This window comes from Bacteroidales bacterium (assembly GCA_016707785.1).
Taxonomy (GTDB): Bacteria; Bacteroidota; Bacteroidia; order Bacteroidales; family UBA4417; genus UBA4417.
This window is the reverse complement of the sequence record JADJGZ010000010.1, coordinates 1-57,671: the sequence shown is the minus strand read 5'-3', so window position 1 is coordinate 57,671 and position 57,671 is coordinate 1. Positions and strand designations below refer to the sequence as shown.

Below are 57,671 nucleotides of genomic sequence, written 5' to 3'. Positions count from 1 at the left end.
CAGGATGGAACTGGATACCGTAAGAAGGTTCTCCTTCTATTTTGAAACCTGCTATTTCAACATCGCGGGTGCTGGCAATGATTTGAAATGACCCTGGTATTGATTGAATGGTATCGCCATGCGACATCCACACCTGGCTACCTGGAGTCATACCTTGCAAAAGTTCATTCTCAGTATGAATGAATTCAAGGTTTGCCCTGCCATATTCGCGTGTATTTGAGGCTTGTACATCCCCACCGCTAATTTGCGACAGATACTGGGCTCCGTAACATACCCCCAATAATGGTAAATTACCTTTGATACCTGCCAAATCAGGAGCAGGGGAGCCTGAATCACGGACTGAAAAAGGGCTTCCGGAAAGAATAACGCCTTTAATATCAGGTGTGATGGCAGGAAAATGATTGAAAGGATGTATTTCACAATAGACATTCAGCTCTCGTACCCTCCTGGCTATCAGCTGGGTATATTGAGATCCGAAATCAAGAATCAGGATGGTTTCATGCATGCCGCAAAGATAGAAAGAAAGCAGAACCAATATCTTTGTTGGCTAACAGATTCTACCAGAAGAAAACAAAAATTTCCCTGACTTGAAAAGGATGCGGAAGTTCTCCAGTACGTCACTTCGGAAGCACGTTCAACTTTTGAACCCGGTCAAATCATCAGAATCAAACAGCAGGATGAAGAAGGAAATCCAGGTCTTGTCCACCATCTACTTCGATAGGAGGATTATGATAATGGAAAATCCTCATAGGGCGGCTACCTTTCAGAAACAGGTGACCATATTCATAATACAGGGCACAAGCTTCCCGAAGCCCAACCACGTTGATATTCCGGTTAACTTCAAGGAATTCTACTATACGCTGTTCGCGGGTTTCACCTCCATGGCCTTCCGGATTGATATCAAGATAGTGAGGGTTTATCTGGAATGGAACCAGGTTTAAGGTATCAAAACTGGCAGGCTGAACAATGGGCATATCGTTGGTAGTCTTCATACTTGGGCAGGCTACATTGGAACCTGCACTCCAGCCAATAAAGGGTGTACCAGCCAGTACTTTTGCCCTGATAGGAGCCATAATTCCTTTATCATGCATGAGTTGAACCAGTCTAAAGGTGTTTCCCCCTCCAACAACAATACAATCAGCTTCCTGAACGGCTTGCACCGGGTCGGACTGCGTATGGATGGATACTACTTCGCAATTGAAAAGCGAAAATACGTTTCGTACTCTGTCAGTATAATCATTAAAGTTAATGGTTACCCCTGCATAAGGGATAAACAGGCACTTCCGGACTTCAAATTTATCCAGAAATTCCTTAATGATTTGCTTTGGCCAGCCCAGGTATTCTTCACCGGCATTGGTAGAGTTGCTCAAAAGCAGTAATTTCATCGCATCAATAGGTATCATATCTTCCTGTTTGTTGGGAAGCCAAATATAACTAAATCCCTGAACCGAAAAAGTGAAGCCAGGCCAAAACAATAAAAAAGCTATCAGTATGCTGTGGATTACTGCAGCTATCTGGGGTTTTGCCTTTGTAGCGCAGCGAAAAGGGATGGAATTTATTGGCCCTTTTACCTTTAATGGCATCAGGTTTGCCCTGGGGAGCCTCTCACTGCTTCCGCTATTGATCTATTTAAAACCTGAAAAATCCGAAATTACATCCACTAACTTCAGTCATCTGAAAGCGGGGATTATTGCAGGTGTCGTCCTGTTCATCGGGGCATCTCTTCAGCAGGCAGGAATGGTGTGGACCTCAGCAGGAAAAGCAGGATTTATCACCGGATTGTATGTGATTTTTGTCCCGATACTCGGAATACTTATCGGCCAGCATATACACAAGTATACCTGGGCAGGGGCAATACTGGCAGTAGCAGGACTTTTTCTACTTACAGTAAATGAAAAACTGAGCATTAGCAAAGGTGATTTGCTGATATTGATTTCTGCTGTTTTCTGGGCAGTTCATGTTCAATTGATCAATCGACTGGTTGTCAACCATTCACCACTTAAGATTTCTGTTATTCAATTTGCTGTCTGTGCCATTCTCAGCTTATTTACTGCTGGCCTCATTGAAACCATTGAATACCAGCCCATTCTGGATGCAGCTCTACCCCTCTTATATGGCGGACTGATGTCAGTAGGAATTGCTTACACCTTACAGGTATTTGCCCAGCGGCATGTACATCCGACTTATGCAACGATTATCCTGAGCTTTGAAACTGTATTTGCTGCTATCGGTGGATGGTTATTGCTTGGTGAAACGCTTTCTTTTCAGGGTCTAATGGGTTGTATGCTGATGCTTGGGGGGATGTGGGTAGTACAGAAGGGGCAATAAGTATAGAATTGATGTTTACCTTTGTATCACTATTGGGAATAAGCCTTTCCATAAATAACCACAAGGATGTTGAAAATCATTGCAGACAAGAGCATACCTTTTCTTAAAGATGTCCTTGAACCCTATGCTGAGGTGCGATACCTGCCTGCAACTTCAATTACAAATGAAGCTGTCAGGGAAGCTGACGCCATACTCATCCGGACCCGCACAATCTGCAATGAAGCTCTTCTTCATGATACGAGGGTAAGGTTCATCGGAACCGCAACTATAGGCTTTGATCATATCGACACTCATTACTGCGAGAAACATCATATTAAATGGGCGAATGCACCAGGTTGCAATGCTTCATCTGTCAGCCAGTATGTATTATCGGCGTTTATTGAACTGGCATTGGACACCAAAACTTGACCTTCATGAGCATACTTTAGGAATTATTGGCCTGGGGAATGTTGGGACAAAAGTAAAAAAAGTTGCTGAACTGCTTGGTTTAAATATTTTAGTCAATGACCCCCCAAGGGAGAGAAACGAAGGAAAAGGGTTTTTCATTGATTTGGATACTCTGCTGGAACAATCAGATATCATTAGCCTTCATGTTCCTTTATACATTACAGGCATTGATAAAACCTTTCATCTTATAAATGATGGGAATCTTGAGAAAATGAAAAATGGCGCCATTTTGATCAACACATCCAGGGGTGAGGTAGTTGATTCACAAGCTTTGAAAGCCTCTTTAAAAACCAGGAAAATTTCTTCATCAATCCTGGATGTATGGGAAAATGAACCATTCCCTGATCCTGAATTGATAGAATTGGCTTTTATCGCCACTCCTCACATAGCTGGCTACTCTCTTGACGGGAAAGCCAACGGAACATCAATCGTGGTGAATGCACTTTCAGATTTTTTTGATTTGCCGTTAAAAAAATGGCATCCCTCTGAAGTCCAGCCACCTGTTTATCCGGAAATCGGAATCGACAACCTGTCTGTAAACTATTTAGACCAACTTGCTTCAGTCATCCGGGAAGTTTATGACATCAGGGCTGAAGATAAAAACTTCCGTCAGTCACCTGATAATTTCGAGTCTATAAGGAACAATTACCCTTTAAGAAGGGAGTATCCAGCTTATAAAATTATTGCGGAAAAAGCAGATCCTAAAATAACAGATCTATTGATTAAACTGGGTTTTCAGCTTAATCCACTGCAGTAAATACAATTTTACAATTCCCACTACTTTTTGCAGAGATCCATTCCAGCAGAAACATTCCTGTAACATTGGCAGGGATATTCAACTCGTTTCTGTCCAGGATAACCTTTTCCCCGGTAGTCTTAATATGCTTTTGAAAGACCATTTTTCCAGAAAGATCAAGAATTCTCATAGTAAATTCTTCAGGATAATAAACTGACAGCCTGTTACTGCATGGATTAGGAATTGCAATAAATCGCGTCTCAGGCATTGATTCCGGCTTGCCCACAAAAGGATCAAACCCTCCCGAGAAACAGTACACCCCTCCTTCCCTATCGCCAACTACCAATTCCATGGTTCCGTCTCCCACTATATCAGGGATGGAATGCAAAGCATCTACCGGATCAGGGATTCCTTCCGATTTAAGGATGTTACCATTCGCACCATTCAGGAAATAGGCATTATTATTGGTAAACAAGGTGCCCGCTCCGACATCATTGATCCCATCACGGTTGATATCCCCCATGTTAGTTACCGTCCAGCACTTGTCTGCCAGGGTTCTTGTCCAGATGTATGAAGCACTGAAACCATCCACTATCATGGCATTGGTGCCACTGTGAGCCACCAGGAAATCCCGGTATCCATCCTTATTCATATCGCCGATGGACTCGAATCTGAGGATGATGACATTACCAATCATAAGCTGCTTTAACTGAGCACCATTCACCGTATTATGAAAGTAGATATGCCCGCTGAAATCACCGGAAGCCACATCCCTTTTTCCATCGCCATTGATATCGTCGAGTTGAATCAATGCCCAGGTAGAAGTCCCTGCCGGAATTGAAGTCCATTTGACGATGCCGGTTGACCCATCGATACCATAAACCCTTCCTTCATTTTCATTGGCATTACTCCCACCGGCAAGGACATCCGGTTTGCCATCACCTGTAAAATCCTCAATTCCAATGACTGAAAACAAGGGCCCTACTGTAACTGTTTTCCATAGAGGAACGCCTGTATGACCGTTCAGGCAATAAACCCTCTTAGGCCCTGTCCCATTACCATCGTCGCCTGTAGCAGCTAATACATCCGGGAAGCCATCATTATTATAGTCATATTGGGCATCTACCTGGTAAACCCAGCCGCCATTACCATACTCATGCGTATCATGCTTCCATATCTGTGCCCCGGTTTTACCGGAAAGAGCCACAATTGAGCAGTCGCCCCAGGCAGTGCCGGCAATTACATCTTCATATCCGTCAAGGTTGATATCAGGGATGGTGGTAAGTGCATTCTGCTGATAAACAGCACCAGAAGGGATGTTAGTAGCCCACAGCACATCACCAACACCAGAGGCATTTCCATTAAAACAGCGGATGGTATTATCTTCTGATGCAATGATCACGTCATCAACGCTATCACCTGTAATATCGGTAACAGGATAAATAGCTTTGGGACTATTATCAAAAGAACTGTTGATAGTATAATGCCACAGGGAGGTCCCCATTGGGTAATTCTCAACTACTCCTTGTCCATTGAGGTCAAGTTGGACAGGGCTTTGAGATGCATCATTCGAATAAAGATAGAGCGTTGAAGGATAGGCAGAAGCTTCCGTAGGGTGAAACCATATACCCAGGTAAGTCGTTTCCAGCGTAGCTACTGAAATGGGAAAGATCACTGACTCATCAAAGAAAAAATGTTCATCAGAAAAAGTGCCTTGCGTTAATGATAAAACCTGGTTACCCATATTTGCAACAGGTAAAAGCCAGCGCGAATAAGCACCTGCACGTCTCTCACCATAATCGTGGCTATCGTCGGAAAGTTCAATATGGGGACCGGCATACACAGCCTGCCCGGTGAGTGTTACGTTCACAGAGGGATGAATCGGATCGTTGGATAGTATTGTAACGACAGCATTCAATGGGCCCATTGACAGTGGACTATATACCATGGGAATATTTACGGAATTCCCGGGAGTGACAGTAGCCGGGGTATTAAAACCGGTACTGATTCCCTGTCCTGATGGGATATTTACTGCATTAATAACTAAATTGGCAGTTCCTGTATTCTGTACCTGGCAGTTCCAGGTGGAGGAATTACCAATAGTAACCGTTCCATAATTATGACTGTTCGAAGGGATATTGATAGCGGGTGTTCCGGAACCAGATAAATCCACTTTATATAAGGTACTGCTCGAACCCAGTTGTCCATCGCAGTACCATAGATAACTTCCATCCCAAACAATCCCTGAGGGGTTAATTGACTGCGAAGGATGACTTTCAATGAGCGAACCGGTATTACTCACCTTATAAAGAGTGTTTCCGTAATAATCGGCAATCCAAAGGTCGTTTCCCTGCATGCAGATATCCCATGTCTGGGCACCGGGAGGGGCAAATTGTGAGAGGATTGTACCTGATGAGTTTACATGGTAGATCATTCCCGGATCGGGGTAGTAGGTACCTACCCAATAGGTTCCATTATCATAAGCCACTCCCGACATATAATGATCGGGCAGGGTAATGCTGTTGACCTGTGCTCCGGCCATTGAAAACTCAATAATAGAAGAGGGTTGTGAGGAACTTGAAGGTTGCTTGACAGTAAGAAGGTTCGGACTTTTAAATGAGAGTCCATAAGCATCATCAAAAGGACCTGAGCATTGCAAAACACTCGTCCCATTTGACGGATTAAACTTATAAACCTGGTTACCATTTACCCCATAAATACCTGAATAAATGTACGTTCCATCCCAGGCCAGTCCTGATGCTTTCCCCGGAATTGTATAAGATGCAACAATTGACCATGAAGAGGGTGCCTGCTGGCTAAAAAGACTTTGAGAAACAGCAAACAGAAGGAAAGCAGCAAAGAAGAAGGTTAACCGTGGACTTGTCATCTTGTTCGCGTTTTAGGTGAATCATTCTGTCAATAAATTTAGTGAAACAAGATGCATAAGTTACATAAGTGTAAAGAAATATGGCTGTTGGAGTTGCACCTTAGCGTATATGCACTTAAACCTGCCATTATAACCGGTGAGCAGTCTGAAATCCTCTATTTTTATACCTTTGGTTACCCTCTTTTGAAACCATTGTTCCACAAGAAATATCCGTTATCCATGAAACAAACAGGCAAATTTTCGATTTCCATGCCTATTTACTTAAAGATAGTAACCCTGTTCTTCCTTTTAGGCAGTTTTCAGGTACAGGCGCAGCTAGCCGAAAGAGATAAGATATTGAGAGAAGGGAATGTCCGCGTAATGTCATTTGATGAGGACTGGTCATTTTCAAGGTTTGGGCTGCAACCTGATGGAAACAGCATTCCTGAACCTGACGGGATATCAGCAGCCGGCTACGATGATGCCAAATGGCGAAAATTGAATATTCCGCATGACTGGGCTATAGAAGGTCCATTCCGTATTGACCTTGCCGGGGAAACCGGGAAACTCCCCTACAGAGGCATTGGCTGGTACAGGAAACACTTCATCCTGCCAAAAGAATATTCAGGGAAAAAGGTTTATGTTGATTTCGACGGTGCCATGGCATATGCACAAATCTGGCTCAATGGTCAGTATGTCGGAACATGGCCTTATGGTTACAGTTCTTTCAGAATGGATTTAACTCCCTATCTGCATGCTAACGGAACTAATGTAATGGCTGTCAGGCTGGATACCGAAAAATGGGAATCCCGGTGGTATCCCGGAGCCGGAATCTATCGTCATGTCTGGCTGCTGGCTACAGAAGATGTTCATACAGCACATTGGGGAACCTTTATTACAACACCACAGGTTGATAAAGAAGCCGCTACAGTAAAACTCAGCCTAAATGTAGAAAACAATTCAGAAAAGTCTGAAATCATCACGGTTGCAACTTATATCCATGAATTAAATGTGGATCAGGTAGTTGGCAGGAAAGTAGCAGAAACCGGGCGCAGGGAAATAAGCCTGAAAGCCAATAGTATTCATGAAGAGATCTTTTCTACCACCATACAGAATCCAAAACTATGGAGTATCGAAACTCCTGAGAGATATGTGGCTGTAACAAACATTATGCAATCAGGCAGGCAGGTAGATAGTTATACTACTTTTTTTGGGATCAGGTCAATAGAATTTACTGCCCGAAATGGATTTCTCCTGAACGGGAAGAGGGTAAAAATACAGGGAACCTGCAACCATCATGACCTGGGTGCCCTGGGTGCTGCAATTAATACTTCAGCTTTGAAGCGCCAGCTGATGATTCTGAAGGAGATGGGATGTAATTCATTGCGGACTTCACACAACCCACCGGCACCGGAATTACTGGAACTTGCTGACCAAATGGGTTTTCTCGTATGGGACGAGGCATTTGATACATGGAAAACAGGTAAAAGGAACTGGGATTACAATAAACTTTATGATGAATGGCATGAGAAAGATTTAAAAGCGATGGTTCACCGCGACAGAAACCATCCTTCTGTCTTTATATGGTCGATCGGAAATGAGGTTATGGATCAGCAGAACATTGAAATGACAAAGCACCTGGCAGATATCGTAAAAAGGGAAGATCCGACACGCCCTGTTTCGAACGGGTACAACGATCCTGACAACAGCAGGCAGGTAGGGTCGGTGCTGGCCCTCGATATCATGGGGGTCAATTACTTTTTCTCTCAGCAGCCGAAATGGGACCAGGATCCCAGGTATGCCAATATGCCAACCATCGGGAGTGAAACCTCTTCGTGTGTAACCTCCCGTGGAGAATACTTTTTTGGAACGGAGTACAAAAACTGGCAGATATCCAGTTATGATAAAGCCCATCCTGACTGGGGCTGCAACCCCGATGACCAATTCAGGGTGAATGCCCGCTTTCCGCATTTACTGGGAGAATATGTATGGACAGGTTTTGACTACCTTGGAGAACCTACCCCCTATTATTCTGACGAGGTAAACCTGCTGAATTTCAGAAACGATCCGCAGAAAAGAGCTGAACTGGAGGAGAAGCTTAAAGAGATTGGCAAGAAGAATCCACCCTCGAGAAGCAGCTATTTTGGCATTATTGATCTTGCCGGCTTCCCAAAAGACAGGTTCTACCTTTATCAGTCGCAATGGCGGCCGGAATTGCCAATGGCGCATATTCTTCCTCACTGGAACTGGCCGGAGAGGATTGATTCAATAACCCCTGTTCACGTTTACAGCTCAGGCGATGAAGCCGAACTTTTCCTGAATAACCAGAGCCAGGGACGAGTCAAAAAAGTTGAAGGACAGGATTTCAGATTTGAATGGAATCAGGTAAAATACCAACCGGGAGAACTAAAGGTTGTTGTTTACAAGAATGGGGAAATATGGGCAACTAACCGTGCAAAAACAACAGGGCAGGCAACAACTTTAAAAATGTCTGCAGATAAGAAGGCCATCAAGGCAGATGGTTCTGAGTATGCATTTATCACGGTGGACATTACTGATAATGAAGGAAATGTTGTTCCGCGAACCCATCCTGAAATAGAATTTAGCCTGACTGGCCCTGGTGAAATTGTAGCGACTGATAATGGTAATGCAATCGACTATACACCTTTTACCAGTCAAAAAAGAGAAGCCTATAACGGAAAAGTACTGGTTATCATCAGGGGGAAGAAAGGAGCCGGCGGGAAAATCAATATACAGGCGCATAGTTCAGGCCTGAAGAGTGGAAGTATTAGTGTCAGTAGCATTCAATAAGGCAAGGTTACTATTCATCATCAAGATATGAATTTAGCCAGGTACCTGGTGGAGTTTCTCTTAAGATTGTTAATAAAAAATGCCATTTGTCGTATTATTATCGCCATTTTACATTACCTTTGTGATATAAAAGAAAAATGCAATGGATATACTGGAACCGATGGTAGCCTACATTACAGCTGATGACAATCACACCCTTCGAATGATTGACCTTGCACGCCAGGGGGTAAATTTTGAAGCATTTGACAGTTTTGCAGCACGTTGTGATTTTTCAATCAGGGAATGGTCGGAGTATTTACATATTTCGGAAAGAACTATGCAGAGATATAAGTCAGAAAATAAAGCATTTGAACCCTTACAGTCGGAGAAAATCCTGGAAATTGCGCTTTTGTTTTACAAGGGCATTGAAGTTTTCGGGGGTGATGAAAAGTTTACAACCTGGTTAGGGATGAATAATATTGCCCTTGGGAATATCAAGCCTAAATCATTATTGGATAGCAGCTTTGGCATCAGCCTCTTGAACGATGAGCTATCCAGAATATCTTATGGGGTTCTGGCATGATTGTATTCCGACTCAGTAGGGCCAGGTATGCTTCTGACCTGAGTGGAAAAGGGGCGGAACTTTCCGGTGGAAGGTGGAATAGTAAAGGCACTCCCATGCTTTATTGCAGCGAATCCAGGGCTTTATGTACGGTAGAAATTGCCGTACATTTACCTTTAAACCTCATTCCTGCTGATTATAAGCTTATCAGTATGGAAATTCCTGATCATTTAAAGCTACTTACTCTTCTTCCGAAAGACCTGCCATCCGGATGGAACTCCATCCCTCCCATTGCCGCTACAATGGACGCAGGAGATAAATTTATTAATGCAGGTAGATTTGTCGGGATGAGGGTTCCATCAGCCATAATTAAGGATGAGTTTAATATGCTGTTCAATCCAAGACATAAGGATTTCAGGTTATTGACAATTACTTTAATAGATCCGTTCGACTTCGATAAGAGGTTATTCAAATATTAACCATTTTTTACTTCTAAAATTAAAGCTCAAATGATTGAAACTGAAAGGCTCATCATAAAACCGCTTTCCTTTGAGCAGTTGATGCAATATGCAGCTTGTGATCAGTCCCTGGAAAAATCACTGGGTGTCGAACAATCTTCAAGAACTATATCAGAAGAACTTAAAGAAGCACTGGAACAGACTATCCTTCCTGCTGTAGCTGATGGCAGCAAAAATTACTTATTCAACACTCTCTGGACGGCCATTTCAAAAACCGGGAATTGTATGGTGGGAGACCTTTGCATAATGGGAGAGCCGGATGAAAAAGGTGAAATTGAGATTGGATATGGGATATATGAAGAATTTCAGAAACAGGGATTCATGACTGAAATGGTAGGTGGAATTATAAAGTGGGCAGAATCACAACCAATCGTAAGGTGTATAAAGGCCTCGACAAATAAAACCAACATAGCATCATACAGAGTACTGGAAAAGAATAGATTCATTAAATGTGGAGAATCCGGTGAGCTCTTTCATTGGACCCTAACATTATAAATATCACCTGTTATAAGACAATGCAGAGGTTTATTGGTTATACCTATCATTGTCACATTTCATTAAAACAGCAATTATGTCGATCAGGAGATTAAACAGCATATCACTTTTCATGGCATTTTCCTTTCTCATTGGTTTAACAGCCTGCCAACAAAGCCCGAAAGGCAATCCTGACTCTTCTGAAAATTCTACCGATGCTGAAATCTATGAGGCTGTGCTGATTCATTGTGCTGAAGCGGATTCATCAATAGCCCTTGCCGAAGGCAAAATAGTGTTCGAAGAGGGTCCTGTGAAGAAGCTGCTACTGCTCGATTCAACCCTGGTAGTTCCCACGGATAAACTCAAAGCTTTGGAATCCATGGTTCATGACAGTACGCTCCTAACGGACTTTTATAAACAAAGCCAGGTTAAATCAGAAATGAATGAAGGTTGGAGCAAGCAAGTACAACTCAGGAAATTCCCCAGGCAGACATTTGACAGGTTTCTGCAACTGAACCTGGGGAATGGATTTATGGAGCTGTATAAAAAATTTCCAGGAATTTCAGGGATCGTAGAGTTTTCTAAAGTAGGATATAATTCAGCCAAAGATCAGGCTTTGGTTGAAATATGCTATTACAAATCTCCAGAAGAGTCATTTTCCGTTTTTTATGTATTGAAAAAAGCAAAAAACAAATGGCTGATCTTTGACAAGCAGATAGATTGAAGAATTGAATAATTGTTACAATAGACAAAGTTATTTTGATCTTTCAGTCAAGGATTACCAAAGCATAATTGTCTGAAACGAAAGGAAGTAAAGGAATTTTAGCATATTGATAAATGTTTCAGTTCAATCATAAACATATTAAGTTTGCATTTATACTAATATTAAATTTATATCAATTCAATATAGATATAGCATATGAATAAGTCATATATTTGTTAATTATATCATTCCAATTAATAAGACTAATTCATTGTATATGAAACATATATATATATATATATATATATCACCATCTATTTCTTGCTAATTTGTATTAAATCATATAATCAGGAAGTAATTCAAAACTTAGAAATCAATGATAGTACTTCTATCACCTTTGCAAAAGAATACAGAGGAGATGGGTCAATTGTAAAAGAAATCAGACCTTACGACTACCAATTGATTCCAAGGAATTCACAAAACATTGGGTTTGTAAATATTTCCGGAACAATCACTGCACAACTATTATACATCAGAGTAATGAAAATTGATTTCTCAGGTGACAGTTCGCAATATTCAAATTATATTCTTGCACCTTATTTAAAGAGGTTTTCACTAATTATACCAATAGTATCGGAATTAAGCGAATACTCATTCAGTTACTCCTTAAATTCTTACAGCTGGAAACCTATCGCAAATCATGTTGTTTGTGGAGATGTTTATCTAATTAGCGGACAGTCAAATGCAATCACATCTGATCTGGACTCACTTGAAGTTGATTATCTAACAAATAAATATGGTTCCCAGACTGCTTACGGAAAATTCAGCCGAACTTATGGTGACATGTGGAGACATAGGGGTCCATGGCATGTCTCAGAAGTAACAGGAACTTTTCAACTTCCAAATTTTTCGGTTGGAGCATGGGGGCTGGCACTTCAATATAATATCAGTAAACAATTTGGAACTCCGACCTGCATTATTAATGGAGCTATCGGTGGAACAAATATCGAACAGCATTTGCCTCCCGTCAACGGACCATTTTTTTATCATGATTCAATGCCTAATGATAAACACTTTTTCAGACATTTGAATACCAGGGTTTATGAAGCTGGAGTATCAGATAATATAAAAGGCATACTTTGGTACCAAGGCGATGGAGGTCAGGATGGACCTTTACCAGGTGAATATATTAACAGGTTTAAGCCTCTTTATGAATTGTGGCAACAATACTTTCCAAATTTCGGACATTTCTATGTCATACAAGTACATTCATTTTCTTATTATAACCTTCCCCTCGCATATACAAGTGAAGACCAACGAATAATGCCTACTTTGTTTAACAATTGTCGGGTTATGGCTTCAAACAGTATTGGACCACATAAACCTGGATCTAACCATCAGATTCACTTTCAAGCTTCAAGTTATGTTGAACTTGCACAGAGACTTGAAGGTTTGTTGGGAGCAGAAGTCTACAACTCACCAATTGTTGATTTTGAAGCTCCGGATATTAATTATGCTTGTAAACACAATGATACTATATGGTTACAGTTCACACAGAATATCAGCGAGATATATTCGGATGACCTTGACTCAATTACAAGTGCTTTCAGATTCGATAAAGACTCAGTTGAGATTTCACTGCCACTGATTTATGGCAAAACATTTATGTTCAAGGTTTCAGATACTACAATACAGTCAGTAAGTTATTTAGGTATTTTACCCGGACATGACCCTGATTTTAAATGTTATCTAAAAAATCAGAACAATATTGCTGCCTTGTCTTTCAATAATTTTCCGATATCAACAAGTCTGTTAGAAATAGATGAATATTCTGTAAAAAATGAAATCGAAATCTTTCCAAACCCTGCTGACAAATATTTTGTAATAAGGACTAAAAATAGTTCTTCACTAATTTTGCGAATTTATAACGCTACATCACAATTAATTCTTTCTAAAGAGATTATGCAAAACGAAACAATAGATTGCAACTACCTCAACAACGGATTTTATATAATACAATTAATTGACAAAAAGTTGCCCTTAGAATCCAAAACCTTTAAACTTCTTATTAATCATTAGTCCTGGAATAATGGAATACAGCATAAAAAAAGAGGCCTCCCCAAAAGAAAGCCTCTTTTTTGTGCCCAGAACAGGACTCGAACCTGCACAGCCGCAAAGCCACTGGTCCCTGAAACCAGCGTGTCTACCAATTTCACCATCTGGGCAGATGGTAATTTTGTAAGTGCCCAGGACAAGACTCGAACTTGCACATCCGTAAGGACACCAGCCCCTCAAGCTGGCGTGTCTACCAATTTCACCACCTGGGCAGGGGGTATCAGGCGGTTTTCACCACCTGGGCAAAGCGGGTGCAAAGATAGTATTTTTTAGAAATTCACAAATGATCTGACAAAATAAATCTGATACATCAAACCCATTCAACAAACTATTGTTGATTAAATTGAAAGGAATGCAAAGGGTTTCTTAGCGCAAAAACACTATTTTTGTTCAATACACTTCCATCTTATGATTTCATCCATCTTTTCGAAAGACGACCTGAAACAGATCGCTGCCAAAGGCATTGACCCTAAAGTTATTGAAGCCCAGATAGATAACTTCCGCAGGGGCTTCCCATTTATTAATCTTGACAGGCCTGCTATCGTTGGTGATGGCATCAAAACCTTCAACCTGAGGGATGCAAAGAAACTATCCTATTACTACGATTCCAACAGCAAGAAATATGAAGTATTGAAATTTGTTCCGGCATCCGGTGCAGCCAGCCGAATGTTCAAAGACCTTTTCGAGTTTATTGATACCTATACCGGAAGTGAAGCTGATATCGAAAAGTTAAACTCTGACAAAAAACTCACTCCTGTCAGAACCTTCATATCAAGGATCAGGGATTTTGCTTTCTATAGCGACCTGCAGAAAGTATTAAGAAAGGAAGGCTTTGACCTGGAAGAATGCCTGCAGAAACATGATTATAAAACCATTATTGAATATCTGCTTACAAAAAAAGGGCTGAACTATGCCAGTCAGCCCAAAGGAGTGTTACAGTTCCATAAATATGAGAATGAGTCCCGGATGTCAATTGAAGAACACCTGGTTGAGGGAGCTAACTATTGTAAGGATAAAGAAGGCAGGGCAGCCATACATTTCACAGTATCTCCCGAACATGCCGATACCTTCCTGGAAGAGATCAACCGCATCAAGGATAAGTATGAGGAGCTGTTTGATGTCACCTATGAGCTCACCTTTTCATTGCAAAAAGCATCCACCGATACCATTGCAGTAGATCTAAAGGACAAACCATTCCGCGAAACAGATGGCAGCCTGGTTTTCAGGCCTGGAGGGCATGGGGCACTTATTGAGAATCTCAACGACAGGGAAAGTGAAATCATTTTCATCAAGAATATTGATAATGTAGTCCCTGACAGGATGAAACCTGACACATTCCTTTATAAGAAAGTTCTGGGGGGATACCTCTTTGAATTACAGGATATGGTGATTGAACATATCGAAACACTTGAAGACCGTCCCGATGATGAAGACATCCGTACCATTCTAAGGTTTATCAAATCGAAGCTGGGATTTATTGTCGATCCTGATTTCAATACTTTCAGGAGGGAAGATAAGATCGAATACCTGATTCGAAAGTTAAACAGGCCAATCAGGGTCTGTGGTATGGTTAAAAATGAAGGGGAGCCCGGTGGCGGGCCATTCTGGGTCAAAGAACATAGTGGAGAAATCAGTCTGCAGATTGTGGAATCATCTCAAATCAATATGGATGATGAAGTGCAGAAAAGCATTTTCAGTAAATCTACTCATTTTAACCCGGTAGATATTGTTTGTGCAGTCCGTGATTATAAAGGGCACAATTTTGATCTCAGGAAATACATTAATCCTGAAACAGGGTTCATTTCAACTAAGTCGAAAGATGGAAAAAGTCTGAAAGCCCAAGAACTACCCGGCTTATGGAATGGTGCAATGGCCGATTGGATCACTGTATTTGTTGAAGTACCGATTAGTACATTCAACCCTGTGAAGACCATCAATGACTTACTAAGAGCAGAACATCAGCAGCAAGGGTAATCAGGGTGCCAGCCTTGTCCTTTTCCAGTTAAAGCCTTCCCTTTCGTACTGAATTCTGTCGTGAAGCCGGTTTTTTCTGCCCTGCCAGAATTCGATGAGTCGTGGATCCAACCTGTAACCACCCCAGTTCTGCGGACGGTCGAATCTACCATCTGCATGTGAAAGCATAAAATCATTATGCATAGCTTCGAGCTGTTCTCTTGAACCTACTATTTCACTTTGAGGAGAAACAGCAGCACTTACCCGGCTTTCCAGCGGCCTGGAATAAAAATAATCATCAGATAATTCTTCTTCTGTTGTATGCACAATGCCCTCTATCCGAACTTGTCGTTCCAACTCAGGCCAAAAGAATAACAAGGATGCATGGGGATTGCTATCAAGTTGTTTCCCTTTACGACTTTCATAATTGGTAAAAAATACAAATCCCCGTTCGTCAAAACCTTTCAATAAAACGACCCTGGAAGAAGGATAGCCATTTTCTGCTACCGTAGAAAGCACCATTGCATTGGCCTCAAAAGCACTGGACTGAATAGCCTGTCCAAGCCATTCAGCAAACCATTCAACGGGTTGGTCAGGGAGATCCCTGTCGTGAATAGACCCTTTTCCATAATTCACTCTCAAATCCTGCAATTCCATAGAACTATTATTATTTAGGTTATAACATTTGAAACCTAATTTGGTTTTGAAAATCGTTTGTATAGCGTGAACCGCTGTTTTTGTTACCTTCGTAATCTGAAAATGATCTGCACTGAACCTTGATTTACAACACAATCCATGATTCAACTCCGAATTCCTGCCCTGATCCTTTTAGCTGTCCTGATATTTAATTTTGCATTTAGTCAAAAAAGTGCAGAAAATCTATCTTTATCTTATGAGCAGTCCATATTGAAGGAGAGAGCTGATAAAGATGAAGAGATGAGAACTGATGAGAAGTCTCCTTTACCTGAAGAAGCTAAAAAGGATTTTACCGGATTGCACTATTTTGTACCGGATGAGAAGTTCAAAGTAATCGCAACGCTGGAGCGATTTGACAATCCGTTTCATTTCAAAATGAAGACTACTACAGAAAGACTACCGGAATATGCTACTTTTGGCAGAATTAACTTTCAATTCAATGATACTTCTTATCAACTCTTTGTCTATCAAAATATTGAACTAATGAAGAAACCCGGGTTTGAGAAATATCTTTTCATCCCCTTTAATGATCTCACCAATGGAGAAAGCAGCTATGGAGGAGGGCGTTTCATGGATGCCGGCATCCCTGATGGTGATACCCTGACAATTGATTTCAATAAGGCCTACAATCCATACTGTGCATACAATTCAAAGTATTCATGCCCTATACCTCCAAAAGAAAATAACCTGGAAATAAGGGTGGAAGCAGGAGAGAAAAAGTGGCACGATTGACAGAAACATTAATTCAAGAAACTTGAGCCTCGACGAAACCCGCATCACTTTAAGAAAATTCCTGCGACGGCCCAAATACAGGTATATGGCTGTTAACAGGCTTGTACCTCATGCTCCATGGTTCATCCTGATGGCATTATCCATTATTTTGTACAAGGAGAGGATTTTTGCAGATTCCGGTTTCTATGTAGCCCAATTCATTAATAATCGTTTCTTCTGGATTGAATGTCAGCGCATCGTACTAGCCATTTCACAGGTCCTCCCCTTATCGGCAGTATGGATAGGACTTGAATTGAAATACGTGCTGATCCTCTATTCGGTGAGTCATGTCCTATTCTTCTATCTACTTTTTCTCTTTGTTTATTATATCCTTCGCGACCGCCGTTCAGGATTGCTGATCATTCTCACTCAAACTGTGGGTATCACTTTCAGCTTTTTCACTCCAATGTTTGAGCTGTACTATGGTGTGCCATTACTTATCACTTTTTATGCTATCTGGCGGCTAAATATCAGGGCATCTCTGGTCATGTTAATTCTGATGATCCTTGAAGTCCTTATTCTGTTAAGCCACCCGCTTTCATTTATGCTTTTCCCATTCTTACTGCTTTACGATTTCCGCAGCAGTAAGCCCCGACGTTGGACTGTTTATGCAATGCTTCTGCTGGTAATGGCAGGGGTGATTGTCCTGAAAGCCTATACGATGTGCCCTTATGAAGTGGGAAAGCTCTCCTGGCAACTGGATTTTCTGAACAATCCTAAGATTCAGCAACTACTGGAACCTTCTTTTTACCTTGGATTACTTCGGTTCTTCATTTTCAATTACCCGGAAGTGCTGATTGCCTTGATCATTGTTATCTCCATGTTTAGCTATCGCAGAGATTGGTTCAGGTTACTGTTGGTTACCGGCACTTTTATGGCCTATCTTTTCCTGGTATGTTCCGTTTATTCCCTCGATCGTTCAAGGTATATGGAACAGGTATTATTTCCTTTCGTCCCCCTGGTATTTATCCCCCTGATTTATGGGTTTCCCAAGGAACCCAGACCAGGGCTGCAAAACATTTCCATATTGCTGATCTCAGGACTAATCGCTTACCGGCTTTTTATGATTTATAATGGAAGCAGCCTCTTTGTTGCTCGTGTCAACCAAATGGAACACCTCATTGAATCGGCCAGGCAAAAAGGCGGCAGTAAATTCATTGTTTCAGAATCCAATATTGATAAGGGTTACACACAGCTGAACTGGTCTTATCCCTTGGAAACCATGATGCTAAGTTCATTAAAGGGCAGTGATCTTACAGTTACCATTGTGCCAAAAGAGGATTATTATTATGAAGGCAACGATAGAAAGATGGGACCAAAGGATTTCCTTTTCAGGCGATGGGAAATCAAGGACCATGATTGGTTGAACCCTACTTATTTCCACCTGGATCCCGGAGCTTACAGAATGTTGAACGATAGCACCCCTAACCAGGACCTTGAATATATAAGCAGGAACCTTCGTATCAATGTGAATGCCAGAGGATTTTATCAATCGCTGGATACTGTTTGGGTTGAGGTTAGGATCGTCAATCGGGGAAATGAACCACTAAGGGCAGGAAATGGAGAAGATATCTTCCTTTCTTACTTCTGGATGAAGGGTAACGACTATCTCGACTGGAATGGCATACTGACACCTATTGAAACCGATGTTGTAAAGGCATTAAGCCAGGATGTCAGGGTAGCTATTCCGAAAACCAAGGGAAGGTTACAATTGAAAGTGGACATAGTGACAAAAGACAGGAAATGGTTCGGTATAAATGCCCAGGATGAGGTTTTGGTATATTAATTGCGTAGACCATCTGACAATAAAAAAGACGAAATAAACCATGCATAATTTAGCAAATAGATTTGGCTGGACACTAATAATGGTTGTCTTCTGCATGCTACTGTTCACCACTCTGAAAGTATATGCAGCACCAAAAGGATATAAGATTACCGTTAAGCTTTCGGAAAGTAAGGATACTGCTTTATATCTCGCCCATTATTATGGCAGCAAGCAATACCTCGACGATACTGCTTTTGTGAATAAACAGGGTTTGTTTGAATTCTCCGGGGATGAAAAGTTGCAGGAAGGGATGTATATCATTGCAGGACAGGCTAAAAGCAGGTATTTTGATTTCTTCCTTACCGGTAACCAGGTGATGGAATTCAGCTGTAAACCTACGGATGTTGTCAATACCATGGTGGTTAAGGGCTCGGATGAGAACAAACAGTTCTATCAGTATATTAGCTTTATTGCTGCCCGGCAAAAAGAGATTGAGCCCTGGAATAACTGGAAACTAAAAAATAAAGGCAATTCAGATTCCCTTATGATAGTCCAGGCTAAAATTGATGCCATCGATGCAGAAGCCAAGAATTTCATCAGGAATTATTATACCACCTTTCCCGACCACCTGGCTTCAAGATTTGTTAAAGCCAACAATGAACCTGACATCAGGCCATTTATTACAGACGCCACTGGCAAAGTAGATTCAACACGGATTTTTCCTGTTTATAAAGAGCATTATTTTGACAACTTCGAATTCAGGGATGCCCGTTTAGTTTATACTCCTGTATTCACTTCCAAGATGGATACTTACCTGGATAAATTGGTGGTTCCAACCCTGGATTCACTGCAAAAGGATATTGACCGGCTTTTCCAGCTTGCATCTGTTAACCCGGAAACACAGAAATATCTTGCATGGTATCTATCCCTGAAGTATGAGACTTCTGAGATTATGGGACATGATGCTTTATTTGTTTATGTAGTGAGAAATTACCTTGAAAACGGGAAAGTGGAATGGCAGTACCCAACGGTGAAGGATAATATTATCAAGCGGGTAAATACACTGGAGCCTTTATTGCTGAATAAGTCTGCACCTGAAATGATCATGCTGGATACCAGCAATATAGCTCATTCTCTTTATGCAACTAAAGCCAAATACACCTTGGTATTTTTCTGGGAGAGTACATGCGGACATTGTCAGAAAGAAATGCCTAAGGTTATCACCTTTTATGAAGAATTTAAGCGGCTTTATAACCTTGAAATCTTTGGCGTAAGCGGTGATACATCACTGGTTAAATGGAAGGAATACATTATTAAGAACAAGATGCCCTGGATCAATGTGAATGGCCATCTCAGTCTGAAAGGCAACTACCATACCCTGTATGATATCAATAGCACACCAGTAATGTATCTTCTGGATGAAAACAAGAAGATCCTGACAAAGAAATTGTTGGTTGATCAACTTTCAGATTTCATCAGAAAGCGTGAGGAAGCGCTTTTACGTGAATTACCCAAGGAGAAAAGCAAATAGAATCTTTCCTCATTATCGGCATATTACTGGCTGAATATCAATTTTTTAAAGAGACATTACAGCAAACCTGTTAGATATATTAGATTACCTGTATTGTGACTGTTCATCTTCTGAAAAGACTATTCTGTCATTCCAAAATACCCGTTCAGCTATCAATTATTGCATCCTGAGGGATAGGAAGTTAAATTTGATGAAATTAGAATTCCAAATCTGACTAATCATGAAAACAGCTAGCATAATACTACTGATCTCAATGGCAGTATTGAGCTCTTGTAAGAAAGAAGTCGAACAGGAAGATCAAAACCGGAATATTTCAAGTATTTCAGCGCTACCTGTGAAAGTTACTGATTTTATAAGCAGTAACTACCCTTCCCTATCAATTTCAGGTGTTGTATACCATAAGAATGAAGTACCTGCATATAACATCACTCTGAGAGACGCACAACAATTAACATTTGATGCTGCCGGCAATTTCACCGGACATCGACCCATCTTTTTCTCGCAATCCACGAACAATTCTATAGACGCTAAATATACATTTTCAGGTGATCCGGCAGAATTTGCACCCAGTATGATCCGGGCTGTTGAGTTTTTGCCAATGAATATTGGACAATATGTTCAGGAAACTTTTCCCGATTATCATTTACTCGGTGCTGGTATCCAGAACACCTGTTCCATGGGAAATGTATACATCCTATTGATGGAAATGGATAAAGCCAATCATATGGAGTTACTGTTTTCACTCAGTGGTGATTACCTTGGAAGAGCCAATCAGGTTCCCTATGAATTGGCTCCGAAGCATGTGACTGACCTGATCTTAGCTGCATTTAAGGGATTTTCTCCCGGCAAGGCATATATTGAAATTAACCTGGAAGGTGGAGAGACCCTTTTTGCACTATTTCTCTCCAATAGCAAAACAGATCTTATTGTATTCATCAATCCGGATGGGTCATTGATCTGTTACCAGGAATTCATTTAAGCTCAGGCCGAATCATTATGCTTCTCTTTCTTTAAAAGGGTTTCATTACACTTTGAATAAATTTATGTGTGATAGGATTGATAGATTAAAACCTGGTTCAGCCTTGACCAGGATATTCCTGATTTACAAATGCTTTTATTAAGATAATGATAAAAGGCCATCAGTCGAATGACTGATGGCCTTTTACAAATATGGAATCCGGACTACTTCACCAGATCCACGATAGCCTTGAAAGCTTCAGGGTTATTCATGGCAAGGTCAGCGAGAACTTTACGATCCAGCTGAATATCCCTTTGATGAAGTTTTCCCATGAATACGGAGTACGACATGCCGAATTCCCTAACACCGGCATTAATACGAACGATCCATAAGGAACGGAAATTGCGCTTTTTGGTTCTTCTGTCACGGTATGCATATTGTCCGCCTTTTTCATATGCATTTTTAGCGACCGTCCAGACATTTTTACGCCTTCCAAACTGACCCTTTACCTGTTTCAGGATTTTTTTCCTGCGGGCCCTTGATGCAACAGAATTTACTGATCTTGGCATAGTTTTCTACTTTTTTTTACTTCAGCGTCCCAATAAAAATCGGGAACTTTAGGGGCTGAAAGTAAGGTTAAACATTCAATTGTTTAGCATTGGAGCATATCTCTTACAGCTTTCACATCGGCCTTATCAACGATGGCAGAGTAACCGAGGTTACGTTTGCGTTTGGTTGACTTTTTGGTCAGAATGTGACTCTTGTAAGCATGTCTCCTTTTCAGTTTACCGGTGCCCGTGGTAGTGAACCTTTTCTTGGCACTGGCTTTACTCTTCATTTTAGGCATGTTACGATTTGATTTATGTTTGTGATAATTTGGGAATTTCTAATGTTAAAAAGCAAACATCAAAATTTGCTAACTTCAACTTACTTTTTAGGTGATAAGATCATAATCATTCTTTTCCCTTCGAGTAATGGCATTTTCTCAACTTTGGCAAATTCCATCAATTCCTGTGCAAATTTCAGGAGGATAATTTCACCCTGATCTTTATAGACAATTGATCTGCCTCGGAAGAATACTTCTACTTTAACCTTGGCACCTTCTTTCAGAAAGTTCATCGCATGTTTCAACTTAAAGTTAAAATCATGGTCATCGGTCTGGGGACCCAGCCTGATTTCCTTAACGATAATTTTAGCCGTTTTTGCCTTGATCTCCTTCTGCTTTTTCTTTAATTCATAAAGGAACTTCTTGTAATCAATCACCTTGCAAACAGGTGGATTGGCAGTAGGGGAAATTTCAACCAGGTCAAGTTCCAAAGCTTCTGCAATATTGAGGGCTTCCCTGATGTTATAGATACCAGGTGTGATATTCTCACCTACTACCCTAACTACAGGCGACTTGATTTTTTCATTGATCTTGTGAAGTTCCTCAACTTGTTTTCTGGGGAACCTCCGATCTGACGAACTGTTGTAAGGCGTTGCTATACGGTTACTCCTTTCTGTTTGTTAAAACTACTTTTATTACCTTGAGGCCATTGCCATCTGTTGGTTACAATAGATTAATCCAGTTGCTGCCTGATTTCTTCCTTCACCATATTGATAAAATCGATGGTGGAAAAAGTCCCCAGATCGCCCTGGCCATGCTTACGAACTGATACCGAATCACTCAATTCTTCCTTCTCCCCGACAATCAGCATAAACGGAATCTTCATTAATTCGGCATCCCGTATCTTCTTGCCGGTCTTCTCATTGCGTTCATCAATGAGGGCGCGAATTTCGGAATTTGAAAGGATATCTGCAACTTTTTTTGCATAATCCAGATATTTCTCACTAATTGGTAAGATTATCGCCTGTTCCGGGGTGAGCCAAAGGGGAAAATTACCTGCAGTATGCTCGAGAAGAACAGCCACAAAACGTTCCATTGAACCAAATGGAGCCCTGTGAATCATCACCGGACGATGTTTTTGGTTATCACTTCCTGTATATTCCAGTTCAAATCGTTCCGGAAGATTATAGTCGACCTGGATCGTCCCTAGCTGCCATTTACGGCCAAGGGCATCTTTCACCATGAAGTCAAGTTTTGGACCATAAAATGCGGCTTCGCCGATTTCAACAACAGTCTGGAGTCCTTTTTCAGCAGCAGCTTCAATAATGGCAGCCTCAGCCTTTACCCAATTCTCTTCACTACCGATATACTTTTCTTTATTTTCAGGATCCCTTAAAGAAACCTGGGCTGTATAGTTCTTAAAATCAAGTAGTTTGAAAATCTGAAGTACAATATCAATCACTGACTTAAACTCATCTTTAAGCTGGTCAGGGCGACAGAAGAGATGCGCATCATCCTGGGTAAACCCACGAACCCTTGTCAAACCATGCAACTCACCGCTTTGTTCATAACGATACACTGTACCAAATTCCGCAAAACGAACAGGTAAGTCCTTGTAAGATCTTGGTTTACTGTTATATATTTCGCAATGATGAGGGCAATTCATAGGTTTAAGCATGAATTGTTCCCCTTCAATTGGGGTATTTATAGGCTGGAAAGAGTCTTTCCCATATTTCTGGAAATGGCCTGAAGTCTTATATAATTCTACGTTACCGATATGAGGAGTAATAACCGGCAGATAGCCAGCCTTGCGCTGAATATTCTTCAGGAACTGTTCGAGACGTTCACGAAGTTGCGCCCCTTTTGGCAACCATAAAGGCAAACCTGAGCCCACTTTCTGCGAGAAAGTGAATAATTCCAGTTCCTTACCTAATTTCCTATGGTCGCGTTTCTTAGCTTCTTCAAGTAAAATGAGATATTCTTCGAGTTCTTTTTGCTTAGGAAAAGTAATTCCATATACCCTGGTAAGCTGTTTACGTTTCTCATCCCCTCTCCAGTAAGCACCTGCAATATTCAATAATTTAACGGCCTTAATAGGGCTGGTATCCGGAAGATGCGGGCCACGGCAAAGATCTGTGAAAGAACCGGATTCATAAAATGAGATTTCTCCATCGGGCAAATCAGCAATTAACTCCAGTTTATATTCATCATTCTTTTTTGTGAAAAATTCAAGTGCATCAGCTTTAGAAACATCACGACGCTGATAGGTTTGCTTTAGCCTGGCCAGTTCAAGCATTTTTGCTTCAATGGCAAGAAGATCTTCAGGTGTAATTGTACGATCACCGAAATCCATGTCATAATAAAATCCATTCTCAATATCCGGCCCAATCCCAAACTTCACACCCGGGTACAGTATCTCAATAGCTTCAGCCATCAGGTGAGCAGAAGAATGCCACATGGTTGCTTTTCCTTCAACGTCGTTCCAGGTAAGTAATTGCAGGCTAACATCGTTTGATATAGGGCGCAATGCATCCCATACTTTTCCATTTACTTTGGCAGCCAGTACATTACGCGCCAGGCCTTCACTAATACTTTGTGCCACCTGCATTGCAGTGGTTCCTTCGGGGTATTGCCTGACAGAATTATCAGGTAATGTGATGTTTATCATATACAAATGAATCGAAATTTGAGCCTGCGAAGGTATGAAAATATCTGGTACATCTTACTTCGTGGCAAAATAACAGTGCTGGGTGCTGAGTGCTGAGTGCTGTGTGCCCCGTAGGGGAGCCTTTGACTCTGAGTGGGGAGATCTTTAAATTCGGGGAGTGAAGAAAATGAAAAATGCAAAATGCAAAATGCAAAATGCAAAAATGCAAAAGCAAATTTCAAAATCCATCCGCCGGCTGGCGGACCAAAATCCAAAATCCACATTGAACTCAGGCACTCCGGCCTCCGGCCCCCGTTACCTGGCACGGCAAATGGCACGCCCGCCTGCCGGCAGCATGGATCCCGCCGGCCTGGCGGACTGCACATCACGCTGATTTACGAATTTATTTGTGTCATTGCACATCGGCACTCCGGGCCCCCCATGGACCTGGCACTCCGGCACTCCGGCACTCCGGCTCCGCCCCGGACCACATGGCACTCCGGCACCCGGCACATAGCACCCGGCACCCAGCACCCAGCACTCAGCACCCGGCACTCAGCACTCAGCACCAAAGGCTCCCCTTCGGGGCACTCATTTAGATACGACCTTGAACTCAGTTCGACGGTTGTTGGCTCTGCCTGCTGGTGTTTCATTGGAATCAACCGGCATCGATTTACCATAGCCCTTTGCTGACAGTCTGTCCTTTTCAATTCCTTTTGAAATAAGGTATTGGTAAACAGCATCTGCACGCTTTTGAGAAAGCTCTGTGTTGTGTGCATCAGTACCCACATTATCGGTATGCCCTCCAATTTCTATTTTCATAGCTGCATTGCGTTTCAGGAACTCGAGTAGTTTATCTAATTCTGCAGTAGATTCAGATTTTAACACGAATTTATCTGTATCAAAAAATATATTCCTGAGAATCACCTTCTCCCCTACTACCAATGGATGCATAGGAATGTCCAATTGTAAAGGATTATGAATATCACGACCATCTGAAATGCTGAAATTCAGGGAATAAAACAGGTATCCTTTACATGAAACATTTAAAGCATAATCCTTGTCAACAGGCAGACTCATCAGGAAACTTCCATCCAGGCCATCAGAGATCGAACTGACCACAATTTTTCCTGATTCCATGTCGATCAGTTCAAGGGAAGCAGCTAATGGGTGCTTATCATTCACATCATAAACCTTCCCTTTCACATAGGAAATCCTGGCGGGTCTGACTTCAGCAGGCAGCTCAAACCTATAGATATCTGTATTACCCATACCTCCTGACTTTGCGGATGAAATATAAGCAGCATCCCCTCCGGCATTGATGACCAGGTTTATTTCATCATTCCTGGTATTGACAGGGTATCCCAGATTTAATGGTTTTGACCATGTACCTTTCGCACTTAACCGTGACATAAAAAGATCTGCCCCACCCATTCCCAAATGGCCGGCAGAGGAAAAATAGAGTGTTCTTCCGTCCTGGTGAATATAGGGCGCCATTTCATTGGCAGCAGTATTAATTGTATCTCCCAAATTAACAGGCAAACCCCACTCACCTGATCCATCGATCTGACTCATCCAGATATCAGATCCTCCCAATCCTCCTCTCCTGGTGCTGACAAAGTAAAGTTTTCTCCCATCGGCTGAAAGACAGGGTTGTGAATCCCAGGCTGTAGAATTTACGACATCCCCCAGGTTCAGGGGCTCGCTCCATTCCATCCCCCTCCGTCTTGAAACATAAAGGTCGCAGGATCCATAAGAGTCGCGTCGGCTGCAGCATGTCATAAACAATAGCATTCCATCCGGGGAAAGGCAAAGAGCTCCCTGGTTTCCCGGACTATTGACAGGAGGTTCCATTTCAAGCGCCAGTCTCCATTTTCCGTATTCTTTAGAGGACCGGAAGAAACTTTCGTGATCACTTTGCGCAACTCCTCTTCGGGTAAAAAGCATCAGTTCTTCATCCAGGGAGACTGAATTAATATATTCATAACCGTCAGAATTTACCTGGGGACCGAGGTTTACCGGGTTAAAAGGGACAGGATGCTTTATCAATTCACTTCTGAAATCACATAGTATAATGTTTTTTTCTGCTTTCTGAATTTCAGTCTGCCCTTTTGGATGAAAGCTAAGGTATAGCACATAATTTCTTTTAGCTTCATCGAACTTTTCCTGTTCAAAATGAAGATTAGCAAGGATATAATAGATCCCCGGGAAAGAGGTTGAATCAATCGACAATGCTTTGGTATAAGCTACAATAGCCAGTTCAGGCTGTTTGAGGTCATAATAGATATCACCTTTCAACAGAAAAGCATTCAGGTAATTGGCATCTTCTTGCAATACCTCATCAATCAAGCGAATGGCCTGGGTATAATCACGCCGGCCATAGGATTGCTCAGCTTTCTCAAAAAGCCGGTCAGCCTTGGCATTTCCGGTCGACTGTGCAAAAACCGGCAATGAAGCAATGAAAAAGAATATTACAAGGAGAAAATGATATTTCATACTTAACTATATGTTTGAGTAGCGAAGGTACGCAAGAATCTTTGTATGCTTACAACGTGAATTCACATGAAAAAGTTGTAGCTTAATTCTATCTTCCTATTTTTGTTAATCAATGTATAAGTAACGATGAAAAACGATAACAACAGCAGGCGTAATTTTCTACGTAAAGCAGCGCTGGGAGCAGCTGCTTTGGGACTTGCTCCGATTAGCGGAGTCATGGCAGGAATTCAGGAAGAGAACACTCCGAATGAGGAATCTCAACAAGGGTTAGTATCTCCTGCCAAAGGAAAATCAGTGATGGGATTGCGATGCGCTCCCCTTACTACTGTCAGGATCGGGCTGATTGGCCTGGGCATGCGTGGCAGTGAAGCTGTCAGGAGGTTGATCCAGATTGAAGGAGTCGAAATCAAAGCATTAAGCGACCGGGTACCAGCCAATATGAAGGATGCGGTTCTTCAACTCAAAAATGCCGGCAAACCAGAAGCAACAGAATATCTTGAAGAGGATGACTGGAAAAAGATTTGTGAAAGAGATGATATTGACCTGATTTACACCTGTACTCCATGGCATTTGCATACTCCCATTGCTGTATATGCGATGAAACAAGGGAAGCATGCAGCTATTGAAGTCCCTGCTGCCCTAACAGTAAAGGAATGCTGGGAACTGGTGGATACCGCTGAAGAAACTCAGCGCCACTGCATGATGCTGGAAAACTGCTGTTATGACTTCTTTGAGATGGCTACGCTGAATATGGCCCGGAATGGTGTTTTTGGAGATATTTACTATGGTGAAGGGGCTTATAACCATGATCTTCGATGGCTGAAATTTGCTTCTCCCGAAGAAGGTGGCTATTACAAACGGTGGAGGCTGGAATACAGTAAATTCCATACTGGCAATCTCTATCCGACTCATGGATTAGGTCCGGTAGCCCAGATAATGGGGATCAATCGTGGAGATCGCTTTGATTTTCTCACCTCTAATTCTACTTCTCAAAGAGGAATGACTCAATATGCGATTAAGAAATTCGGGAAAGATTCACCGGATGCTATTCAGGACTACAAATTAGGAGATATGAATACCACCATTCTACATACGGTGAATGGAAAAACTATTCAGATACAGCATGATACTACCAGTCCACGGCCTTATTCGCGTATCCATCTTATCAGTGGAACTGAAGGCATGGCCGTAAAATATCCGGATGAATCCATTGCCCTTGAACCTGCGGCTCACTCAAATTTAAAGAAAGAAGATTTTGAGCAACTCATGAAGAAATGGGAGCATCCTTTAGCACAGCAGATTGGTGAGAAGGCGAAACAGGTTGGAGGTCATGGCGGGATGGATTTCATTATGGATTACCGACTGATTTATTGCCTGAGAAATGGGCTCCCGCTCGATCAGGATGTATATGATGCTGCTGCCTGGTCGTGTGTGATAGAACTTAGTGAAAAGTCGGTGTTGGGGAATGGATCCTCCCAGGCTGTTCCGGATTTCACCCGCGGTGCATGGAAAAATGCCCAACCATGGCCAGTGGTAACCATCGATTAGGCATTCTAAAAGGTGACCTTTAATAATAAGGTATAATAATTCCCGAGAATTCAGGTTGCCTTCGGCAGATGAATACTATCCAGACTGTTTCTTACCCTTTTTTTGTTCTCAAGGATCAGGGCTTGAACATCAATCCGAACTGAGCCCCGATGTAGAAATTCCTGGAAGCGCTGTATTCATCCCTTAGATTAGGGATCTGATAGGCTTTAGCATTAATATCCAACACACTGATGGCAGCATTGAATGAAAGCATCATTCTCATCTTATCATTTGTGCGGACATAATACAAATTGGTAAACCCAAGGTTTAACATCAGGTCAAAAGGTTTATACCATTTTGTAACATCAATTTTTCCTTCAGGTAGATATTCAGGATTAGGAAGGGCAGAACCTTCTTCACGTGTGAAATTCTGCTTCCCGGTAGTAAGGAACATCAATTGCGGACCAAATGTGAGCCAGCAAGGGTGCTGAGGATCACAAAGTTGTTTCATAGCAAAAACAGGAACCTGAATGTAATTCAGGTTTACTTTCCGGGTTGCTTTTGCCCCGCCCTGGTCACCCTGGTAATTCTGACCCAGGTTACTGATCCCCACGCCAGTGCTGAAACCATACTCTGTATTCATGTAATAATTCAGACCAAGATTCGCATTCAGTCCTAATTTAACACCATAATCCATTTCCTGGTTGCCATATGCATTTTGATTAAGTATCCAGTCGGAATTCAGCCCAATGTTGGTAGTGAGCCAGGTAGATTTAGAGGGCTGAGCAGTTAAAAGAACTGAGAACAAGATGGTTACAAAAAGAGACAGTGAGTATCGTAAGTAGTTCATAGGATTAGTTTATTAAACAGTTCACATTTATCATGATATTGATAAAAAGGTAATATGCAAAAGTTGCTTTCGATATAAGATTTTGTTCCAATACTGAATAATAAATTGCCAAAATGAAACGATTGCTTAGGACAAGCACCAAACAACAATTTCTATATTCCTCATTTACAGGTCATTAATAGTTTTGGCAAAATTATTGTAAAACCACTTTTGTAAAAAAACTGATCCATTCGACTTGGATGAATTGGTTTTAATACATCCGGAAGATGCTGGATATGACGAATATTTGTTAAAGCAGATCCAGTTTTTAACCAATTTAATGAATTGACTGTAAACCCAAAAGCCAAAAACCCAGATTTCAAACCTAATCCACAGCTCCTATTTACTTGAAAAGACGCATTGTTTATTGAATTACTCCAAACAGGAAGTTGAAACATTTTTTATCATTTGAATCTCTTCTTGTAAAGATGTTTTATTACCTTAAAGTACTAGAAGCGCTGAATTACTTTTGATTATCTGAGTTCTAATATCCGAACTCATGAATAAATCTACCTTATTAAAGTCTGCACCGAAAGAGCAATCCCTTTCGCTGATTCGTTTTCCGTTATTTAGCCATATTAAGCAACATCAGAGGCTACTATTATTAATGGTTAGTCTGGCAGTTTTCATTCTGACTGTGTCACTCCCTACCTCTTTAATTGGACAAAGTCAAACATTTACCAGTACTTCAACATTTACAGTTCCATCCAATATTTATAGTATTACAGTAGAGTGTTGGGGAGGTGGTGGATCTGGTGGAGGCAGTACTTCAACTAATGTTAAAGGAGGAGGTGGAGGAGCAGGTGGCGCATATGCAAAGAAAGTAATCTCTGTCACACCTGGTATAACCTATACAGTTACGGTTGGAGGAACTAAAACTGGCACAACCGGTGCTGGTGCTCAAGGAAATCCCTCTTGGTTTGGAACAGTTGGAACTGTTTATGCTCAAGGTGGAGCTGGAGGAGCTGCTCCAAGTGGTGGCACTGTGAATGGCGGGATCGGATCAGCTTCAAGCAGTATTGGTGATTTGGTTTATGCCGGAGGTAATGGAGCCAATGGAACCTCATCACTTAGCGGTGGTGGTGGTGGTGGCGCCGGAACTACTGGCGCTGGAGGAAATGCATCTGGTACCACAGCAGGAACAGGAACAGCATCCGGAGGTGGTAATGGTGGGAGTGGAAAGACTACGGAAAATAATGGCAGCAATGGTTCTACCTATGGTGGCGGTGGCAGCGGGGCTTATCTCACTGACAACACCGACCATTCAGGAGGTAACGGAGCTGCAGGCAGGATTATCGTCAGCTGGACCTGCAGTCCTATTTCATCATTTCCTCTTTCAGAGAGTTTCGATGCAACTACATTCCCTCCTAATTGTTGGGCACAAACGAATTATTCGAGACAAACGTCCGGAACAAATCCTACCTGCACTCCTCATTCAGGGGCAGGAATGGTACGATTCAATAGCTACACTCTGACAGCCGGAACCACAGGAACTCTGATCACTCCTGAATTAAACCTTCCTGATAACGGATATAGAGTAAAATTTTGGATCTATAGAGATAATGCTTATTTAACAGATGCAGACCTGGTTAATGTGCTTTTCAATACTTCAGCCAGTGTGACAGGAGCAACTACACTTGGTACGGTTAACAGATCTATTTCCCTTGCCCCAGTTGTTGCAACAGCAGGTTGGTATGAATATTCCTTTAACCTGGGAACCAACTCAGCTGGTAGTGGTAAATATGTGATTCTCCAGTCGGTGAGTGGATATGGAAATAATATTTTTCTGGATGATGTTGTCGTTGAAACCAGTCCTCCCTTTGCTGATTTTTCAGCATCAAGTACTTCAGCTGCTGCAGGCCAGACAATAACTTTTACTGATGCTTCAGGAGGAACAACTATTACTTCATGGAACTGGAATTTTGGAACCGGTGCAACACCTGCAACTGCTAATACCCAAGGTCCGCACAATGTAACATATTCAACATCTGGCCTTAAAACGATCAGTCTGACCGTAAACGGTAGTATAAGTACTACAAAAACAGATTATGTTTCAATATATGAGAATCCATATAAAGCACCCCGTCAATTAAATGCAGAAGTTTCAGGATTTTCTGATGTTAATTTGAATTGGATATCACCTGCTACCAATGAAACCTTTGAACCTTATGATAATTTTGACCTGAGTTTTGGAGGATACACATTTATTGATGGTGATGGAGGAGCCACATATGCTATTCAGGATGTAACCTTTACTAACGCAGGGTATACAGGTTCATTTATCGCATTTAATCCGACACTAACTACTCCGGTATTACCATCTACATGGGCTGCTCATTCAGGACAAAAATATGCTGCCTGTTTTGCAACAGTTACAGCTTCAGCTCCGAATAACGACTGGATTATCACTCCTAAGGTAAAAATCGCCAGTGGAGAACAGCTTAAGTTTTGGGCAAAATCTATTACTAATACATATGGTTTGGAAAGGTTCAAGGTTGGAATTTCAACTACTGGTACCTCTGCAACTGATTTTACTATCGTATCCACTGGTACTTATCTGGAAGCACCCATCACATGGACTGAATATACCTTTGACCTGGCTTCTTACGTAGGACAAGAGATATACATCGGAATCAACTGTGTATCCAATGATGCCTTCTGTTTCATGCTTGATGACCTCAGCATTACAGGTGGGCCTGTTGATGGCTCTATTCCTTTTAGTTTTAATTTCGAAGAAACAGGTTTAGTTCAACCGGTAAAGGTTATGCCAACCGGTTCCACTATAGTTGCGACAGGTGATAATGATGCACCTTCTTCCTTCACTACATACAAGATTTTCAGAAATGGCAGTGAGATTGCCAATGTTAGTGGTTTCACTTACACTGACAGTGACCTTGTGCCTGGAACCTATGATTATACTATCAAAGCCGTTTATGTTGACCCCGCTGACGAGTCGGCTGAAGAAGGTCCTGCACAAGTGGTTACGACAATTACCAGGTGGACAGGTGCAAGCAATACTGATTGGCAAAACGCATCAAATTGGAGAACGGGTTCAATACCTGGTTCATCAGCCAATATTGGAATCCCAGGAACCGGTGTAAGTAATTTCCCAACAGTTACCGCTTCCGGCACTGAATGTAACCATCTAACTCTTAAGAATGGTGCAGTATTAACAATAAACGCAGATGCAAGTCTCAGTGTGAACGGTACACTTAGCAATGAAACAGGTGCCAGCGGACTGATTATTCAATCAGATGCAACAGGAACCGGTTCTTTAATTCACAATACCGCAAGTATTCCTGCAACAGTTGAACGTTTTATTCCTAATGACTGGAAATGGCATTTCCTTTCTTCACCAGTAGCTTCTCAATCGATTTGGCCATCATTTGCCCCTGATCCGGGTGCAGGCCTGAACTTTGGATCTACCTGGAACTGGGACTTCTATTACTGGAACCCAAATGCCAATACCAGCAATTCCCTGTACTGGGTTAATCTCAGGAAAGAGAATGGAGATTATAATGATGGCGCGATGGATCAAACAGGCAGTTTTGCAGGATTTGGATCAGCAACACCTGAACTGGTAACAGGAAGAGGATATTTAGTAGCCTATAACACAGGCTGGAATCCTGCAACCAGTTCTCCGACAACACACACATTTACTGGTAACCTTAACCAAGGAAACATTAATAAAGCCATCCTTACAGGAGAAAACAGTTTTAACCTGGTTGGAAATCCGTACGCTTCTTCCATCGATTGGAAGAGTTCAAACTGGGGAACCGGTAGGAATGCGCTTGTTAACAATTCCGGTGGATTTGATTACTGGATTTGGAACGATACAGACGGGAACTATGGAGTATTTAATTCAGCTGGTGCTGACAACTCCGGTACTTTAGGTGTAAGCCGGTTTATTGCTCCGCAGCAGGCTTTCTTTGTGCAGGCTGCTTCTGATGGGAACCTGGCATTAAATAATGATCTGCGCACCCATTCTTCGCAAACCTGGTTAAAAAACGAAGAGACTGAAAACAGTGTGCTCCGGTTGGAATTGAGTACACCAAGTAATTCCTACCATGATGAAATGGTGGTTGAATTCAATCCTTCATTTACCGGTGGAGGAAGCAGTAAATTCTGGAGTTTCTATACAGAAGCCCCTGAGATATATACTGTTAAGGATGGCACTTATTATTCAATTGATCGTTACACCGACCTGTCCAGAAATACAATAGTTCAATTGGGGACAAAAACTGAATCAGGTGTGGATTATGTGATCAACGCCTCCAATATCAGCGATTTTGATCTTACCAATAAAGTATATCTTGAAGATTTATCTACTGGTTCCCTTATTGATCTCAGGATGAATCCATCCTATAGTTTCAAAGGAGGAGCCGGTCAGAATACAGAAAGGTTCAGGTTGATATTTGAAGCTTCAACAGGGATAAATTCTTTGGAAGCAAGCAATTTCAATGTTTATTCATCCGGTAAAACTGTTTACATCCTGAATAATGGGGTAAAAAATGAATTTTCAACAGAAATCATCAATATTTCAGGCCAGGTAGTATCCTTTAAAGAAAGCAAACAGGATGAACTTACCAAGATTGAACTAAATGCTGCTCCAGGGGTTTACATTGTCCGGATTATTTCGTCCGGTAAGGTTACCTCCGTTAAAATTGTTATACAATAATCCAATAAACAAGACAAGTACCACTTCCATTACGATCGAATAAAACCTGCTGTTATGAAAAAGTTCTTATTTATAGTTTCCTTCCTGTTATGTTCATCCGTATTTATTTCTGTAAACGGACAGACACCTCCCCCTCCACCTCCACCCAATGGTGGGATGAACAGCGGCCATGGACTCGGCGGTAATCAAGGGGCTGAAAACGCACCAATTGGAGGCGGTTTGGAAATCCTGTTAATTCTGGGAGCATTTTATACAGGAAAGAAAATATACCATGTGCGAAAAAAGCAGGATGAAGAATAAACTAAAATTTCTACACCATATAGCAGAACATCGGTTTAATAAAAAACAAAAATCCTAGCGGATCAAATACCAAAAACCCAACCAAGACCGCTCTTGCACAGCTTTTCAAAAGAAGGCTGTGCTTTGTTTTTTAGAATGCTTATATATCCATTTTTAGAGCTATTTTTCATTTCTTTGAAAAGTAAGATAAAATTTCATATAACTTTAACCAAATCAATGCATTGAGATTTGAAAACCAAAAATTTCCAATTCAGAATTAGTATTTCAAATTGAAAGCATTTTCAATCTAAAAAGCATATAAATATTTTCACATAACACTGTTTTTCAGTTAATTATATTTTTTGGCAAACTTATTGCTTTCCTCAATCGGATAATTATATACCAAAAACCCCAAATTATTGAACAATCATCTCTGAACACAGAGGAGTTTCTACTATTTGGAGTTAGGTATAAATAAGATTCCGGTTAAATAAATATAAACTAGTAATTCTCATTTTCAAGCCTATCAAAACTAAAAATTCATGAAAAACATTATTGCTTTTTCAGCAAGCGATGTTAACACTGCTGCTTCTGCAAGTTGTTACGCTGGACGAACCCATTCAAGATATATTTTATCAATTTTGTTACTACTGGCTCTTGTCAGTTTTTCACCTAAGTGGCTTAATGCACAAGGGCCGGGAGCAAGTTGGACCTATTACAGGGTTGTTGGATTGAGTCCGGCCACAAGCCTTGCGAATCAACAAGTTGAAGTAACATTGTCTTCTGGAGAATATACCAATATGAAAAGTGATGGCAGTGACCTGAGATTCTATGATTACGCCAATAACAACTGTGAATATTGGATTGAAAGCTGGAATACTGCAGGAACTTCGACTATTTGGGTTAAAGTACCTACATCAGGAAGTGATGCTCTTGTATTATACTATGGTAATGCCGGAGCCACAGCAGTAAGTAATGGTAATACAACATTTGAATTCTTTGATGATTTCAATGGATCGAGCCTTGGTGCCAACTGGCAACAAAACACTTCAGGTGGGTCTGTTTCTGTTTCAGGTGGTATTGTCACTATAACATGCAGTACTAATTCAACTGGGCAGGCTTATATTTCTTCGGAATATACACCGGCAGGAACTTCTTATCTCCTGGAGGCCAAGCACCAGGAAGGAGCATATAACAGGAACAGGTTTTATGCTTCCAATAGCTTATTCGGTGGAAGCCCAACAGGTTTTGATTATGGATATTTTTCCGAGACTGCAACTGCTGCATCCACATCAAAAGTGTTTTGGAATGGTTACCCTACTTCAACATCTATGACAAGCAACACAAATTACATCACGCAATGGAGGATCACCGACGGATCCACCTATAACTGGTACACCTATTTATATTCAACCGGAGCGGCTGTAACCAATGGTTCAAGAACCACAACCGTGGCATCCAATATGAGATTTGTTACCTTCGGAGTTACAGAGGTATCAGGCACGACAACTAAAGTGGATTGGGTAAGGCTCAGGCAATATGTGGCCAGCGAACCGGCAGTAACTGTTGGAAGTCAGACCTCTTCAACTGCACCTTCAAACCCCATAACTTATAGTAGCAGTGGATATTTCATTGTTCCTGAAGGAATAACATCTATTACAGTAGAATGTTGGGGAGCAGGTGGAAGAGGAGGTACAACCAGCGGAGATGCTTATGGAGGCGGAGGAGGCGGAGGTGCTTATTCCTCAAGTGTTCTCACTGTTTCATCAGGTAATGTTTATAATCTTACAGTAGGAGCCGGAAGTTCAACAACGTCAGCAGGTGGTGACTCCTGGTTTGGCTCAGCATCTACGGTGATGGCCAAAGGAGGAAACAGTGCACCCACAGCAGGTGGTGTGCAATCAGGTGCTACCGGAGGTGCTGCCACAAGTGGAGTAGGTACAATAAAATACAGTGGAGGTAATGGTGCCAGTGGTGTTAATTCGACTACCGATTTCGGGGGAGGAGGAGGATCGTCTGCCGGAACTTCAGCAAACGGAGTTAATGCAACAAATCAAAATGGAGCCACAGCTCCTTCAGGTGGAGGAAATGGTGGTGCAGGTAAGTATAGTTCTGATGGTGCCGGATCAGCAGGTTTAACCCCTGGCGGTGGCGGTGGAGGAGCTCTACGAAATGGGGGAACAAATTATAATGGAGGAAATGGAGCAAATGGACAGGTAAAAATCTCATGGTGTACTCCACCGGCTGCACCCACGGTTGTCAGTCCCATTACATACTGTTTAAATGCAACGGCTGTCCCATTAACAGCAACAGGCTCAAATTTATTATGGTATACAACTGCAACCGGAGGCATTGGTTCTTCTACCGCACCAACACCTTCAACATCTGCAAATGGCACAACATCCTATTATGTTTCACAAACTGTAGGTTGTGAAGGGCCAAGAGCACAGATTGATGTGGTTGTTTATTCTCCAAATACTGCCATCAACAGCACCGTTAATGCAAGCTGCAATGGAGCCCTGGATGGCTCGATAACAATAACTGCCAACAATGGGGTCGGCCCTTACCAGTTCTCAATTGATAACGGCGTAAACTATACAAGTGGAAACACCTTAAATCCATACACATTTAATGGTTTAGGGGCAAATGTGCAATTTAAAATCAGGGTTAAAGACTCATCGGGATGCCAATCCATTTCGATTCCCTAATTGAATCAATTGCTGTCTAATCAAAACTCACTTGTAAAAAAACAAAGCTATGAAACCCTCATATAACTATAAATTAAAAACAGATTCCGGATTCAACTCATTCCATGAATCAATAATATACTTTCATTCAAAGATGAAAATAAAATCAATTATATTGCTTGCAAGCATTATCCTGTCCGGCTTCTATCTCAAGGCTCAGACAACTGTGGGCCCCAACTTTCCTGCTACTGGTGTCAACCTCACCGGAGTGGGTACCGTTGCATGGACTAATCCTACAAGGGTAACTGCAGATGATAACAGCTATAGCAGCGCTGCTGTAAATAATTCAACCTCTAATTACCTGAAAGCAACTGGTTATGGTTTTGCCATACCTTCTGGAGCTACCATAAACGGAATTACGGTTACCATAGGCAGATATGGCACAACCGGAAGTGGAGCAGACGTAAGAGATAATGTTGTTAAACTTGTTAAAGGTGGAACGATTGTAGGGAATAATCTTGCAGTAACCGGGACTGACTGGACCAATTCAGAAACAGCCGTGAATTATGGTAGTACATCAAATTTATGGGGCACTACCTGGACCTCTTCTGACATTAACGCAAGTGATTTCGGGGTAGTTTTGGCAGTAAACAGTACAAATAGCCGCACTGCCAACGTGGATTACATTAGAGTGAGTATAACTTATACAGTAACAAATGTAGCGCCCACCATCAGTTCACAACCAACAGATCAAACTGTTTGCAATAATGCAGAAGCTATTTTCACCGCTGAATCAACTGATAGCAACCCCACTCCTACTGCTACCTGGCAAATCAGCACAGGAGGTTCTTTCAGCAATTTAACCATTGCTTCACCTTATTCAGTTAACACAAGCACTGCATCAGGAACTACAACCTCATCTCTTACCATTAACCCGGCAACCAATGCATTGAATAGCTATCAATACCGCGTAATTTTCAGCAATTCAGCCGGAAGTGCAATCTCAAACCCAGGCACCCTTAATGTTAATCCGACCAGTGTTGGAGGCAGTGTTACAGGCGGAAGCAGTCCGGTCTGTTTGGGATCAGGGACTGGTACCATGACCTTATCCGGACATACCGGTAGCATTAATAAGTGGCAAAAGAAACTGGATTCAGGAAGCTGGGCCGATATAAGCAATACATCAACCACTTATTCTGAAACCCCCACTTCAGCCGGTAGCTGGCAATACCGGGCAGAAGTGCAAAGCGGAGTTTGTGCTGCAACATTTTCAAATCCTGTTACCATCGTGGTAAACCCACGGCCAACCTCAGTTATCAGCGGAACTGAAACTGTATGTTATGGGCAAACCGCCAACCTGAGTATTACATTAACAGGCACCGGTCCATGGAACCTGGTTTATACTGATGGCTCAACCCCGGTAACCGTAAATGGAATAAACGCCTCTCCTTATACTTTCGCAGTAAATACTCTAAGCACAAAAACTTATACCGTAACTTCACTTTCGGATTCGAAGTGTACTGCAAATGCCGGTGATATGACCGGAAGTGCAACTGTTACCGTAAATGCAGGATGCCAGGTGGTTACCTTAAGTCAGCCTGATCCGCTTACAGCTACTATCACTGGTTCAGCTAACATTAATTGCGGAAGCTCAACCAACCTTACTGTTACAATAAGTGGTGGAACAGCCCCTTATCAGGTTACTTATAACGGGAACAATTATAATGGCCCCAGTCCAATCATTTTTAGTGTTTCACCCACTGAAACCATCACCTTTAATTCTTCAAATGTAGCCTTATCAGATGCTCATGGCTGTGATGCTGTCATTTCCGGATCAGCAACAGTTTCTGTCATTCCGGTTTCAGCCCCAGTAGCAACAGATGCAACAAATATTACTGTATCAGGATTCACTGCTAACTGGGATGCAGTTCCAGGAGTTAACGGTTATTTCCTTGATGTATCGGAAAACATTGATTTCTCAACCTTCGTGAACGGGTTTGATAATCTGAATGTTTCTAATGTTACCACTTATCCTGTTACCGGTTTAAATGCCGGTCAAACTTACCATTACCGGTTAAGAGCTTATACTACAGCTTGTACAAGTGTCTCTTCCAACATCAAAACAGTATCCACTACCGGGTTAACCATCGGTGCTCCAGTGGTAAGTGGTGCTCCATTTACCGTTGATTGTACTACACCTGATAACGGAACTATTACATTTACCCATGGGACATTTAATGCAGGCAATATATTTACTGCCCAGTTATCTGATAATACAGGAAGTTTTACGACTCCTGTCAGCATCGGGACTGCAAATAATTCAGAAACATCAATAACTATCACCATTCCTGCCAATACTGCTTCTGGTAACAACAGTTATAAAATAAGGGTAGTAAGCTCTGATCCAGTAGTTATGGGAGATGTTTCAAATACATTCACCATTATTAAGGATCCCTGCCAGGCTATATACAGAAGTGTTCAATCCGGAGCATGGAACCTGGCGAGTACCTGGGAAGTTTCAACGGATGCAGGAAACCTTTGGGAAGCCGCAGTCACAAATCCTGTTAGTACTGACGGTAGTGTTTCCATCAGAAATGGCCATACAGTTACAGTAACCAATGATGTCACAGTTGATGAAGTTATTGTTGAAGCAGGTGCGACACTCAGGAATGAGTTGTGTCCGGATGGGTTCCTCAATATCAATGATGGCCCCGGAACAGACCTTATTGTGAATGGAACCATGATATCCGAAGATGATATCAATAATGAAGGAAGCATTTCTTTTGCTTCAGGTAGTTTATACCAGCATGTAAGGAGCTTTGGCAAGAAATCACCCGCTACCTTCTCGGAGATCCCTGTTGCCAATTGGGATGCCCAATCCACCTGTGAAATATTATCAGTATATGCTACCCCTTATGCTGGTTTGAACCAGGCATTCGGAAATTTCAACTGGAATTTTGCTACACAGAATTCAGCAATAAATCTCAATGGCACTTTAAGTACAATTAATGGAGATCTCATTATCACCAGCACTGGTACCAGCGAGTTACAACTGGCATCTTCTCAAACTACAACACTTTCAGTTGGTGGAGATGTACAAATAGAAGGCGGTAAGTTAAACCTGGGATCAGGCTCCGGAGTTACAACCTTAAGTGTTGCTGGAAATACCGAAGTCTCAACAGGTGCTACATTGATTACACGAAATAGCAAAATAACCGGTAATGGAAATTTTGTCCTAAACTCAGGAGCTAATCTTTGGATTGGATCTGTTTCAGGGATTACCTCTGCAGGAATCAATGGAAATATCCAGGTGAATGGAAGTAGAAGCTACAGTACCGGTGCCAATTATACATATACTGGCAGCAGTAACCAGGTGACCGGTGATGGCTTACCGGGAAGTATCAGCAACTTTGGTGTGTCAACCACATCAGGTGCGATTCTGACATTGACTAGTACCAGTCAAACCTGTGAAAACCTGACCATTGCCAATAATGCGAAACTACAGATTGATGCGGATAAACAGCTTACCGTAAATACTGCTCTGGTAAATAATGCCGGAGTCAATGGATTGGTGATCAAAAGTTCCTCTACATCTACCGGATCTTTGATGCATAACTCAAACAATGTTCCCGCAAAATTTGAAAGAATGATTGCCAATGACCTGAAATGGCATTTCCTGGCTTCTCCTATCGTGAACCAATCCATATGGCCAGAATTTGCACCAACACCAGCAGGATCACCATTATCATTTGGAGCTCAACCCTGGGAATGGGATTTCTATTACTGGAATACAAATTCAAGCATTACCTCACAATTATATTGGGTGAACCTTCGTAAACCGAATGGAGAATTCAATACAGAGCCATTGGATATTACCGGAAGTTCTGCAGGATATGGAAGCACCACCCCGGCATCAATGGAATCGATGAGAGGATATCTTGTGGCTTATAATACCAACTGGAATGCTGCCACCGGCTCCCCTGAAACCCATGTCTTCAATGGGAACCTTCATAATGGCAGTGTTTCGAGGGCCATCATACAAGGAGCAAATAATTTCAACCTCATTGGAAATCCTTATCCTTCTGCTATTGACTGGAAAGCAAGTTCCGGATGGAACAGGGATGCATTAAAAGCAAATGCTACCTCTTCAGGATATGATTACTGGATTTGGAATGATGCAGTAGCCAATTATGGCGCTTTCAATTCGGCAGATGCAGATGGATCCGGTTCCAATGGAGTAGACAGGTATATTGCTCCAACACAGGCATTTTTTGTACAGGCTGCTGATAATGGTAACCTTGTAATGGACAACCAGGTACGGACACATAGCACACAGGACTTCCTGAAATCAGGATCCTTCAATCCGGGATTTATAAAGCTAAAACTGAGCAGCAGTCTCGATAACCATTCTGATGAAATGGTAGTTTCGTTTGATCCCGCGTACACAGTTGGCGGTACTGATAAATGGTGGAGTTTCTATGCTGAATCGCCTGAAATTTATGCTGTAAAAGACGGAAATTACTACTCCATCAGTCGTTATAATGAGATTAATGATGATCTTACTGTTGACATCAGCACAAAGATTGGATTACAAGGCAGTTACATGATCACGGCTCCCGGAATTAGTGATTTTACCCTGAGCAGTAAAGTGCTGCTTGAAGACCTCAAGACAGGAACCATCACCAATTTGAAGCAGAATCCTGTTTATAGTTTCATTGCATCTCCTGATGACAACAGGAACAGGTTCCGCTTGCTGGTTGGATCACCTATCGGGATGGAAGAGAATCACCAGGAACAAATCAATATTTATTCTTCCGCCAACACTATTTACATCCTGAATGAGAAAGCAACCTCCGTTTACCAGGTTCAAATTGTTAACATGATTGGACAATCACTTTACTCGACCAAATTGTCAGGAACTGGAATTCAGAAACTGGACTCCAACCTGTCGCCAGGAGTATATATTGTATCAGTGCTTTCAGAAGGAAGATGTTTCAGCAAAAAAGTAGTTATCCGATAGAGCATTTTCTAACTAAAAAGGTGAATCCAATCCACAAAAAAAACATTGAAAATCATGAAACTTTTATCAAATAAATTCCTGAGGTGTATCATTCTCATATTGCTTCTCCAGTTTTCAATAGGGCCGGAAGTTTCCGGGCAAACCCCTCCTCCTCCGCCACCTCCGAATGGAGGACCAGCCAATGGACATGGTTTGGGTGGAAACCAGGGAGCTGAAAATGCACCTGCAGGAAATGGGCTTGAAATCATCCTTCTGTTTGCCGTACTGTATGCCGGGATGAAGTATAACATTGAATCAAAAAAAGAGGAATTACCTGAAAATTAAAACTTCGTAAACGACAGATTATAAACTTGTAGGACTTCGGTTCGTCATGTAATGGAAAAGCACAGCCCGGAATGGGTTGTGCTTTTTTTATTAACAGTCGCAAATTTTCTGATTCAAGACCTTATCTTAGCTTTGATTTATTTCAGTTATTTTATTTTTATTATTTAATTGATTTTCAGATATGATACTCTTACACGAGGAGATAACAAACTCCATAATCAGGACTTTTTATGATGTTTACAATGTGTTAGGTTTTGGCTTTTTGGAAAAAGTCTATCAAAACTCAATGTATCTTGAATTAAAGAACAGAGGATTATATGTTGAGGCCCAAAAACAGATTAAAGTCTTTTACAAGTTGTTATCATAGGTGTAATACTATGATATCTGATTTATCATGAATCAGCTTATTCTGGAATTAAAGGCAGCAGAAACAATGGTTGTAGAATTTGAATGGCAATTGATAAATTACCTAAGAGGACTGATGTTGAAGTTGGATTACTATTAAATTTCGGGAAGAAAGCCGAGTTTCGAAGGAAAATATTTGAAAATCATAATAAGCAAATAATGCATTCTGAGTTATAGGTAGCTTCATAGGCTCGGATAATGTGACGCAGATGAAATGGATTTTGGCCGATTGTATTAAAGGAACTCCGATAAAGTTGTTTTGAGATTTTACTATGAAACTTTGACTCGGGTTCAATGGAACGTGGATGAAACTGATTTCGGCAGCGGATGAATGAAAAGAATTGACAAGTAGTATTGATAAAAACATTGTGACTCGGATAAAGGACCAGGAAAACAAAAAGATTATTTAAAATAACTCTAATTATATTATTATTCAATTCCGACAATCAGCATTTTACTATTTCCATTTTTTTACCAGTATGGATTTATTCTTTCCTATACTAATGATATGACATATTCTAATAAGATTCTTCCAATCATAGCCATCATTTTCATCTCCAAAAACATTTTTGCGCAAGTAAGCATCATTAACATTGAATCAATGTACAACGGAGTCGGGGGGATGAATGGAGATGCTATTGCGGATTGGGAGGTGAATGACCGGTTTGAAAATGATCAGTTATTCATGTCGGGGACAGGGGATGTAAGAAACACTTTTCCATCTGATTATCCTGCTGCTTCAGGCTCATGGAATATTATGCTAAATACCGTAGGGGAAAACTTCCAGGTATCAGGAATCGATGCAAGTGTATATCTCGATTTGACAATAAAGTTCGGTATCAGGAAATCAACCACTGCTGAAGACGGAAGTGGAATATCTTTTGAATATAGTCCTGATGGTATTACCTGGATCAATCTGAGTATTGTTTTACCCTCCGGGTCGGGGACTGCAGGATGGCATGAAGTACAGGCAGCCGGTTTTTTACCTTCATCGATTACTGCACTGAGATTTACGAGTATTGGTCCAACCGAGTTCCGATTGGATGACCTTCGTCTGGAAGGAATTCTGCCTTGTGCTATACAAGTAGATTCTGTTTATCCTTTGAATGGCCCGGCAGGCACATTGCTTGACATCTTCGGGACAGGATTTACGGGAGCAAGCCAGGTGAGTATAAACTCCATTCCGGCAGGCTATTTTCAAGTTGAATCAGATGAGCTGATCACTGCCAGGGTTGCTGAAGGAAGTGGAAATGGCATAGTACAGGTAACAGGAACATGCCTCTCTATGGGTTCAGCCTACTTCCAGACCCTTACAGAGTCATGCGCATTAAATGGGGGCAATCTGATCATTTCAGAGCTATGCGACCCGGTAAATTCCTTCCAGTCAGACCGGTATATTGAAATATTTAATCCAACCAGCCATTCCATTAACCTTGGAGGCTGGACTGTGAAAGCCATTGCCAATTTCGCTGAATGTGAAACCTGGAACTTGCTTGGGAGTATTGAGCCAGGAGAAGCAAAAACCTGTGGATACAGCAATCCGGTTTTTGGAGGCCCGCATGATTTTGTGGATAGCAGCTGGCTGGGAAGTATTCCGGGCAGTTGCTGCAACAGCTGGAATGGGAACAGAAGGGATGGTGCTGTTTTGTACAATGGCAGCGTGAAAATTGACCAGGTAATTTATGAAAACAGTTCAATCCCATGGTTCGCAGATGGATCTTTAGTAAGAGCTGATAGCATCTGTTCTCCTGATTCCACCGGGAGTAATGAGGGATGGGAGGTTTTGGCACCAGTGATCCAATCAGGACAGGTTCCTTCCAGTCCGGGAATCCATCATACAGCATGTACCGGCAATTCCCCTGTGATTAATCAGCAACCTGATACACAGTGGGTATGTGAAGGCAATCAGGTGATCTATGAAGTTTCAGTTTCTGGAGGAGTTCCTCCTTATACCTATAAGTGGATGAAATTAGATATTAGTGGAAACTGGAACATTATTCCGGAGATATATCCATTTTCAATGATTTCAGGAGAAACAACGAGCAGTCTGGAGATTTCTAATGTCACAATTGCTATGGATGGAGAGCAGTTTTATTGCAGGGTTTATAACCAGGGAGAAGGATGCTGGAAGGCGGGTTGGGCTGCTCAATTATGGGTTCAGCCAATTCCTCTTACTTCAAATATATTTCATTATTAGGGTAAAATATTGATCTTCTAAAAGCTTTGATAAGACATAATTAAAGAGAAGAAACACATTAATGTTTAGTATTAAGAATTCAAGAATCCATCGCCGGCTGGCGGACAAGAATCCAAGCAGAAGGCTTCCCTTCGGGAGAATCCAGGAATCCAGAATTTGAATAAACCTGCAAATATTTGAAAGGGTTCAAGAAGAAAGAACTGTAAAAATCTCTAACAGTCACTAAGCTTAGTAACCTATTAAAATATTGAATATATGATGATAAGATACAGATGGTGTATTAATGAAAATAAAGCGGTGATAATGTCCCATACTGGAATCGCTACTCATTGAAAAATGGATTATTACATTTATATAATACTGTATTTCAACTATTTAAATTTTTTGGTATTAAAATAGATTATTTCGGCATGGGTAAATTGGGTTAAAAACAGAAAGTAAAATAATGAAAGATTCATGAGGATATTTTAACAAACAGATGATGCGTAATACAGGCATCAACAATCTCATGTAATTGATTTTCTGAATATTACATTTCTTTTAGCTCAACTTCTCTGAACTGTTGAAAGACAAGCTGTATCAGGGCCCTGCTACGTTGAACTAATTACTGCGTCAAAATGAAACTATTAATGCATCTTTTCGGTCCGGTCTGTGTCAGGCAGAAGGTGCATTCTCATTTATTGACTTCAACGGGCAGAGTATTTTCATTCTTCATTTTCATCACCCTCCTTTTAAATTCCACACTTTCAAATGCACAGGTTGTAAGTGCAACAGGTGCCGGGATGGCAGCGACCTATCCCAGTCTTCAGGCTGCTATTACACAATTGAATGCTATAGGAGCACTCACAACACCTATTACTATTTCTTTAAATCCCGGCAATCCACAAACTGCTCCTGTCGGAGGATATATCATTTCTGCACAGGGTACAGTTCTGAACACAATAACCATCAGTGGTAGTAACAATACGATTACTGCAGGGCTGCAAGCTGGTGGATCAAGGAATGATGCCATATTCAAAATACAGGGCGGAGACTTCGTTACACTTCAGAATTTTACATTAACAGAGAATTCCGGCAATAATAATTTTACTGTGGCCAGCAACACCATGACAGAGTGGGGAATTGCCCTGCTATATGCAAATGCTACCAATGGTGCCAAAAACAATACAATACAAAATAATACCATTTCACTTAACCGGTCATTTACAAATTCATGTGGTATATATAGCAGTGTAAGGCATTTACCCACAGGATCACCTTTAACACCAAATGATATTACCAATATTACTGGGAGTAACAGTAATAATAAGGTTTATGGTAATTCAATCAGTAATGTAAACCTACCCATTATTTTCGTAGGCTCAGGTACAGATAACCGGATGGATGATGGCAATGAAATTGGAGGCTCAACACCTGCAACCGGAAACACTGCAACAAATTGGGGGAATAATGCAGGTAACACAGTTGCTACTAATGTTCCTGGCACTATCCTTGGAATTTTCTGCACATCACAAAAAGGACTGAAAGTTAATTATAATACCCTGACAAGTGCGAACCTGGCAACCGTAAATTCTCTAAGATGTATTTACATCGATTTTATTAATGCCCCTACTGGTACTTTTACTCATGATATTACCTATAATACGGTTACCCTGGTAAATTCTTCAGCTTCGGTTTATGAGGTAATTAGAACACAAGGGAATACAGGCCTGGCAACATCAACTATCAACATCAACAATAACACTTTACTGAACTGTTCATCCGCAGGAGAATTTTATGGAATAGTTAATGCATCTGCACCTGGAACACTAAATATCAACAATAACATTTTTAATGGTTGTAGCACATCAGGACCTACCCAAGGTGTTTTTGGGTTAAGAAATACAGGGAATGTCATAACAACTATTAACATTAACAACAATCAACTAGGAAATTCCTCTGGAAACTTCTTCACTTACACTACAGGCAATTCGGGTCTATTAACCGGAATTTCGAACATTGCCGGCTCAGGGACAACAAACTTATCCATTAGTGGAAATAACTTCCAGGGCATTATTAATTCAAATGGTTCAGGTGGTAACACCTTTATTATCAATACAAATGCAACTGCCTCCCAGAATATCAGCGATAATACTTTCAACAATCTTAGCATAAGCAATTCCGGATCACTGACTTTTATATCAAATAATGTTTCAGTGCCTAATGGTGGAACTCAAACTGTTTCAAATAATAGCATTATAGGTACATTTTCAAAAGCAACTTAGGGGAACCGTTACTTTGTTTACTTCAACAGCTAATTCCACAGGTACAGCTATTATTAACCATACAGGAAATAATTTCTCCAATATAACTCTTACAGGCAATACCAACATGGCAGGATGGGTAAACCAGGATGGCTCAGCGGGAACAAATAAGACCATTTCCAATAACATCTTTACAAACTGGAGTTGTGGAAATTTCGCGGTTACTGTATTTAACCTTAATAAAGGAATAAATGTGATACCGAAACACTATCACCGGAATCAGGGGAAAATATCACATGTATTCAGTTAGGGAATACTGCCGGAACTGCAAATATTATTTCCGGAAATACTATTGGTGAATTTCAACAACAGGTGCTTCAACGATTTTAGGTATTACATCAGCCTCATCTGCTAACATTCTAAAGAATAAGATTTATAATTTATCAGGGAGCAATGCAACTGGCTCAACAGTAAATGGCATTGATGTTACAGCAGGAACAACCATAATATTTCGAATAACCTAATCGGTGATCTTAAAGACCCGCAGCCAATGCAGCCAAACCCGGTTATGGGTATTAACCTCTGACATCAACTACACCTTTTCAACAATCAATGTTTATTACAATACTATTTACTTAAATGCTTCATCAACAGCTGGACTTTTGGGTTGCAGTGGACTTTTATCACATCACTAATGCAACCGTAACAACTGCAACCCTCAATTGTCAGAAAACAATATTATTGTCAATAAGTCGACTCCCAAAGGAGCTGGAATTGTAGCTGCCTACAGGAGGTCTAACACAACTTTGACAAACTACGGGGTAAGTTCAAACAACAATTTATTATATGGTGGAACTCCAGCTGCAAACAGGCTCATCTTTTATGATGGCACCAATTCTGATCAAACTTTAGCCGCATTTAAAGCAAGGGTTGCTCCAAGGGAAACCAATTCCCAGACAGAAGACCCAAATTTTTCAAGCATTGTGGGAACAGATGCAGGCTTTTTGCATATTATATCCTGTGGTGCCCAGGTTTCATTAGCTGAAAGTGGAGCAGTAAATATTGCCACTTATACTGATGATTATGACAATGAGATTCGCCAGGGGAATGCAGGTTACACTGGCACAGGTTCTGCCCCTGATATCGGTGCTGACGAATTTGAAGTCACCACTGCTACTATTAGCTACGCTGGAAGTCCTTTCTGCATCAGTGCATCTACCCCTGTTACCGTTACATTAACAGGTACAGGCTCTTACACAGGAGGTACTTTTAGCTCAACTGCAGGCTTATCCATTAATGCAAGTACCGGAGCCATCACACCGAACACAAGTACAGCCGGAAGCTATACCGTTACTTACACAAAAACTGTGGGAGCCTGCACGGTAACAGCTACCACCCAGGTTACCATCAATGCTTTACCCCCTGCTCCAACTATTAGCCCTGCAACTCCTTGTGAAGGCAGTACGCCCACTTTCACTGCAGGAAACGGAAGTATTTTTGAGTTTACATTAAATGGCACTTCCCAGGGGGCGCCCTCAACAAATACAACTTTTACTCCTGCATCAGCACTAACTTCAACCGACCAGGTTTGTGTCCGCTCATATTCTCCTTTTATATTTGATGGAAGTCTGACTGAATCAGCCTGGGGAAGTCCATTGGCAACTTCTGCTGGTGGCCCCAACCCAAGCGGTTTCGGAGCAGGAAATAATCTCGATGCCCTTTATATTCAATCCACACAAAGCTATTTATTTGGTGGAATTGCAGGTAGCATCAACAGCACTAACAGGGTACTTCTTTTCATTGATTGTCAGCTTGGCGGGTACAATGACTTATCCACCTGGGTAAACAGAAATGGCACCCCTTGTCATGCCATGGAGAACCTAAATTACGGAACCACATTTGACGCTGGTTTTGCTCCGGATTATATCCTGGGCATCAATACTGCTGTTGGTGATACCTATTTCGATCTGTATAATATGCAGACGAATACATTTACCTTACTTGGGACTTCAAACACCTCAGATCTTTTTGGATTTATTGCCAATAGTAGCATTGGAGATTATCTTAATGGTTTTGAATTTGCTATATCCCGGTCTGCATTGGGTGGTCCCATTGGAACGATCAAGGTGTTTGCAATGATTACCGATGAGCCTCCAACCTCCGGTAGTCCAACAACATTTCTTAGCAACCAATTCCTTACCAGGGCCAATTCCGGAGAAAGTAATTACGGGGATTTCCCAATAACATTTGGTTCTGCTGCACCAGATCCAGTTTCAGTATCACTGTCAAATACCGAATGTTATTCAGAAACCTGTGCTACCATCCTTACTTTGCCTGCCCAGCCTGGTGCTATTTCAGGAAATATCACTCCCTGTATCGGGACTGACCTGGTTTATTCTGTTCCCAATGTTGCTGGTGTAACATACAACTGGTCATTCCCATCTGGTTGGGTAATTGTATCCGGTCAAAATACCAATTCAGTTACGGTAACTATAGGAGCCACAAGCGGCAATATCCAGGTTACTCCTTCAAATTCCTGTGGGAACGGAACAGCGCAGACCCTTGCAGTAAACCCGATGGATGTTCCGGCGCAGCCTTCTGTTATCGCCGGTGCGACAACCCCATGTGAAGGGACTACCCAGAGTTATTCCGTTACTAATGTTTCGGGTGTTACTTACAACTGGACTTTCCCTGCAGGATGGGTTCAAACCGGCGGAGGAAACACCAATTCGATTACAGTTACTGTAAGCGCTACAGCAGGAAATATCCAGGTGACCCCTTCCAATACCTGTGGAAATGGAACGCCCCGCACTCTCGCAGTTACTCCTGTTGCTACTCCAACAGTCAATAACAACGGGCCCTATACCACATGTACAGGAACAGGGCCTAATATTTTGCTTACATCAGGGAGTCCTTGCACCTACTCATGGACCATTGGTACAATCTCTCCTTTGCCGACGAGTGTTAGCGGTGCCAGTGCCAGTTCGGGAAATCCAATTAACCAGATTCTCACCAATACCAGCAATACCGTTAACGGATCAGTACAATATATCGTGACACCCACTACGATTGCAGGTTCGTGTATTGGAACCCAAAAAACAATTACAGTAATCGTAGAACCGGGCCCTACTGTAAACCCAATTTCCAATGCAACCTATTGCAGTGGGGTTGTTGTGGCAGCCAGTTCCTTCGGAAGTTCAATAGCCTTGAGTACATATACCTGGACCAGCAGTATTGACATCGGATTTGGGGTATCAGGACCGGGAAACATCCCGGCCTATACAACAGTTAATTTAACCGGAAGTCCAATTACAACTACCATAAGTGTAGTTGCCAAGTCACCCTCTCTGTGTACAGGTCCGGCCCGCACTTTTACTGTAACAGTTAATCCGACCACCATTCCAACGATCACAGCCGATTATTGCTCGAGTCCGGGGAATATTATACTTACTGCCAATCCGGCCGGACTTACTTACCAATGGTATGAATCCGGTATTCCAATCGGCGGAGCTACTACACAGGTTATTACTGTTGACCATGCCAGTGTTTATAGTGTTAATGTTACCAATTCTTATGGTTGCCAGGGTTCAGCAGTATTAACAGTAGCCAATGAACTGGTTTTGGATGGAAGTTTTACGAATTTCAATGCAGCAACTCCTGCGTTCATAACAGGATATACACAAAACCAGGCTTACTATGATGGAACTGCAGGTTCAGGGCTCTATCCGGAGGGTTTTTATGCAGTTAATACCAGTGCCTGGTCAAATTACCCGGGTGCACCCCAGGGGTATCACAACAATTTTCATGGTCGGGATCACACGAATAATTCAATCGGGTCCCGAAATTTTATGATGATTAACGGGAGTATTAATACCTCCCAGGTGATCTGGCAACAAACGGTAACCATTCAGCCTAACACTCCCTATTATTTCAGCGCCTGGGGGATGAATCTTAATCCAGCCTCACCAGCCCGTCTTCAATTTGAAATTGTTACCATACAAAATGGAACAGAACAGGTAGGTAGTATAGCTGACCTAAATATTGCCCCAAAACCAACTGATGAATCCCAGGTTGCCTTATCCAATTGGGTAAGATTTTACAGCACTCCATTCTGGACTTCACCTGCAGGGGCTGTTTCTGCAACTATTAGAATTATTAACCTTAATACAGACCCGGGAGGTAATGACTTTGGGCTTGATGATATTTCTTTTGGGACGCTTTCTTCAGCACCAGCCACAGTTTCACCCACTGCCAATGGAGGTGGAGCCGTTTGTATGGGTGGTGACCTAAACCTGAATGCCAATCTTACAGGTGGAATCCCTCCATTTACTTTTTCATGGACAGGTCCGAATTCATTTACTTCCAGCCTTCAAAATCCTGTTATCAATAATGTTAACGCCTCACATGCCGGCACTTATTACCTTACAGTAGAAGATGGTTATGGATGTGCACCACAGGTACAAAGCGTGGTAGTAGTAGTTTCACCAGTTCCGGTTGATCCCACTTCGGCCCAGGTTGACAGGAATAATTTCTGTGCTGATGATGCAGGAAATATTGAACTGACTGCAACTGGAGGTTCAGGTAGTACATTAAGCTGGTATACCGGCAGTTGTGGGGGTACTTTGGCAGGAACCGGTCCCACACTCATTATTCCTTCTCCGGTTGTAACAACCACCTATTATGCAAGATGGGAAAGCATATGTGGAAATTCGGCCTGTGTTTCTGTTACAGTAAATGTAAATACTCTCCCTGTCGCCCCAACGAGTATAACTGCATCTGCAACAACCCTGTGTGCAGGTACAAGCCTTACGCTGACTGCCAATGGTGGAAATGGTGGCAGCGGATCAAGTCCAATTTTGAATTGGTATACCGAAAGTTGTGGCGGAACTTTAGTTGGAACTGGATCTCCACTAACCATATCCGCTCCGGCGTCAAATTCAACGTATTTTGCCCGTTGGGAAAGCTCATGCGGAAATTCAAGTTGTGCAAGTATTGACATTACAGTGAATCCGCTTCCACAGGCACCTCTTACTGCTCAATCCGATAGAAATAACTTCTGCGAGGATGATCCTGGCAATATTACCCTTTCAGTAACTGGTGGATCCGGCTCTACATTAAACTGGTATACCGGAAGTTGCGGGGGAACACTCATTGGTACAGGAGCCTCATTCAGTCTGCCTTCACCCAGTGTTGCCACTACCTATTATGCAAGCTGGCAGAATGGATGTGGTTCATCGACTTGTGCGAGTGTTACAGTGACAGTTCTTACCAAACCTACAGCCCCAACCTCGGCAAGTGCCTCTCCAAATCCTGTTTGTGCAGGAGCCAGTGTGGTATTAACTGCTACCGGGGGTGATGGCGGAACAGGTGCCGGTCCTGTACTTAACTGGTATTCGGGCAGTTGTGGCGGAACTTTTGTTGGTTCAGGTTCACCATTGACTATAACAGCCCCTGGAATAAATACTACTTATTATGCAAGATGGGAAAGTGGCTGCGGGAGTTCGGCATGTACATCTGTTGCTTTAGTAATTGATCCACTTCCTGCAACTCCAACATGGAATATATTTACAATTAACGTTTGCGTTCCAACCACAGGAGTTGTTTTTTCAGTCAACCCGGTACCAGGTGCACTCAGTTATGTTTGGTCTTACAGTGCCGGCAATGCAGTAATCAATGCGCCATCCAATACGAATTCCATTACAATGGATTTTTCGGCTGTTCCAGCTTTTACCACAGGAACCTTGAGTGTATATGCTGTGAATGCCTGTGGAAATGGAACACCTGCTACCAGGATTGTCAGGGCATACCCTGAAGCTTTGGTAAATGCCGGTGATGATCAATCCATTTGTGCCGGGCAGAATGTCTCATTAACTGGGAACTGCATCTGTTGGAAGTACAACTCCTTCAATAACCTGGTCCAGCAGTGGAGATGGCACTTTTCACCCAATGCAAACACACTTAATGCCACTTATACACCAGGTATTACAGATATTACAAACGGAACAGTTACTCTCACACTATCCACCCCAAAGCCTTCTGCTCCTTGTCCAGGCCCGGTTACAGATTTTATGGTAGTAACAATAAAACCCGCGCCTATACCTGTTATCACCGGCTCAAATTCAGCTTGTGTAGGCGCAACCGGAAATATTTATTCAACTGCAGCCGGCATGTCGAATTACAGCTGGGTTGTATCAGCAGGTGGAACAATAACTTCAGGGGTGGGATCAATGACAATAGTGTTACAGTTACCTGGAGTTCCACAGGTCCTCAGACTGTTAGTGTAAACTACACGGCGGCTAATGGTTGCAGTGCTGTTTCACCAACGATTTTTAATGTACTGGTCAATCCACTACCAAATGCTTCCATCTCCTATTCCGGAGGACCTTTTTGTCCGGTTGGAACTGTAAATGTTATCCAGTCCGGCCAGGCCGGTGGAACTTTTACATCGGCACCTGCAGGGCTCTCAATAAATCCAGTTAGCGGGCAGATCAATCTGGCATCAAGCTCATCCGGCATTTATACAGTTACTTACAGTTTCACCAATGGAACTTGTCCAGGTACAACCACAACTATTGTCGAAATAAAAGCCATCCCTGATCCATATAGTGTGACAGGAGGAGGAAGTTATTGTGCAGGAGGAGCCGGAGTTCCGGTAGGATTAACGGGATCACAGCTGGGAGTAAGCTATCAACTGCAGATTGGGGGCGTAAACACAGGATTACCAGTCGCTGGCACCGGGGGTGCTATCAGCTTTGGAAATCAGACAGCGGCTGGGACATATACCGTGGTAGCTACTATGGTATCTACTTCCTGTTCAACAACTATGACAGGAAACGCCAGTGTAACGATAGTGCCGTTACCTGCCACTTCATTAATCACACATTTCTAGTACCCGATGTAAACCAAAGTAATAAAAACATATTGAAAAAATAACTGACCCATTACCCAAACCCAATACCCAAAAAATTAAATATCAAACCATTACAAATCATGACAACCATTAACCGACTTCTAAACTGGCTCAAACTCCTGGAACTTCCAGGGGATTGGAAGGCGCGATGGCGGTACTCAACATAAACTGAAAATCAAAGAATTAAAGAGAAAATAACTATAAAACAAACAATAATCCAAAAACCCAACTTATGAAAACTAAGTTACAATCAATGAAATGGCTGCTGATCATAATGATATCAGTCATTGGTTTCAAAGGATGGGGACAGAGTACTTTACCACACTCTATATGTCCCGGTCCGGTTGACTATTGGGTTGTTCCAGGTAATACTGGAAACACCTTCAACTGGTCAATCACACCCGGAGTTTCAGGTACCGACTGGACAGTTACCCCTAACGGAAATGCCTATACTGTTATAGTGAACTGGGCAAATGTTGCAGTTCCGGTTACTTACACAGTAACAGTTTCAGAAACAGAACCAGGCCCAAATGGATGTACCACTACACAAACGCTTGCGGTAACAGTATTGCCTGCACCGGTATTGGTAATCACCAATCCTCCGGCCATTTGCGCTCCTGGAACCGTTGATCTCACAGCAGCGGCAATTACAGCAGGCAGCACCCTACCTGTTGGCACAACATTAAGTTACTGGACTGATGCAGGAGCCACTATTGCTTTAGTTAATCCCAATGCAGTTGGGACTTCCGGTACCTATTACATTATGGCAACAACTGGAACTCTTCCAGCTTGTACAGATATTGAGCCAGTTGTTGTGACTATTAATCCACAACCTATCGCTACTATTTCTTATCCTGGTTCACCTTATTGTGCTACAGGTACAGCTACTGTAACTCAGACAGGACAGGCTGGTGGTACCTATAGTTCAACAGTTGGTTTAGTCATAGATCCTGCAACCGGAACCATTGACCTCGTTGCAAGTACAGCTGGCACCTACACTGTTACCTATAGTTTCTCTAACGGAACCTGTTCCAATACGACTACAACCAGTGTTACTATCAATGCACTCCCTGTAGCAACTATTGCTTATGCCGGTTCACCTTATTGTGCTACCGGTACAGCTACAGTCACTCAGACAGGACAAGCAGGTGGTACTTATAGTTCAACTGTTGGTTTAGTTATAGATCCTGCAACCGGAACCATTGACCTCGTTGCAAGTACAGCTGGAACCTATACCGTTACCTATAGTTTCTCTAACGGAACCTGTTCCAATACGACTACCACCAGCATTACTATTAATGCACTGCCTGTTGCAACTATCGCTTATGCCGGATCACCTTATTGTCTACTGGCTGCTACAGTCACTCAGACAGGACAAGCCGGTGGTACTTATAGCTCAACAGTTGGTTTAGTTATAGATCCTGCAACCGGAACCATTGACCTCGTTGCAAGTACAGCTGGCACTTACACTGTTACCTATAGTTTCTCTAACGGAACCTGTTCCAATACTACTACAACCAGTGTTACTATTAACGCACTGCCAGTTGCAACTATCGCTTATGCCGGATCACCTTATTGTGCTACCGGTACAGCTACCGTAACTCAGACAGGACAAGCAGGTGGTACCTATAGTTCAACTGTTGGTTTAGTTATAGATCCTGCAACCGGAACCATTGACCTCGTTGCAAGTACAGCTGGCACTTACACTGTTACCTCCGGTTTCGTAACGGAACCTGTTCCAATACTACTACAACCAGTTACTATTAACGCACTGCCGTTGCAACTATCGCTTATGCCGGATCACCTTATTGTGCTACCGGTACAGCTACAGTCACTCAGACAGGACAAGCAGGTGGTACTTATAGTTCAACTGTTGGTTTAGTTATAGATCCTGCAACCGGAACCATTGACCTTGTTGCAAGTACAGCTGGAACCTATACCGTTACCTATAGTTTCTCTAACGGAACCTGTTCCAATACTACTACAACCAGTGTTACTATTAACGCACTGCCAGTTGCAACTATCGCTTATGCCGGATCACCTTATTGTGCTACCGGTACAGCTACAGTAACTCAGACAGGACAAGCCGGTGGTACTTATAGCTCAACAGTTGGTTTAGTTATAGATCCTGCAACCGGAACCATTGACCTCGTTGCAAGTACAGCTGGAACCTACCTGTTACCTAGTTTCTCTAACGGAACCTGTTCCAATACTACTACAACCAGTGTTACTATAACGCACTGCCAGTGCAACTATCGCTTATGCCGGATCACCTTATTGTACCGGTACAACTACGACCAGACAGACAGGTGGTACTCTGTTCAATTGTTATAGATCCCCTACCCGACCATTGACCTTGTGCAAGTACAGCTGGAACCTATACCACCCATAGTTTCTCTACGGAACCTGCAACTACAACCAGTGTTACTATTAACGCACTGCCAGTTGCAACTATCGCTTATGCCGGATCACCTTATTGTGCTACTGGTACAGCTACCGTAACTCAGACAGGACAAGCAGGTGGTACCTATAGTTCAACTGTTGGTTTAGTTATAGATCCTGCTACCGGAACCATTGACCTTGTTGCAAGTACAGCTGGAACCTATACGGTAACCTATAGTTTCTCTAACGGAACCTGTTCCAATACTACTACAACCAGTGTTACTATCAATGCACTCCCTGTTGTAACTATCACACCAGTAGGACCGGTCTGTATTAATGCAGGATTGGTAACCTTAACAGGTACTCCTGCTGGAGGCACTTTCAGTGGCACTGGAGTTTCAGGTAATCTTTTCGATCCTACAGTTTCAGGAGTAGGAACATTCGTCATTACTTATACATATAGCAATGGCACATGTACCAATTCTGACAGCACAAGCATCACAGTTAATCCAGCACCTGCAAACACAGGAATCTGGCATAACTAACTGATCTGATATGATGATTCATTCTTCCTGGTTACGTAGTAAAAGTAACCAGGAAGTAACCTAACTGAAATTAAAGAAACCCAATTACCCAAAACCCAATACCCAATCAGCCCATGCTTAGTAAGTTCCGATATATACTAATCTTAGCACTGCTGCTGGTCGCCGGATTCAAAGCCGGTGCACAGATAGCTATGCCGGATTCAGTATGTATCGGGGCTACCAAGCACTATTGGATTAATGGACTGCCCGGTTCCACCTATGAGTGGAAAATTGATGGGGTGATCCAGGCAAGTAATACATTTGAGATTTATCAAACATGGAATCTTCCCGGAGATTTCATATTAACAGTTCAGGAAACATCGGCTGATGGATGCATTGGACCTATTCAATCCGGGCATGTGAT

General features: G+C 42.0%; 38 protein-coding genes, 2 tRNA genes and 1 pseudogene (1 of these 41 running past the window's edge). 28 read left to right on the top strand and 13 right to left on the bottom strand.

What is annotated here, in order from left to right; all coding sequences use genetic code 11:
* Both guaA and pepE read right to left on the bottom strand, forming a co-directional pair.
* On the bottom strand, nucleotides 1-505 hold the beginning of the coding sequence (guaA, locus tag IPH84_06995) for a glutamine-hydrolyzing GMP synthase (protein MBK7172967.1). Its footprint begins 1,025 nt before the window's first position; the window shows 505 of its 1,530 coding nt (coding positions 1-505); it begins with the start codon at nucleotides 503-505; the stop codon falls past the left edge of the window.
* 160 nt (nucleotides 506-665) lie between these two features.
* Nucleotides 666-1,385 carry a dipeptidase PepE gene (gene pepE, locus IPH84_06990; GenBank protein ID MBK7172966.1) on the bottom strand — a complete coding sequence of 240 codons (720 nt, stop codon included), beginning with the start codon at nucleotides 1,383-1,385 and terminating at the stop codon, nucleotides 666-668.
* 106 nt (nucleotides 1,386-1,491) lie between these two features.
* Here pepE and IPH84_06985 point away from each other — a divergent pair, with 106 nt between their 5' ends.
* The 3 genes from IPH84_06985 (at nucleotide 1,492) to IPH84_06975 (ending at nucleotide 3,532) form a co-directional block, all read left to right on the top strand.
* Nucleotides 1,492-2,328 (top strand): DMT family transporter, encoded by an 837-nt coding sequence (locus IPH84_06985; protein ID MBK7172965.1) that lies wholly within the window; start codon nucleotides 1,492-1,494, stop codon nucleotides 2,326-2,328.
* Nucleotides 2,329-2,394: 66 nt separating this feature from the next.
* On the top strand, nucleotides 2,395-2,736 hold the full coding sequence (locus tag IPH84_06980) for a hypothetical protein (GenBank protein ID MBK7172964.1): 342 nt from the start codon (nucleotides 2,395-2,397) through the stop codon (nucleotides 2,734-2,736).
* Complete coding sequence (locus IPH84_06975) at nucleotides 2,669-3,532, top strand: 4-phosphoerythronate dehydrogenase (GenBank protein MBK7172963.1); 864 nt, start codon at nucleotides 2,669-2,671, stop codon at nucleotides 3,530-3,532. The genes IPH84_06980 and IPH84_06975 overlap by 68 nt, the downstream gene beginning before the upstream one ends.
* Here IPH84_06975 and IPH84_06970 read toward each other — a convergent pair.
* Nucleotides 3,516-6,398, bottom strand: a complete 2,883-nt coding sequence (locus IPH84_06970; protein ID MBK7172962.1) for a choice-of-anchor D domain-containing protein — start codon at nucleotides 6,396-6,398, stop codon at nucleotides 3,516-3,518. The two genes, IPH84_06975 and IPH84_06970, sit on opposite strands and share 17 nt — an antisense overlap.
* Nucleotides 6,399-6,647: 249 nt before the next feature.
* Here IPH84_06970 and IPH84_06965 point away from each other — a divergent pair, with 249 nt between their 5' ends.
* The 6 genes from IPH84_06965 (at nucleotide 6,648) to IPH84_06940 (ending at nucleotide 13,503) form a co-directional block, all read left to right on the top strand.
* On the top strand, nucleotides 6,648-9,188 hold the full coding sequence (locus IPH84_06965) for a DUF4982 domain-containing protein (protein ID MBK7172961.1): 2,541 nt from the start codon (nucleotides 6,648-6,650) through the stop codon (nucleotides 9,186-9,188).
* Nucleotides 9,189-9,330: 142 nt separating this feature from the next.
* A complete protein-coding gene (locus IPH84_06960; GenBank protein ID MBK7172960.1) occupies nucleotides 9,331-9,750 on the top strand; it encodes a DUF2384 domain-containing protein in 420 nt (139 codons plus the stop codon).
* A complete protein-coding gene (locus IPH84_06955) occupies nucleotides 9,747-10,208 on the top strand; it encodes an RES family NAD+ phosphorylase (GenBank protein ID MBK7172959.1) in 462 nt (153 codons plus the stop codon). The genes IPH84_06960 and IPH84_06955 overlap by 4 nt, the downstream gene beginning before the upstream one ends.
* Nucleotides 10,209-10,238: 30 nt before the next feature.
* Nucleotides 10,239-10,742 carry a GNAT family N-acetyltransferase gene (locus IPH84_06950; GenBank protein ID MBK7172958.1) on the top strand — a complete coding sequence of 168 codons (504 nt, stop codon included), beginning with the start codon at nucleotides 10,239-10,241 and terminating at the stop codon, nucleotides 10,740-10,742.
* Between the two features lie 76 nt (nucleotides 10,743-10,818).
* Complete coding sequence (locus IPH84_06945) at nucleotides 10,819-11,445, top strand: hypothetical protein (GenBank protein ID MBK7172957.1); 627 nt, start codon at nucleotides 10,819-10,821, stop codon at nucleotides 11,443-11,445.
* Between the two features lie 300 nt (nucleotides 11,446-11,745).
* Nucleotides 11,746-13,503 carry a T9SS type A sorting domain-containing protein gene (locus IPH84_06940; protein ID MBK7172956.1) on the top strand — a complete coding sequence of 586 codons (1,758 nt, stop codon included), beginning with the start codon at nucleotides 11,746-11,748 and terminating at the stop codon, nucleotides 13,501-13,503.
* A 62-nt stretch (nucleotides 13,504-13,565) separates the two neighbouring features.
* Here IPH84_06940 and IPH84_06935 read toward each other — a convergent pair.
* Together IPH84_06935 and IPH84_06930 are read right to left on the bottom strand one after the other, a co-directional pair.
* Nucleotides 13,566-13,649 (bottom strand) — tRNA-Leu (locus IPH84_06935).
* Nucleotides 13,650-13,667: 18 nt separating this feature from the next.
* Nucleotides 13,668-13,751 (bottom strand) — tRNA-Leu (locus tag IPH84_06930).
* Nucleotides 13,752-13,947: 196 nt separating this feature from the next.
* Here IPH84_06930 and IPH84_06925 point away from each other — a divergent pair.
* Nucleotides 13,948-15,513, top strand: a complete 1,566-nt coding sequence (locus IPH84_06925) for a DUF4301 family protein (protein ID MBK7172955.1) — start codon at nucleotides 13,948-13,950, stop codon at nucleotides 15,511-15,513.
* On the opposite strand, the gene pdxH is transcribed toward IPH84_06925, so the two are convergent.
* The gene (gene pdxH / locus IPH84_06920; protein MBK7172954.1) at nucleotides 15,514-16,149 is read right to left on the bottom strand and encodes a pyridoxamine 5'-phosphate oxidase; all 636 of its coding nucleotides are present in this window, start codon (nucleotides 16,147-16,149) and stop codon (nucleotides 15,514-15,516) included. It lies immediately after the preceding gene.
* A 138-nt stretch (nucleotides 16,150-16,287) separates the two neighbouring features.
* On the opposite strand from pdxH, the gene IPH84_06915 reads away from it, so the two are divergent.
* The 4 genes from IPH84_06915 (at nucleotide 16,288) to IPH84_06900 (ending at nucleotide 21,234) form a co-directional block, all read left to right on the top strand.
* Nucleotides 16,288-16,920, top strand: a complete 633-nt coding sequence (locus IPH84_06915) for a DUF1684 domain-containing protein (GenBank protein MBK7172953.1) — start codon at nucleotides 16,288-16,290, stop codon at nucleotides 16,918-16,920.
* A 22-nt stretch (nucleotides 16,921-16,942) separates the two neighbouring features.
* Nucleotides 16,943-18,745, top strand: a complete 1,803-nt coding sequence (locus IPH84_06910; GenBank protein MBK7172952.1) for a hypothetical protein — start codon at nucleotides 16,943-16,945, stop codon at nucleotides 18,743-18,745.
* 94 nt (nucleotides 18,746-18,839) lie between these two features.
* Nucleotides 18,840-20,255, top strand: coding sequence for a DUF5106 domain-containing protein (locus IPH84_06905; GenBank protein MBK7172951.1), 1,416 nt, complete (start codon nucleotides 18,840-18,842; stop codon nucleotides 20,253-20,255).
* A gap of 220 nt (nucleotides 20,256-20,475) precedes the next feature.
* Nucleotides 20,476-21,234, top strand: coding sequence for a hypothetical protein (locus tag IPH84_06900; protein ID MBK7172950.1), 759 nt, complete (start codon nucleotides 20,476-20,478; stop codon nucleotides 21,232-21,234).
* A 203-nt stretch (nucleotides 21,235-21,437) separates the two neighbouring features.
* On the opposite strand, the gene rplT is transcribed toward IPH84_06900, so the two are convergent.
* The 4 genes from rplT to thrS form a co-directional block, all read right to left on the bottom strand.
* The gene (rplT, locus tag IPH84_06895) at nucleotides 21,438-21,782 is read right to left on the bottom strand and encodes a 50S ribosomal protein L20 (protein ID MBK7172949.1); all 345 of its coding nucleotides are present in this window, start codon (nucleotides 21,780-21,782) and stop codon (nucleotides 21,438-21,440) included.
* Nucleotides 21,783-21,865: 83 nt separating this feature from the next.
* Entirely contained in the window at nucleotides 21,866-22,060 is a 195-nt protein-coding gene (gene rpmI, locus IPH84_06890; GenBank protein ID MBK7172948.1) for a 50S ribosomal protein L35, read from the bottom strand.
* A gap of 80 nt (nucleotides 22,061-22,140) precedes the next feature.
* Nucleotides 22,141-22,698, bottom strand: coding sequence for a translation initiation factor IF-3 (locus IPH84_06885; GenBank protein MBK7172947.1), 558 nt, complete (start codon nucleotides 22,696-22,698; stop codon nucleotides 22,141-22,143).
* A gap of 74 nt (nucleotides 22,699-22,772) precedes the next feature.
* Nucleotides 22,773-24,707, bottom strand: a complete 1,935-nt coding sequence (gene thrS / locus IPH84_06880; GenBank protein MBK7172946.1) for a threonine--tRNA ligase — start codon at nucleotides 24,705-24,707, stop codon at nucleotides 22,773-22,775.
* Nucleotides 24,708-24,873: 166 nt separating this feature from the next.
* On the opposite strand from thrS, the gene IPH84_06875 reads away from it, so the two are divergent.
* Entirely contained in the window at nucleotides 24,874-25,080 is a 207-nt protein-coding gene (locus IPH84_06875) for a hypothetical protein (protein MBK7172945.1), read from the top strand.
* 197 nt (nucleotides 25,081-25,277) lie between these two features.
* On the opposite strand, the gene IPH84_06870 is transcribed toward IPH84_06875, so the two are convergent.
* Nucleotides 25,278-27,182, bottom strand: a complete 1,905-nt coding sequence (locus tag IPH84_06870; GenBank protein MBK7172944.1) for an OmpA family protein — start codon at nucleotides 27,180-27,182, stop codon at nucleotides 25,278-25,280.
* 126 nt (nucleotides 27,183-27,308) lie between these two features.
* Here IPH84_06870 and IPH84_06865 point away from each other — a divergent pair, with 126 nt between their 5' ends.
* Nucleotides 27,309-28,730 carry a Gfo/Idh/MocA family oxidoreductase gene (locus IPH84_06865; protein MBK7172943.1) on the top strand — a complete coding sequence of 474 codons (1,422 nt, stop codon included), beginning with the start codon at nucleotides 27,309-27,311 and terminating at the stop codon, nucleotides 28,728-28,730.
* Between the two features lie 115 nt (nucleotides 28,731-28,845).
* Here the strand turns inward: IPH84_06865 and IPH84_06860 are convergent, their stop codons facing one another.
* On the bottom strand, nucleotides 28,846-29,559 hold the full coding sequence (locus IPH84_06860) for a PorT family protein (GenBank protein MBK7172942.1): 714 nt from the start codon (nucleotides 29,557-29,559) through the stop codon (nucleotides 28,846-28,848).
* 538 nt (nucleotides 29,560-30,097) lie between these two features.
* On the opposite strand from IPH84_06860, the gene IPH84_06855 reads away from it, so the two are divergent.
* The 11 genes and pseudogenes from IPH84_06855 (at nucleotide 30,098) to IPH84_06805 (ending at nucleotide 56,223) form a co-directional block, all read left to right on the top strand.
* A complete protein-coding gene (locus IPH84_06855) occupies nucleotides 30,098-34,276 on the top strand; it encodes a choice-of-anchor J domain-containing protein (GenBank protein MBK7172941.1) in 4,179 nt (1,392 codons plus the stop codon).
* 54 nt (nucleotides 34,277-34,330) lie between these two features.
* The gene (locus IPH84_06850) at nucleotides 34,331-34,576 is read left to right on the top strand and encodes a hypothetical protein (protein ID MBK7172940.1); all 246 of its coding nucleotides are present in this window, start codon (nucleotides 34,331-34,333) and stop codon (nucleotides 34,574-34,576) included.
* Nucleotides 34,577-35,097: 521 nt separating this feature from the next.
* Entirely contained in the window at nucleotides 35,098-37,263 is a 2,166-nt protein-coding gene (locus tag IPH84_06845) for a DUF2341 domain-containing protein (protein MBK7172939.1), read from the top strand.
* 133 nt (nucleotides 37,264-37,396) lie between these two features.
* Nucleotides 37,397-42,262, top strand: a complete 4,866-nt coding sequence (locus IPH84_06840) for a T9SS type A sorting domain-containing protein (GenBank protein ID MBK7172938.1) — start codon at nucleotides 37,397-37,399, stop codon at nucleotides 42,260-42,262.
* A 54-nt stretch (nucleotides 42,263-42,316) separates the two neighbouring features.
* Nucleotides 42,317-42,586, top strand: a complete 270-nt coding sequence (locus tag IPH84_06835) for a hypothetical protein (GenBank protein ID MBK7172937.1) — start codon at nucleotides 42,317-42,319, stop codon at nucleotides 42,584-42,586.
* A gap of 181 nt (nucleotides 42,587-42,767) precedes the next feature.
* Nucleotides 42,768-43,168: pseudogene (locus tag IPH84_06830) on the top strand (GxxExxY protein).
* A gap of 331 nt (nucleotides 43,169-43,499) precedes the next feature.
* The gene (locus IPH84_06825) at nucleotides 43,500-45,188 is read left to right on the top strand and encodes a lamin tail domain-containing protein (GenBank protein MBK7172936.1); all 1,689 of its coding nucleotides are present in this window, start codon (nucleotides 43,500-43,502) and stop codon (nucleotides 45,186-45,188) included.
* 617 nt (nucleotides 45,189-45,805) lie between these two features.
* Complete coding sequence (locus IPH84_06820; protein MBK7172935.1) at nucleotides 45,806-47,452, top strand: hypothetical protein; 1,647 nt, start codon at nucleotides 45,806-45,808, stop codon at nucleotides 47,450-47,452.
* Nucleotides 47,453-47,465: 13 nt separating this feature from the next.
* The gene (locus IPH84_06815) at nucleotides 47,466-47,741 is read left to right on the top strand and encodes a hypothetical protein (GenBank protein ID MBK7172934.1); all 276 of its coding nucleotides are present in this window, start codon (nucleotides 47,466-47,468) and stop codon (nucleotides 47,739-47,741) included.
* Nucleotides 47,742-48,153: 412 nt separating this feature from the next.
* Entirely contained in the window at nucleotides 48,154-53,715 is a 5,562-nt protein-coding gene (locus IPH84_06810) for an immunoglobulin domain-containing protein (GenBank protein MBK7172933.1), read from the top strand.
* Nucleotides 53,716-54,573: 858 nt separating this feature from the next.
* Nucleotides 54,574-56,223 (top strand): hypothetical protein, encoded by a 1,650-nt coding sequence (locus IPH84_06805; protein MBK7172932.1) that lies wholly within the window; start codon nucleotides 54,574-54,576, stop codon nucleotides 56,221-56,223.
* Between the two features lie 732 nt (nucleotides 56,224-56,955).
* On the opposite strand, the gene IPH84_06800 is transcribed toward IPH84_06805, so the two are convergent.
* Nucleotides 56,956-57,171: a hypothetical protein gene (locus IPH84_06800; protein ID MBK7172931.1), complete on the bottom strand. Its 216-nt coding sequence runs from the start codon at nucleotides 57,169-57,171 to the stop codon at nucleotides 56,956-56,958.
* Between the two features lie 210 nt (nucleotides 57,172-57,381).
* Here IPH84_06800 and IPH84_06795 point away from each other — a divergent pair.
* Nucleotides 57,382-57,671, top strand: a 290-nt coding sequence (locus IPH84_06795) for a hypothetical protein (protein MBK7172930.1), incomplete at its 3' end; no start/stop codon positions are given.

Excerpts from the sequence above, each read along its gene's own strand:
- IPH84_06905 (MBK7172951.1), top strand. The coding sequence starts at position 18,840 with ATGCTACTGTTCACCACTCTGAAAGTATATGCAGCACCAAAAGGATAT.
- IPH84_06980 (MBK7172964.1), top strand. The coding sequence starts at position 2,395 with ATGTTGAAAATCATTGCAGACAAGAGCATACCTTTTCTTAAAGATGTC.
- IPH84_06855 (MBK7172941.1), top strand. The coding sequence starts at position 30,098 with ATGAATAAATCTACCTTATTAAAGTCTGCACCGAAAGAGCAATCCCTT.
- IPH84_06975 (MBK7172963.1), top strand. The coding sequence starts at position 2,669 with ATGCTTCATCTGTCAGCCAGTATGTATTATCGGCGTTTATTGAACTGG.
- IPH84_06970 (MBK7172962.1), bottom strand. The coding sequence starts at position 6,398 with ATGACAAGTCCACGGTTAACCTTCTTCTTTGCTGCTTTCCTTCTGTTT.
- IPH84_06840 (MBK7172938.1), top strand. The coding sequence starts at position 37,397 with ATGAAAATAAAATCAATTATATTGCTTGCAAGCATTATCCTGTCCGGC.
- IPH84_06870 (MBK7172944.1), bottom strand. The coding sequence starts at position 27,182 with ATGAAATATCATTTTCTCCTTGTAATATTCTTTTTCATTGCTTCATTG.
- IPH84_06865 (MBK7172943.1), top strand. The coding sequence starts at position 27,309 with ATGAAAAACGATAACAACAGCAGGCGTAATTTTCTACGTAAAGCAGCG.
- IPH84_06875 (MBK7172945.1), top strand. The coding sequence starts at position 24,874 with ATGAAAAATGCAAAATGCAAAATGCAAAATGCAAAAATGCAAAAGCAA.
- IPH84_06925 (MBK7172955.1), top strand. The coding sequence starts at position 13,948 with ATGATTTCATCCATCTTTTCGAAAGACGACCTGAAACAGATCGCTGCC.
- IPH84_06950 (MBK7172958.1), top strand. The coding sequence starts at position 10,239 with ATGATTGAAACTGAAAGGCTCATCATAAAACCGCTTTCCTTTGAGCAG.
- IPH84_06820 (MBK7172935.1), top strand. The coding sequence starts at position 45,806 with ATGAAACTATTAATGCATCTTTTCGGTCCGGTCTGTGTCAGGCAGAAG.
- IPH84_06945 (MBK7172957.1), top strand. The coding sequence starts at position 10,819 with ATGTCGATCAGGAGATTAAACAGCATATCACTTTTCATGGCATTTTCC.
- IPH84_06850 (MBK7172940.1), top strand. The coding sequence starts at position 34,331 with ATGAAAAAGTTCTTATTTATAGTTTCCTTCCTGTTATGTTCATCCGTA.
- IPH84_06985 (MBK7172965.1), top strand. The coding sequence starts at position 1,492 with ATGCTGTGGATTACTGCAGCTATCTGGGGTTTTGCCTTTGTAGCGCAG.
- IPH84_06960 (MBK7172960.1), top strand. The coding sequence starts at position 9,331 with ATGGATATACTGGAACCGATGGTAGCCTACATTACAGCTGATGACAAT.
- IPH84_06805 (MBK7172932.1), top strand. The coding sequence starts at position 54,574 with ATGAAAACTAAGTTACAATCAATGAAATGGCTGCTGATCATAATGATA.
- rpmI (MBK7172948.1), bottom strand. The coding sequence starts at position 22,060 with ATGCCTAAAATGAAGAGTAAAGCCAGTGCCAAGAAAAGGTTCACTACC.
- IPH84_06915 (MBK7172953.1), top strand. The coding sequence starts at position 16,288 with ATGATTCAACTCCGAATTCCTGCCCTGATCCTTTTAGCTGTCCTGATA.
- IPH84_06860 (MBK7172942.1), bottom strand. The coding sequence starts at position 29,559 with ATGAACTACTTACGATACTCACTGTCTCTTTTTGTAACCATCTTGTTC.
- pepE (MBK7172966.1), bottom strand. The coding sequence starts at position 1,385 with ATGAAATTACTGCTTTTGAGCAACTCTACCAATGCCGGTGAAGAATAC.
- IPH84_06900 (MBK7172950.1), top strand. The coding sequence starts at position 20,476 with ATGAAAACAGCTAGCATAATACTACTGATCTCAATGGCAGTATTGAGC.
- pdxH (MBK7172954.1), bottom strand. The coding sequence starts at position 16,149 with ATGGAATTGCAGGATTTGAGAGTGAATTATGGAAAAGGGTCTATTCAC.
- IPH84_06965 (MBK7172961.1), top strand. The coding sequence starts at position 6,648 with ATGCCTATTTACTTAAAGATAGTAACCCTGTTCTTCCTTTTAGGCAGT.
- IPH84_06825 (MBK7172936.1), top strand. The coding sequence starts at position 43,500 with ATGACATATTCTAATAAGATTCTTCCAATCATAGCCATCATTTTCATC.
- IPH84_06845 (MBK7172939.1), top strand. The coding sequence starts at position 35,098 with ATGAAAAACATTATTGCTTTTTCAGCAAGCGATGTTAACACTGCTGCT.
- IPH84_06800 (MBK7172931.1), bottom strand. The coding sequence starts at position 57,171 with ATGACGAATGTTCCTACTCCTGAAACTGTAGGATCGAAAAGATTACCT.
- rplT (MBK7172949.1), bottom strand. The coding sequence starts at position 21,782 with ATGCCAAGATCAGTAAATTCTGTTGCATCAAGGGCCCGCAGGAAAAAA.
- IPH84_06955 (MBK7172959.1), top strand. The coding sequence starts at position 9,747 with ATGATTGTATTCCGACTCAGTAGGGCCAGGTATGCTTCTGACCTGAGT.
- thrS (MBK7172946.1), bottom strand. The coding sequence starts at position 24,707 with ATGATAAACATCACATTACCTGATAATTCTGTCAGGCAATACCCCGAA.
- IPH84_06835 (MBK7172937.1), top strand. The coding sequence starts at position 42,317 with ATGAAACTTTTATCAAATAAATTCCTGAGGTGTATCATTCTCATATTG.